Source organism: Luteimonas abyssi, assembly GCF_001482195.1.
Lineage (GTDB): Bacteria > Pseudomonadota > Gammaproteobacteria > Xanthomonadales > Xanthomonadaceae > Luteimonas > Luteimonas abyssi.
In genome coordinates, this window is record NZ_KQ759763.1 from 2,680,307 (window position 1) to 2,735,059 (window position 54,753).

At 70.0% G+C, this 54,753-nt stretch carries 58 protein-coding genes and 4 tRNA genes (2 of these 62 only partly in view); 30 read left to right on the forward strand and 32 right to left on the reverse strand.

Features of this window, described 5'->3' with window-relative positions; all coding sequences use genetic code 11:
* The 13 genes from tuf to RG19_RS11620 form a co-directional block, all read right to left on the reverse strand.
* Positions 1-939: the 5' portion of an elongation factor Tu gene (gene tuf / locus RG19_RS11560; RefSeq protein ID WP_058835385.1), read on the reverse strand. 252 nt of this gene lie to the left of the window's left edge; 939 of the gene's 1,191 nt are visible here — the first part of the coding sequence; it begins with the start codon at positions 937-939; the stop codon falls past the left edge of the window.
* A gap of 43 nt (positions 940-982) precedes the next feature.
* Positions 983-1,058, reverse strand: a tRNA-Thr gene (locus RG19_RS11565).
* Positions 1,059-1,170: 112 nt separating this feature from the next.
* A tRNA-Gly gene (locus RG19_RS11570) sits at positions 1,171-1,244 on the reverse strand.
* Between the two features lie 50 nt (positions 1,245-1,294).
* Positions 1,295-1,380 (reverse strand) — tRNA-Tyr (locus tag RG19_RS11575).
* A 58-nt stretch (positions 1,381-1,438) separates the two neighbouring features.
* On the reverse strand, positions 1,439-2,380 hold the full coding sequence (locus RG19_RS11580) for an ion transporter (RefSeq protein WP_058835397.1): 942 nt from the start codon (positions 2,378-2,380) through the stop codon (positions 1,439-1,441).
* Between the two features lie 81 nt (positions 2,381-2,461).
* Positions 2,462-3,553 (reverse strand): redox-regulated ATPase YchF, encoded by a 1,092-nt coding sequence (gene ychF / locus RG19_RS11585; protein ID WP_058835398.1) that lies wholly within the window; start codon positions 3,551-3,553, stop codon positions 2,462-2,464.
* 100 nt (positions 3,554-3,653) lie between these two features.
* Positions 3,654-4,235, reverse strand: a complete 582-nt coding sequence (pth, locus tag RG19_RS11590) for an aminoacyl-tRNA hydrolase (protein ID WP_058835399.1) — start codon at positions 4,233-4,235, stop codon at positions 3,654-3,656.
* A 44-nt stretch (positions 4,236-4,279) separates the two neighbouring features.
* On the reverse strand, positions 4,280-4,921 hold the full coding sequence (locus RG19_RS11595) for a 50S ribosomal protein L25/general stress protein Ctc (RefSeq protein WP_058835400.1): 642 nt from the start codon (positions 4,919-4,921) through the stop codon (positions 4,280-4,282).
* A gap of 114 nt (positions 4,922-5,035) precedes the next feature.
* The gene (locus tag RG19_RS11600; protein ID WP_058835401.1) at positions 5,036-5,995 is read right to left on the reverse strand and encodes a ribose-phosphate diphosphokinase; all 960 of its coding nucleotides are present in this window, start codon (positions 5,993-5,995) and stop codon (positions 5,036-5,038) included.
* Positions 5,996-6,059: 64 nt separating this feature from the next.
* Positions 6,060-6,136, reverse strand: a tRNA-Gln gene (locus RG19_RS11605).
* The gene (ispE, locus tag RG19_RS11610; RefSeq protein WP_058836576.1) at positions 6,114-7,037 is read right to left on the reverse strand and encodes a 4-(cytidine 5'-diphospho)-2-C-methyl-D-erythritol kinase; all 924 of its coding nucleotides are present in this window, start codon (positions 7,035-7,037) and stop codon (positions 6,114-6,116) included. The genes RG19_RS11605 and ispE overlap by 23 nt, the downstream gene beginning before the upstream one ends.
* Complete coding sequence (gene lolB / locus RG19_RS11615) at positions 7,034-7,702, reverse strand: lipoprotein insertase outer membrane protein LolB (RefSeq protein WP_058836577.1); 669 nt, start codon at positions 7,700-7,702, stop codon at positions 7,034-7,036. Before lolB ends, ispE begins: the two co-directional genes overlap by 4 nt.
* Positions 7,703-7,791: 89 nt before the next feature.
* Entirely contained in the window at positions 7,792-9,468 is a 1,677-nt protein-coding gene (locus RG19_RS11620) for a tetratricopeptide repeat protein (protein WP_058835402.1), read from the reverse strand.
* A 78-nt stretch (positions 9,469-9,546) separates the two neighbouring features.
* Here RG19_RS11620 and hemA point away from each other — a divergent pair, with 78 nt between their 5' ends.
* The 7 genes from hemA (at position 9,547) to RG19_RS11655 (ending at position 16,017) form a co-directional block, all read left to right on the forward strand.
* Entirely contained in the window at positions 9,547-10,830 is a 1,284-nt protein-coding gene (gene hemA, locus RG19_RS11625) for a glutamyl-tRNA reductase (protein ID WP_058835403.1), read from the forward strand.
* The gene (gene prfA, locus RG19_RS11630) at positions 10,802-11,890 is read left to right on the forward strand and encodes a peptide chain release factor 1 (protein ID WP_058835404.1); all 1,089 of its coding nucleotides are present in this window, start codon (positions 10,802-10,804) and stop codon (positions 11,888-11,890) included. The genes hemA and prfA overlap by 29 nt, the downstream gene beginning before the upstream one ends.
* Positions 11,891-11,967: 77 nt before the next feature.
* Positions 11,968-12,252, forward strand: coding sequence for a GNAT family N-acetyltransferase (locus tag RG19_RS11635; RefSeq protein ID WP_058835405.1), 285 nt, complete (start codon positions 11,968-11,970; stop codon positions 12,250-12,252).
* Positions 12,253-12,320: 68 nt separating this feature from the next.
* The gene (locus RG19_RS11640) at positions 12,321-14,012 is read left to right on the forward strand and encodes an O-linked N-acetylglucosamine transferase, SPINDLY family protein (RefSeq protein WP_082672823.1); all 1,692 of its coding nucleotides are present in this window, start codon (positions 12,321-12,323) and stop codon (positions 14,010-14,012) included.
* Between the two features lie 144 nt (positions 14,013-14,156).
* Positions 14,157-14,675: a molybdenum cofactor biosynthesis protein B gene (moaB, locus tag RG19_RS11645; protein WP_058835406.1), complete on the forward strand. Its 519-nt coding sequence runs from the start codon at positions 14,157-14,159 to the stop codon at positions 14,673-14,675.
* A 3-nt stretch (positions 14,676-14,678) separates the two neighbouring features.
* Positions 14,679-15,470: a polyphosphate kinase 2 gene (gene ppk2 / locus RG19_RS11650; protein WP_058835407.1), complete on the forward strand. Its 792-nt coding sequence runs from the start codon at positions 14,679-14,681 to the stop codon at positions 15,468-15,470.
* A 40-nt stretch (positions 15,471-15,510) separates the two neighbouring features.
* Complete coding sequence (locus RG19_RS11655) at positions 15,511-16,017, forward strand: hypothetical protein (protein ID WP_162267070.1); 507 nt, start codon at positions 15,511-15,513, stop codon at positions 16,015-16,017.
* Here the strand turns inward: RG19_RS11655 and RG19_RS11660 are convergent.
* The 3 genes from RG19_RS11660 to RG19_RS11670 are packed head-to-tail and all read right to left on the reverse strand — an operon-like array spanning position 15,985 to position 18,133.
* Complete coding sequence (locus tag RG19_RS11660) at positions 15,985-16,263, reverse strand: acylphosphatase (protein WP_058835409.1); 279 nt, start codon at positions 16,261-16,263, stop codon at positions 15,985-15,987. The two genes, RG19_RS11655 and RG19_RS11660, sit on opposite strands and share 33 nt — an antisense overlap.
* Complete coding sequence (locus RG19_RS11665) at positions 16,260-16,856, reverse strand: TlpA family protein disulfide reductase (protein ID WP_058835410.1); 597 nt, start codon at positions 16,854-16,856, stop codon at positions 16,260-16,262. Before RG19_RS11665 ends, RG19_RS11660 begins: the two co-directional genes overlap by 4 nt.
* The gene (locus RG19_RS11670; RefSeq protein WP_058835411.1) at positions 16,856-18,133 is read right to left on the reverse strand and encodes a YihY family inner membrane protein; all 1,278 of its coding nucleotides are present in this window, start codon (positions 18,131-18,133) and stop codon (positions 16,856-16,858) included. Before RG19_RS11670 ends, RG19_RS11665 begins: the two co-directional genes overlap by 1 nt.
* A 119-nt stretch (positions 18,134-18,252) precedes the next feature.
* Here RG19_RS11670 and wrbA point away from each other — a divergent pair, with 119 nt between their 5' ends.
* The 4 genes from wrbA to RG19_RS11690 are packed head-to-tail and all read left to right on the forward strand — an operon-like array spanning position 18,253 to position 20,434.
* Entirely contained in the window at positions 18,253-18,843 is a 591-nt protein-coding gene (gene wrbA, locus RG19_RS11675) for an NAD(P)H:quinone oxidoreductase (protein WP_058835412.1), read from the forward strand.
* Positions 18,840-19,184 carry a DUF2069 domain-containing protein gene (locus RG19_RS11680; protein WP_058835413.1) on the forward strand — a complete coding sequence of 115 codons (345 nt, stop codon included), beginning with the start codon at positions 18,840-18,842 and terminating at the stop codon, positions 19,182-19,184. The genes wrbA and RG19_RS11680 overlap by 4 nt, the downstream gene beginning before the upstream one ends.
* Complete coding sequence (locus RG19_RS11685; protein WP_058835414.1) at positions 19,181-19,900, forward strand: hypothetical protein; 720 nt, start codon at positions 19,181-19,183, stop codon at positions 19,898-19,900. Before RG19_RS11680 ends, RG19_RS11685 begins: the two co-directional genes overlap by 4 nt.
* A 45-nt stretch (positions 19,901-19,945) precedes the next feature.
* Positions 19,946-20,434, forward strand: a complete 489-nt coding sequence (locus RG19_RS11690; protein WP_058835415.1) for an asparaginase domain-containing protein — start codon at positions 19,946-19,948, stop codon at positions 20,432-20,434.
* 4 nt (positions 20,435-20,438) lie between these two features.
* On the opposite strand, the gene RG19_RS11695 is transcribed toward RG19_RS11690, so the two are convergent.
* The 4 genes from RG19_RS11695 to sufT form a co-directional block, all read right to left on the reverse strand.
* Positions 20,439-20,792: a hypothetical protein gene (locus RG19_RS11695; protein ID WP_157515249.1), complete on the reverse strand. Its 354-nt coding sequence runs from the start codon at positions 20,790-20,792 to the stop codon at positions 20,439-20,441.
* A 574-nt stretch (positions 20,793-21,366) separates the two neighbouring features.
* Positions 21,367-23,358, reverse strand: a complete 1,992-nt coding sequence (locus RG19_RS11700; RefSeq protein WP_162267071.1) for a PKD domain-containing protein — start codon at positions 23,356-23,358, stop codon at positions 21,367-21,369.
* A 146-nt stretch (positions 23,359-23,504) separates the two neighbouring features.
* Positions 23,505-25,244, reverse strand: a complete 1,740-nt coding sequence (locus tag RG19_RS11705) for a S8 family serine peptidase (protein ID WP_058836579.1) — start codon at positions 25,242-25,244, stop codon at positions 23,505-23,507.
* A gap of 474 nt (positions 25,245-25,718) precedes the next feature.
* Entirely contained in the window at positions 25,719-26,270 is a 552-nt protein-coding gene (sufT, locus tag RG19_RS11710) for a putative Fe-S cluster assembly protein SufT (protein ID WP_058835418.1), read from the reverse strand.
* Positions 26,271-26,365: 95 nt separating this feature from the next.
* Between sufT and RG19_RS11715 the strand changes: the two genes are divergently transcribed.
* Positions 26,366-26,791 (forward strand): hypothetical protein, encoded by a 426-nt coding sequence (locus tag RG19_RS11715; RefSeq protein WP_058835419.1) that lies wholly within the window; start codon positions 26,366-26,368, stop codon positions 26,789-26,791.
* Between the two features lie 46 nt (positions 26,792-26,837).
* Here RG19_RS11715 and RG19_RS11720 read toward each other — a convergent pair whose 3' ends face one another.
* Entirely contained in the window at positions 26,838-28,238 is a 1,401-nt protein-coding gene (locus RG19_RS11720; protein WP_058835420.1) for an NAD(P)(+) transhydrogenase (Re/Si-specific) subunit beta, read from the reverse strand.
* A 64-nt stretch (positions 28,239-28,302) separates the two neighbouring features.
* Positions 28,303-28,602, reverse strand: coding sequence for an NAD(P) transhydrogenase subunit alpha part 2 (locus RG19_RS11725; RefSeq protein ID WP_058835421.1), 300 nt, complete (start codon positions 28,600-28,602; stop codon positions 28,303-28,305).
* A gap of 198 nt (positions 28,603-28,800) precedes the next feature.
* Here RG19_RS11725 and RG19_RS18260 point away from each other — a divergent pair, with 198 nt between their 5' ends.
* Genes RG19_RS18260 through RG19_RS11740 form a run of 3 tightly spaced genes read left to right on the forward strand, consistent with a single transcriptional unit; the run spans position 28,801 to position 30,184 of the window.
* Positions 28,801-29,349 (forward strand): RNA polymerase sigma factor, encoded by a 549-nt coding sequence (locus tag RG19_RS18260; protein ID WP_058836580.1) that lies wholly within the window; start codon positions 28,801-28,803, stop codon positions 29,347-29,349.
* Complete coding sequence (locus RG19_RS11735; RefSeq protein ID WP_058835422.1) at positions 29,346-29,720, forward strand: hypothetical protein; 375 nt, start codon at positions 29,346-29,348, stop codon at positions 29,718-29,720. The genes RG19_RS18260 and RG19_RS11735 overlap by 4 nt, the downstream gene beginning before the upstream one ends.
* Before the next feature lie 5 nt (positions 29,721-29,725).
* Positions 29,726-30,184, forward strand: a complete 459-nt coding sequence (locus tag RG19_RS11740) for a DUF3106 domain-containing protein (protein WP_058835423.1) — start codon at positions 29,726-29,728, stop codon at positions 30,182-30,184.
* A 104-nt stretch (positions 30,185-30,288) separates the two neighbouring features.
* On the opposite strand, the gene RG19_RS11745 is transcribed toward RG19_RS11740, so the two are convergent.
* Both RG19_RS11745 and RG19_RS11750 read right to left on the reverse strand, forming a co-directional pair.
* Positions 30,289-31,422 (reverse strand): NAD(P) transhydrogenase subunit alpha, encoded by a 1,134-nt coding sequence (locus tag RG19_RS11745; protein ID WP_058835424.1) that lies wholly within the window; start codon positions 31,420-31,422, stop codon positions 30,289-30,291.
* An 83-nt stretch (positions 31,423-31,505) separates the two neighbouring features.
* Positions 31,506-33,875, reverse strand: a complete 2,370-nt coding sequence (locus tag RG19_RS11750; RefSeq protein ID WP_058835425.1) for a DUF1631 family protein — start codon at positions 33,873-33,875, stop codon at positions 31,506-31,508.
* Between the two features lie 75 nt (positions 33,876-33,950).
* On the opposite strand from RG19_RS11750, the gene RG19_RS18265 reads away from it, so the two are divergent.
* From RG19_RS18265 to RG19_RS11765, 3 genes are read left to right on the forward strand one after another with little or no spacing between them, the layout of a single operon-like run.
* Positions 33,951-34,547: a nitroreductase family protein gene (locus RG19_RS18265; RefSeq protein ID WP_162267072.1), complete on the forward strand. Its 597-nt coding sequence runs from the start codon at positions 33,951-33,953 to the stop codon at positions 34,545-34,547.
* Positions 34,544-35,467, forward strand: coding sequence for a 5'-3' exonuclease (locus RG19_RS11760; protein WP_058835427.1), 924 nt, complete (start codon positions 34,544-34,546; stop codon positions 35,465-35,467). The genes RG19_RS18265 and RG19_RS11760 overlap by 4 nt, the downstream gene beginning before the upstream one ends.
* A 43-nt stretch (positions 35,468-35,510) precedes the next feature.
* Positions 35,511-36,071 (forward strand): NUDIX hydrolase, encoded by a 561-nt coding sequence (locus RG19_RS11765; protein WP_058835428.1) that lies wholly within the window; start codon positions 35,511-35,513, stop codon positions 36,069-36,071.
* 358 nt (positions 36,072-36,429) lie between these two features.
* Here RG19_RS11765 and pip read toward each other — a convergent pair whose 3' ends face one another.
* From pip to RG19_RS11780, 3 genes are all read right to left on the reverse strand, one after another.
* Positions 36,430-37,377 carry a prolyl aminopeptidase gene (gene pip, locus RG19_RS11770; protein ID WP_058835429.1) on the reverse strand — a complete coding sequence of 316 codons (948 nt, stop codon included), beginning with the start codon at positions 37,375-37,377 and terminating at the stop codon, positions 36,430-36,432.
* A 70-nt stretch (positions 37,378-37,447) separates the two neighbouring features.
* A complete protein-coding gene (prmC, locus tag RG19_RS11775; RefSeq protein ID WP_058836581.1) occupies positions 37,448-38,287 on the reverse strand; it encodes a peptide chain release factor N(5)-glutamine methyltransferase in 840 nt (279 codons plus the stop codon).
* Between the two features lie 99 nt (positions 38,288-38,386).
* Complete coding sequence (locus RG19_RS11780; protein WP_058835430.1) at positions 38,387-38,806, reverse strand: nuclear transport factor 2 family protein; 420 nt, start codon at positions 38,804-38,806, stop codon at positions 38,387-38,389.
* A gap of 133 nt (positions 38,807-38,939) precedes the next feature.
* On the opposite strand from RG19_RS11780, the gene RG19_RS11785 reads away from it, so the two are divergent.
* From RG19_RS11785 to rnk, 5 genes are all read left to right on the forward strand, one after another.
* Positions 38,940-39,566 (forward strand): TetR/AcrR family transcriptional regulator, encoded by a 627-nt coding sequence (locus RG19_RS11785; protein WP_058835431.1) that lies wholly within the window; start codon positions 38,940-38,942, stop codon positions 39,564-39,566.
* Between the two features lie 356 nt (positions 39,567-39,922).
* Positions 39,923-40,486: an alkyl hydroperoxide reductase subunit C gene (gene ahpC / locus RG19_RS11790; protein ID WP_058835432.1), complete on the forward strand. Its 564-nt coding sequence runs from the start codon at positions 39,923-39,925 to the stop codon at positions 40,484-40,486.
* Positions 40,487-40,731: 245 nt separating this feature from the next.
* Entirely contained in the window at positions 40,732-42,324 is a 1,593-nt protein-coding gene (gene ahpF / locus RG19_RS11795) for an alkyl hydroperoxide reductase subunit F (protein WP_058835433.1), read from the forward strand.
* 64 nt (positions 42,325-42,388) lie between these two features.
* A complete protein-coding gene (oxyR, locus tag RG19_RS11800; RefSeq protein WP_058835434.1) occupies positions 42,389-43,339 on the forward strand; it encodes a DNA-binding transcriptional regulator OxyR in 951 nt (316 codons plus the stop codon).
* A gap of 98 nt (positions 43,340-43,437) precedes the next feature.
* Complete coding sequence (rnk, locus tag RG19_RS11805; RefSeq protein ID WP_058835435.1) at positions 43,438-43,863, forward strand: nucleoside diphosphate kinase regulator; 426 nt, start codon at positions 43,438-43,440, stop codon at positions 43,861-43,863.
* 90 nt (positions 43,864-43,953) lie between these two features.
* Here the strand turns inward: rnk and msrA are convergent, their stop codons facing one another.
* The gene (gene msrA / locus RG19_RS11810; RefSeq protein ID WP_058835436.1) at positions 43,954-44,598 is read right to left on the reverse strand and encodes a peptide-methionine (S)-S-oxide reductase MsrA; all 645 of its coding nucleotides are present in this window, start codon (positions 44,596-44,598) and stop codon (positions 43,954-43,956) included.
* 101 nt (positions 44,599-44,699) lie between these two features.
* Positions 44,700-45,857 carry a GGDEF domain-containing protein gene (locus RG19_RS11815; protein WP_058835437.1) on the reverse strand — a complete coding sequence of 386 codons (1,158 nt, stop codon included), beginning with the start codon at positions 45,855-45,857 and terminating at the stop codon, positions 44,700-44,702.
* Between the two features lie 257 nt (positions 45,858-46,114).
* Between RG19_RS11815 and RG19_RS11820 the strand changes: the two genes are divergently transcribed.
* The 4 genes from RG19_RS11820 to rlmM are packed head-to-tail and all read left to right on the forward strand — an operon-like array spanning position 46,115 to position 49,939.
* The gene (locus RG19_RS11820) at positions 46,115-47,884 is read left to right on the forward strand and encodes a glutamine--tRNA ligase/YqeY domain fusion protein (RefSeq protein ID WP_058835438.1); all 1,770 of its coding nucleotides are present in this window, start codon (positions 46,115-46,117) and stop codon (positions 47,882-47,884) included.
* Positions 47,881-48,312 carry a hypothetical protein gene (locus tag RG19_RS11825; RefSeq protein WP_082672636.1) on the forward strand — a complete coding sequence of 144 codons (432 nt, stop codon included), beginning with the start codon at positions 47,881-47,883 and terminating at the stop codon, positions 48,310-48,312. The genes RG19_RS11820 and RG19_RS11825 overlap by 4 nt, the downstream gene beginning before the upstream one ends.
* Positions 48,312-48,872, forward strand: coding sequence for a nucleoside deaminase (locus RG19_RS11830; protein WP_058835439.1), 561 nt, complete (start codon positions 48,312-48,314; stop codon positions 48,870-48,872). Before RG19_RS11825 ends, RG19_RS11830 begins: the two co-directional genes overlap by 1 nt.
* Positions 48,872-49,939, forward strand: coding sequence for a 23S rRNA (cytidine(2498)-2'-O)-methyltransferase RlmM (gene rlmM, locus RG19_RS11835; RefSeq protein ID WP_058835440.1), 1,068 nt, complete (start codon positions 48,872-48,874; stop codon positions 49,937-49,939). Before RG19_RS11830 ends, rlmM begins: the two co-directional genes overlap by 1 nt.
* A gap of 121 nt (positions 49,940-50,060) precedes the next feature.
* Here the strand turns inward: rlmM and RG19_RS11840 are convergent, their stop codons facing one another.
* Complete coding sequence (locus RG19_RS11840) at positions 50,061-50,795, reverse strand: SDR family NAD(P)-dependent oxidoreductase (protein WP_238376630.1); 735 nt, start codon at positions 50,793-50,795, stop codon at positions 50,061-50,063.
* Between the two features lie 148 nt (positions 50,796-50,943).
* Entirely contained in the window at positions 50,944-51,891 is a 948-nt protein-coding gene (locus RG19_RS11845; protein WP_082672637.1) for a LysR family transcriptional regulator, read from the reverse strand.
* Between the two features lie 71 nt (positions 51,892-51,962).
* Here RG19_RS11845 and RG19_RS11850 point away from each other — a divergent pair, with 71 nt between their 5' ends.
* The 3 genes from RG19_RS11850 (at position 51,963) to RG19_RS11860 (ending at position 54,598) form a co-directional block, all read left to right on the forward strand.
* A complete protein-coding gene (locus RG19_RS11850; RefSeq protein WP_058835442.1) occupies positions 51,963-52,901 on the forward strand; it encodes an SMP-30/gluconolactonase/LRE family protein in 939 nt (312 codons plus the stop codon).
* An 88-nt stretch (positions 52,902-52,989) separates the two neighbouring features.
* On the forward strand, positions 52,990-53,712 hold the full coding sequence (locus RG19_RS11855) for a hypothetical protein (RefSeq protein ID WP_058835443.1): 723 nt from the start codon (positions 52,990-52,992) through the stop codon (positions 53,710-53,712).
* 265 nt (positions 53,713-53,977) lie between these two features.
* Positions 53,978-54,598 (forward strand): trimeric intracellular cation channel family protein, encoded by a 621-nt coding sequence (locus tag RG19_RS11860; RefSeq protein WP_058835444.1) that lies wholly within the window; start codon positions 53,978-53,980, stop codon positions 54,596-54,598.
* A gap of 135 nt (positions 54,599-54,733) precedes the next feature.
* On the opposite strand, the gene RG19_RS11865 is transcribed toward RG19_RS11860, so the two are convergent.
* Positions 54,734-54,753, reverse strand: partial view of an FAD-dependent oxidoreductase gene (locus tag RG19_RS11865; protein ID WP_058836584.1) — the end only. 1,159 nt of this gene lie beyond the right edge of the window; only the last 20 of its 1,179 coding nucleotides appear in the window; the start codon falls outside the window, past its right edge; the stop codon is at positions 54,734-54,736.

Sequence of the window (54,753 nt, forward strand, 5' to 3'; positions counted from 1 at the left end):
CACGTACACCTCGGCCTCGAAGTCCGTGTGCGGCTGGATCGAACCCGGCTTGCACAGCACCTGGCCGCGCTCCACGTCGTCACGCTTGGTGCCGCGCAGCAGCAGACCCGCGTTGTCGCCCGCCTGACCCTGATCCAGCAGCTTGCGGAACATCTCGACGCCGGTCACCGTCGTCTTCTGGGTCGGACGGATACCGACGATCTCGATTTCCTCGCCCACCTTGATCACGCCGCGCTCGATACGACCGGTCACCACCGTGCCGCGGCCCGAGATCGAGAACACGTCCTCCACCGGCATCAGGAACGTCTTGTCGACGTCACGCTCCGGCTCCGGAATCCAGGTGTCCAGCGCCTCGACCAGCTTCAGGATCGCCGGCACGCCGATGTCCGACTGGTCGCCTTCCAGCGCCAGACGCGCCGAACCGTGGATGATCGGGGTGTCGTCGCCCGGGAACTCGTACTTCGACAGCAGCTCGCGCACTTCCATCTCGACCAGCTCGAGCAGCTCGGCGTCGTCCACCATGTCCGCCTTGTTCAGGAAGACCACGATGTACGGCACGCCGACCTGACGCGACAGCAGGATGTGCTCGCGGGTCTGCGGCATCGGGCCGTCGGCCGCCGAACACACCAGGATCGCGCCGTCCATCTGCGCCGCACCGGTGATCATGTTCTTCACGTAGTCCGCGTGACCCGGGCAGTCCACGTGCGCGTAGTGGCGCGTCGGGGACTCGTATTCCACGTGCGCGGTCGAGATCGTGATGCCGCGCGCCTTCTCTTCCGGCGCCGCGTCGATCGCGCTGTAGTCCTTGAACTCACCGCCGAAACGTTCCGCGCCCACCTTCGTCAGCGCCGCCGTCAGCGTCGTCTTGCCGTGGTCCACGTGACCGATCGTGCCCACGTTCACGTGGGGCTTGGTGCGCTCGAACTTACCCTTGGCCATGGTTGCGTATCTCGATTGGCAGTTGAAATTGCTTGCAGAAAAGTGGTGCTCACGAATGGAATCGAACCATCGACCTCCTCCTTACCAAGGAGGTGCTCTACCGACTGAGCTACGTGAGCACGTGTTCTTCAAATCCGTTTCGCGGTGACGGCCCGCCTGGTGGTGCGCGCCCGGCGCTTCCTGCGCCCTAAACCCGTTGTGATTCCGCGACGGCCGCCGCGAGGGCGTCAATGGAGCGGGAGACGGGAATCGAACCCGCACCATCAGCTTGGAAGGCTGAGGTTCTACCATTGAACTACTCCCGCAACTGCGGAACCTGCACCGACCGCGATGGACTGCGAACGGCTTTGAAACTTGGTGGAGGGAGGTGGATTCGAACCACCGAAGGCGTAAGCCAGCAGATTTACAGTCTGCCCCCGTTGGCCGCTTGGGTATCCCTCCGGAACCGACCCAAGGGCCGGAACAGAGCCCGCAATTCTGGACTGCCGTGGAGGGGCTGTCAACGCTTCTCGTGCGTTTGATCTGCAAGTCGTGCGTTCAACACGGCGACCTCAGAACGCAGGGCGCGCAACTCTTCCAACAGCACCGCCGGCGGCGCCAGATCCATTCCTGCGCCCCCTCCCCCATCCACCGCCGCATCCACGCAGCGATCCGCCACCGCAGGCGCGTCGCCGGGCACCCCCGACGCGCCACCCGCTGCGGGCGTCTCGATCGTCGGCAGGCCGCCGCGCAGGGTGTCCATCGCGTTGACGATCACGGCGACGAAGAGATTCAACATGGTGAAGCTGGCGATCAACACGAACGGCACGAAGAACAGCCAGGCCAGCGGCTGCTCTTCCATGATCGTGCGGGTGATGCCCGAGGACCAGCTGTCGAGCGTCATCACCTGGAACAACGTGTACAGCGCCCGGTCCAGGCTGCCGAACCATTCGGGATGCGCCGGCCCGAACAATCCCACCACGATCACCGCACTGACGTAGAGCAGGATCAACAACAGGCCACCGATGGCCGCGATGCCGGGCACCGCCTTCAGCAAGGCCTCGACGACGAAACGGAGCTGCGGAACCGCCGACACCAGCCTCAGCACGCGCAGCACACGCAGGGCGCGCAGCACGGCGAGCGGCCCCGACGCCGGCATCAGGGCGATCCCCACCACGATGAAGTCGAAGACGTTCCAGCCACTGCGGAAGAAGCGCGGACCGAACGCGAACAGCTTGATCGCCAGCTCCGCCACGAACACCGTCAGCGCGGCGGCATCGAGCGCGCGCAGCCACGGCCCGAAGGCCTCGCGCGCGGCCGGCGAGGTCTCGGCGCCCAGCGTGGCAGCGTTGACCAGGATCACCGCGATCACGCACCACTGCACGCGCGGCGATTCGATCCATGCGCCGAGACGGGTCCGCAGCCCGTGTGCGGCGGCGTCGCTGAGGGGGTCGTCGTGCATGGCGCGCCCTGGCGTGGCCTGCGGGCGGCGGCGGCCACCCGCAGGCAGATCAGACGTTGAACGTGTCAGACGTTGAGCAAGTCAGACGTTGAAGCGGAAGTGCATCACGTCGCCATCCTTGACGATGTACTCCTTGCCCTCCAGGCGCCATTTGCCGGCTTCCTTGGCGCCGCCTTCGCCGTTGTAGCGAATGAAGTCGTCGTACCCGACCACTTCGGCGCGAATGAAGCCCTTCTCGAAATCGGTGTGGATCACCGCGGCCGCCTGTGGCGCGGTCGCGCCGATCTTCACCGTCCAGGCGCGCACTTCCTTGACCCCCGCGGTGAAGTAGGTCTGCAGGGCGAGCAGGCCGTACGCGGCCCGGATCACGCGGTTCAGGCCCGGCTCTTCGAGACCGAGATCGGCCAGGAACGCGTCGCGGTCGGTGTCGTCGAGCTGCGACAACTCCTCCTCGATCGCCGCCGACACCGGCACGACGTCGGCACCCTCGGCCACCGCGCGGGCGCGCACCGCATCGAGATGCGGATTGTCGTCGAAACCGTCCTCGAGCACGTTGGCGATGTACAGCACCGGCTTGATGGTGAGCAGGAACAGATCACGGATGATCGCGCGGTCGTCGTCGGTGAGTGCCAGCGCGCGCACCGGCCGGCCCTCGGCCAGCCCGGCCTGCACCCGCTGCAGCACCTCGGCGCGCGCCTTGGCATCCTTGTCGCCGGTCTTGGCCGAGCGCTCGGCCCGCTGCAGCGCTTTCTCCACCGAGTCCAGGTCGGCCAGCGCCAATTCGGTATCGATCGTCTCGATGTCGGCGATCGGATCCACCCGGTTGGCGACGTGGATCACGTCCGGATGTTCGAAGCAGCGCACCACGTGGGTGATCGCATCGACTTCGCGGATGTGGGCCAGGAACTTGTTGCCCAGCCCCTCGCCGCTCGCCGCACCGGCGACGAGGCCTGCGATGTCGACGAACTCGACCGCGGTCGGCAGCACCTTCTGCGGCTTGACGATCTCCGCCAGCGCGTTGAGGCGCGGATCCGGCACCGGCACGACGCCGACATTGGGCTCGATGGTGCAGAACGGGAAGTTGGCCGCGGCGATGCCGGCCTTCGTGAGCGCGTTGAACAGGGTCGACTTGCCCACGTTGGGCAGACCCACGATGCCGCATTTGATGCCCATGGCAGTTCCGTGATCCGTAATCCGTGATTCGCGATTGCCGACGCGCGGGCCCACCGGCTCCGCACATCGACAATCGCCAATCCCGGCGTCGTACGACGCGCTACGGCTTGGCCGTATGCAGGCGCGTCATCGCATCCATGAAGTTGCCCTCCACCGCCAGCGGCAGCGCATCGAGCGCATCGTCGATCGCGCGCGCGACCACGACGGCCTCGTCCGCCGATGCCCGGCCCAGCACCCAGGGCGTGACCTTGTCCTTGCTGCCGGGATGACCGATGCCCACACGCAACCGGTGGAAGCGACCGTTGCCCTGCAACCGAATGATGTCGCGCAGGCCGTTCTGCCCGCCGTGGCCGCCGTCGAACTTGAGCCGGGCGGTCCCGGGCGGCAGGTCCAGCTCGTCGTGGGCGACCAGGGTCTGCTCGGGCTCGATCTTCCAGAACCGCTGCGCGGCCTGGACCGATTTCCCGGAGAGATTCATGAACGTGGCCGGCTTGAGCAACCACACCGGACGGCCGGCGATGTCGACGCGGGCAGCCTCGCCGAACAGCTTGGCTTCGACGCTGAAACGCCCGCCGAAGCGGTCGGCGACCGCCTCCACGAAGGCGAACCCGGCGTTGTGCCGGGTTCGCGCGTAGTCGGGACCGGGGTTGCCCAGACCGACGATGAGTCGCAATCCGTCCATCGCATGGACCGGCGGGCGCGCCCGAAGGCACGCCCGCGCGGGGATCACTCGTCCTTGGCCTCGGCGTCGCCGCCTTCGGCTTCGGCATCCGGATCGGCCTCGGCCTCGACGCGACCGTGACGCGCGATCACGACGGCATGGTCGTGCTCTTTGCCCAGCTTCAGTTCCGGGATCTCGACGCCCTTCGGCAGCTTGAGCTCGGACAGGTGGATCGACTGGCCCAGCTCCAGCGCCGCGAGATCGACCTCGATGAACTCCGGCAGATCCTGCGGCAGGCAGCTCACCTGCACTTCGTTGAGCTCGTGGGTGACCACCACGTCGGCGGCCTTGCCGGCCGGCGAGGTCTCTTCGTTGAGGAAGTGCAGCGGCACCGCCGCGCGCAGGGCCTCGTTCTCGCTCACGCGCTGGAAGTCCAGGTGCATGATCAGCTGCTTGTACGGATGGCGCTGCATGTCACGCAGCAACACCTTCTGCACGTCGCCGTTGAGGCTCAGGTCCAGGATCGAGGAATAGAACCACTCGTTCTGGCTGGCCAGCCAGACCTTCTCGTGGTCGAGCTGGATGCTGACGGGGGCGAGGTCGCCACCGTAGACAACGGCCGGAATCTTGCCGGCGTGGCGGAGGCGGCGGCTCGCACCCTTCCCCCCGTCCTCGCGGCGCTCGACCGAAATTTCATGGTTTGCCATGTTGTGTCACTACCTTGGTTGGAAAGACCGCCTGTCGGCGGTCGGTGATGGATGCCTCCGCGACCAGAGGCACCCGCAGAGACCGGGCGCGGCGACGCCGCACCCGGCCGTAACTCAATCCACGTACAGCGAACTGACCGATTCGCCGAAAGCGACGCGGCGGATGGTCTCGGCCAGCAGCTCGGCCACGCTCAGCGCGCGGATCCGACCGCAGGCGCGGGCGGCGTCCGACAGCGGGATGGTGTCGGTGACCACCAGCTCGTCGAGCTGGGACTTGGTGATGTTCTCGATCGCCGCGCCCGACAGCACCGGGTGGGTGCAGTAGGCCACGACCTTGGTCGCGCCGTTTTCCTTCAACGCGGCGGCGGCGGCGCACAGGGTGCCGGCAGTGTCGACGATGTCGTCGACCAGCACGCAGGTCTTGCCCTCGACGTCGCCGATGATGTTCATCACCGTGGCCACGTTGGCGCGCGGGCGGCGCTTGTCGATGATCGCGAGATCGGCGTCGTCGAGGCGCTTGGCGATCGCGCGGGCGCGGACCACGCCGCCGACGTCGGGCGAGACCACCACCATGTTGTCGGTGCCGTGCGCGCGCCAGATGTCGGCCAGCAGCAGCGGCGAGGCGTAGACGTTGTCGACGGGGATGTCGAAGAAGCCCTGGATCTGGTCGGCGTGCAGGTCGACGGTGAGCACGCGATCCGTACCGACCGCGCCGATCATCTTGGCCGCCACCTTGGCGGTGATCGGAACCCGCGACGAGCGCAGGCGGCGGTCCTGGCGGGCGTAGCCGAAGTACGGGATCACCGCGGTGACGCTGGCGGCACTGGCGCGCTTGAGCGCGTCGACCAGCACGGCCAGCTCGACCAGATGCTCGGCGCTCGGCGCGCAGGTCGGCTGCAGCACGAACACTTCCTGGCGGCGGACGTTCTCCTCGATCTCGACCTGGACTTCGCCGTCGGAGAACGTCGAGACCAGCGCCTTGCCGGGGCGCATGCCCAGCTCGCGGCACACGGCCTTGGCGAGGGGACGATTGGCACTGCCTGAGAAGATCAGGAGGTTGCGATCTTCTTTCATGGGGACGACTCCGCTCCGCTCTGACCGTGGCGGTGATGGGGATGGGACCGCACGAGGCGGCGGATGGCAGGGGCGGCAGGATTCGAACCTGCGAATGCCGGGATCAAAACCCGGTGCCTTAGGCCTCTTGGCGACGCCCCTGTGTAACGTCCTGCAGCGCATCCAGCAGCGGCGAGCGCGCGGCGCCGGCGACCACCCAGGCACGAAGCCCGGCCGGCAGTGCGGCGTGCGCGGCCTCGGCGGCCTCGCGTGTGGCGAATTCGACGAAGCAGCCGCTCCCGGTTCCGGTCAGCCGTGCGCGGCCGACCCGCGACAGCGCGGCGAACGCAGCCTCGACGGCAGGTTCGCGGCGACGCAGGACCGGCTCGAACGCATTGCCGAGCGGAGCACCCGAAACGAAGTCGGATATTGTCGCGGGCGCAGCATTTCGCGTCAATTCCGGGTCCGCGAACAGCGCTGCGGTCGGTGTCGGCACGCCCGGATCCACCAGCACATACCAGGCCGGCGGCAATCCGACCGGGGTCAACCGCTCCCCCACGCCTTCGGCCCAGGCATTCTCACCAACCACGAAGACCGGCACATCTGCGCCGAGCCGCAGACCCAGGGCCGCCAACTGCGCTGACGACCGGCCGAGACCCCACAGATGATTCAACGCGACCAGCACACTGGCCGCGTCGGACGACCCTCCGCCGAACCCGCCACCGGCCGGGATGCGCTTTTCGACGCGGATATCGGCACCATGCGAGACGCTGGCTTCTTTTTGAAGCAGTTTCGCCGCCCGCACTGCCAGATCCGCATCGGCATCCAGACCCGGCAAGGTGACATCGGCGCGCACGATCCGCCCGTCAGCGCGCACCCGGACATGCACGGTGTCGCCCCAATCGAGCATGCGGAACATGCTTTGCAGGCTGTGGTAACCGTCGTCGCGGCGGCCGGTGATCCTCAGGAACAGGTTCAGCTTGGCCGGTGCCGGCCAGGCCGACCACGCTACCGGGTCCGCAACCGTCTTCCCGGCCGCAGCGGGCGTCGCCTCACCGCTCACGGGACGCCAGCGTCGACAGCCCCGTCGTCCAGCGTCCACGCATCGACGATCAGCCGAACCCGTGCGTCGTCGCGCTGCGCATTGACACGCAGCGGCAGCACCGGCGGCGGTCCCTCCGGCGACTGCCAACCGAGGTAATCGACGGTCCAGCCGTCCTGGCGCAGGCGGACCAATTGCCCCTCCGCGTCGAACTCCACCACGGCCGGCCCGAACCGCGTGGCATCGGCGCGCGCGCCTGCCGCCCAGGCGGCCAGCGCGGCCACCGGGATCTCGAGCCCGGTGGCCTCCCGCAGCAGCAGGCCGACGTCGGCACCTTCGCGCGGCCCACCGTCGAGCCCCTCGATGCGCGCACCGTCGGGGCCGCCTTGCAGGCTCCAGCTCTGCCGGGTCACCGGCGCACTCAACGTGACCCGATACGCGCCCCCCTCCTGCCGCCAATCGAGCCGGCCATTGCCGCCGTCTCGCCCCTTCGACAGCGCGACCCGGCCGGAGAACGCCAGCACCGGCAGGGCGGCCACCGTGGCCTCGCGCGCCTCCAGCCGCTGTTGCGCCGCCTGCTGCGCAGGCGCGTCGAGCACACTGGACACCGGTGCCGGCCCACTCGGTACGCTGACGCAGCCCGCGAGCACGACCGCGATGCCCAACGCGGCAGCGTGCAGGCGCAGACGCCCTGCACGCGGGCCCTGCCGGGACGGCCACGCCTTTCGAACCGTTACCGTCGGCCGCCCGCTCCCGCGCATCGCGCCGCACCCGCTCACAGTTCCACTCCGGTGTTCTCGAGTGCGCGCAGCAACGAGCGGTTGTCCGGATCCAGCGCCTGCGCCTTGCCGAACCAGTCGCGCGCCTCGTCGCGGCGTCCCATCGCCCACAGCACCTCGGCCACATGCGCCGCGACTTCTGGATCCTGCATCAACGTCCAGGCCCGCCGCAGCTCGGACAGCGCCGCCTCGTAACGGCCGAGGCGGTAGAGCACCCAGCCGTAGCTGTCGATGATCGCGGCATTGTCCGGCTCGGCGACGCGCGCGCGGTCGATCAGCTCCAGCGCCTCGCGGTACCGGTCGGTACGGTCGGCCAGGGTGTAGCCGAGCGCGTTGAGCGCGGCAACGTTCTCCGGCTCGGCGACCAGGATGCGGCGCAGGTCCGCCTCCGCGCGCGGAATGTCGTCGCGGCGCTCCCACATCAGCGCGCGGGCATAGAGCAGCGCACCGTCGTCGGGGTGGGCACCGAGACCGCGCGCATAGGTGTCGGCTTCGGCCGTGGAGTTGCCGTCCTGCTGGTGCAGCTCGGCCTCGAACAGATAGGCGTCGCGGCGGAGCTCGTCGTCCACTGCCGCATCGGCCTGCAGGCCGCGCAGACCGGCGAAGGCCTCGTCCTGGCGCTCCATGTCGTGCAGGACCTTGGCGGTGCGCAGCTGCGCGACCTGGCGGGGTTCGCCGCCGGGCACGCTGGCGTACCACTCCAGCGCTTCGTCGTGCAGGTCCAGGTACTCGGCCATCTGCCCGAGCAGCAGCCGCCACCCCGGCTCGGGCGACTGCGCCTGCTCGCGCAGTTCGGCGTACAGCGCCTCCAGCGCCGGTAGGTCCTCCGCCTTCACCAGCAACGAGGCCCTGAGACCGTAGCTGCGCTGGTCCTGGGGGCCCATCGCCATGATCCGCGCGGACGCCGACGGATCGCCCAGCGCATCGTATTCGGCCGCGATGGCCAGCCGGAGGTCCGGGGACAGCAGCGCCTGGTCCTCGACCCGCACCAGCGCTTCGCGCGCCTGTTCGAGCTGGCCGGCCTCGCGCAGCTGGACGCTGCGCAGCAGCGCCACCCGCGGCTCGTCGGGGAAGCGGCGCAGCACCTCCTGCAGTATCCGCTCGGACACATCGCCACCCAGGCGCTGGGCCAGCCCGCCAAACGCCAGCCAGGCCTGCAGGTCGTCGGGGATCGCGCCGGCATCGACGAGCCGACGCACCAGCCGCGCCGCATCCTCGGGACTCCGGCTGCCGGCACTGATCGCCGACAGCGCATGGCGCCAGCCATCGGCGCCCGGCGCCTGCATGAGCGCGATCAGTTCGCGCCGGGCGGCGCGCTCGCGACCGGTCCGCAACAGCCAGGTCGCCTCGATGCCCGACAACTGCAGCGACGGCGGCGCTGCGGCCTTCCACATCTGCAGCGCCTCGCCGGCCCGGCGGTCGTCGTTGGCGAGCAGCGCGATCCGGGTGGCGCGCTCGGACAGGGCCGGATCCTCCGGCGCGGCCTGGGCCGCGCGCAGGTACCAGTCCGCCGCCTCGTCGAGACGGCCGGCCTGCAGCGCGAATTCGCCCGAAAGGGTCGCATCGAGCAGCGCACCGGAGGCGGCTTCGCGCGCCGCCAGCGGCGCGATCGCGGCCATCAGAGCCGCGGCGAGAACGAGCGGGCGAAACGCTGAACGGAACAAAGCGGGCATCGTCGGCGGTCGGGCCGTAAAATACGGCGTTCGGCCGCAAGCTTATCGCAAGCCCCTGAACGCCTGGTTCTCGTTCCCATGAGTCTTTTCGCCCTCGGCATCAACCACCAGAGCGCGCCGGTCGACCTGCGCGAACGGGTGGCGTTTGCCGAGCACGCACTGCCGGACGCGCTCGCCGAGATCCGCGCGCTGCCGTCGGTGCGCGAGGCGTTGCTGCTGTCGACCTGCAACCGGACCGAGCTCTACGCGGTGGCCGACGACGGCGACGAGGTGTTGGCCGCATGGCTGGTGAACCGGCCGGACGCCGATCTCGGCGCCTATCTCTATCGCCATGCCGACGCCAACGCCGCCCGCCATCTGTTCCGGGTCGCGACCGGGCTCGACTCGCTGGTCCTGGGCGAACCCCAGATCCTCGGCCAGGTGAAGCAGGCCTGGGCGGCGGCGCGTGCGGCCGGCGCCCTGGGCAACCAGCTCGACCGCCTGTTCCAGCATGCGTTCGTGACCGCCAAACGCGCACGCAGCGAGACCCGGATCGGCACCAGCCCGGTGTCGGTGGCATCACTGGCGGTGCGGCTGGCGCAGGATTCGTTCGCGCGGCTGTCGGATTCGACCGTGTTGCTGATCGGCGCCGGCGAAACCATCGAACTCGCCGCCCGCCACCTGGTGCAGGCGCAGGCGCGCCGTCTGCTGGTCGCCAACCGGACCCTGGCGCATGCACAGGCACTGGCCTCGCGGCACGGCGGCGTCGCGTTGCCGCTGGAGGATCTGGACCGGCATCTGTCGCAGGCCGACATGGTGTTCTCGGCCACCGCCAGCCGCGAGCCGGTGTTGCACCGCCCGCAGGTGGAGGCGGCCCTGCGCGCGCGCAAGCACAAGCCGATGCTGCTGATGGACCTCGCGGTCCCGCGCGACATCGCGCCCGACGTCGCCGATCTCAAGGACGCCTACCTGTACACGGTCGACGACCTCGAGCGCGCGGTCGAGGACAACCGCCGCAACCGCCGCGAGGCCGCCGAAGCGGCCGAGGCCATCATCGACCTGCAGGTCTCGCGCTACCGCGAACTGCAGGCCGCGAGCGCCTTCGACGCGCCGCTGCGCCTGCTGCGCGCGCATGGCGAGCGCGCACGCGCCGACGTGCTCGCCCGGGCGCGCCAGCAACTGGCCCAGGGACGCGACCCCGACGACGTGCTCGCCTTCCTCGCCCACACCCTGACCAACCGCCTGCTGCACGCCCCCACCGCCGCGGTGCGCGAGACCGCCGCCGGCGGCAATGCCCAACTCGCCGCCGCGCTCGAGCGCGCACTGCAGCCCACGCCCCCGGAATCCGACGACGATGCTGCCGACCCTGCGCCACAAGCTTGAGGCGCTGGCCGAGCGTCGCGAAGAACTCGAACGCCTGCTCGCCGAACCCGACGTCGCCGCCGATGCGCAGCGCTTCCGGGCATTGTCCCGGGAGTTCGCCCAGCTCGAGCCGCTGGCCGCCACGCTCGCGGCCGAGCAGCAGGCCCGGCAGGACCTGGCCGGCGCACGGGCCCTGCGTGACGATCCGGAACTGGGTGCGCTCGCCGACGAGGAAATCGAGGCCGCGCAGGCGCGCCTGGAGACGCTCGATGCCGAACTGATGGCGTTGCTGGTACCTCGCGATGCGCGCGACGACGGCGGCCTGTACCTGGAGATCCGCGCCGGCACCGGGGGCGACGAGGCGGCGATCTTCGCCGGCGACCTGTTCCGCATGTACGGGCGCTACGCCGAACGCCAGGGGTGGCGGGTCGAGGTGGAGTCCGCGAATGCCGGCGAGCACGGCGGCTTTCGCGAGGTGATCGCCCGGGTCGAAGGTGCCGGCGCCTACGCGCGGCTGAAGTTCGAATCCGGCACCCACCGCGTGCAGCGCGTGCCGGAAACCGAGTCGCAGGGGCGCATCCACACCTCGGCGGCGACGGTGGCGATCATCCCGGTCGAGGACGACGGCGAGCCGATCGAACTCAACCCCGCCGACCTCAAGATCGACACGTTCCGCTCTTCCGGCGCCGGCGGCCAGCACGTCAACAAGACCGATTCGGCCATCCGCATCACCCACTTGCCGAGTGGCGTGGTGGTGGAATCGCAGACCGAGCGTTCCCAGCACGCCAACCGCGACAAGGCGATGAAGCGCCTGCGCGCCATGCTGGCCGAGGCCGAGGCCGACCGGCGCGCCGCCGCGACCGCCGCTGCGCGCAAGCTGCAGGTCGGCAGCGGCGACCGCAGCCAGCGCATCCGCACCTACAACTATCCGCAGGGCCGCATCACCGACCACCGTGTCGACGGCCTGACCCTGTACGACCTGCCCAACATCGTCGAAGGCGGGCTCGATGCGCTGATCGACCGGCTGACCCAGGAGCAGCAGGCCGACCTGCTGGCGCAGTTGGCCGACGCCGGCCGATGACGGCAGTTGCCGAACGGCCGGGGTGACAGACGGCGACGGGCACGCGAGCATGGAGCACCGCACCACGCATCTGTCCCATGCCCACCGCCATCCATCGCGCCGGTCCCGACGACATCGATCAGCTCGCGGCGCTGTTCCATCGCTCTCGCGTCTTCTACGTCGTCGAGCCCGCGCATCGCCGCCGGGGTGTCGCACGCGCGCCGCTGCAGGCTGCTGCCGCCTTCGGTCGCGATGCCGGCGCGCTCCGGCGCGCGCTGAAGACCACACCGGACAACTTCCCCGCGCAGGCCGTGTACCGGTCGGCGGGCTGGGAACCGTTCGACGGGACGCCCTGGTCCCGGTTGCCGCTGTCCCCGCCGTGAGCCCCGGCGCGCGCATCGATCCGCGACGTCAGGCGCGCCTGGCGGTCCAGCGCGCGCCGCAGGACGCGATGGCGTGGATCCTGCTCTCGGATGTGGAGCTCGATGCCGGCGATGCGCGCAACGGCGCGGGCGCCGCGCAGCAGGCATTGCGTCTGGCGCCTGGCCACCCGGAAGCACTCGCCCGTCTCGGACGCGGCCTGTGGATGCTCGGGCGGCACCCCGAGGCCACGCAAGCGCTGCGCGCCGCTGCCCGCAATGCACCCGGCCATCCCGGCATCCAGGTCTGGCTGGGGCACGCGCTCGAGGACGCCGGCGAGGCCGAGGCCGCCAATGCCGCCTACGCAGAAGCTCATCGTCTGCTGCCTGCGCAGGCGCAGATCGCCGCCTATCTGCTGGCCTGGCGGCGCCGGCTGTGCGACTGGCGCGACCTCGACGCGCTGTCGCGACAGGTCCGCACGGCGGTGACCGCCGGCGAGATGGCGATCGAACCGTTCGCGTTCCTGAGCGAGGACGCGTCGCCGGCCGAACAGCTCGCCTGCGCACGCCTGAAGGCGGCAACGGTGACCGCCCGCATCCACCCGCTTCCGCCCGCAGACGCCGCACCGGTTCGCGACGATGATGCGCCGCTCCGCCTGGGTTTCCTGTCCAACGGCTTCGGCGCACACCCCACCGGCCTGCTGACCGTCGCGTTCTTCGAAACGTTGCGGGCGCGCGGCGGTACCGACATCAAGCTGTTCGCGCTCACCCCTGACGACGGCAGCCCCATCCGCAGCCGTCTGGCCGCCGCGGCGCACGCCCTGCACGCGGTCGGCGACCTGTCCCACCACGCACTCGCCGCACATCTGCGCGATGCCCGACTCGATGTCCTGTTCGATCTGCGCGGCTGGGGCGGCGGCGGGCGTCCGGAAGCGCTGGCGATGCGTCCCGCGCCGTTACAGGTGAACTGGCTCGCCTATCCCGGCACCAGCGGTGCGCCCTGGATCGACTACGTGCTGGCCGACACTGTCGCCCTGCCCGACACCCTGGCACCGCATTACAGCGAAGCGGTCGCGTGGCTGCCGCGGTGCTTCCAGCCCACCGACACCCGGCGCGACATCCCGCCGACACCGGAGCGCACCGCTTGCGGACTGCCTGCGACGGGTGTCGTGTTCTGCTGCTTCAACAACAGCTACAAACTCAACCCGGCCACGTTCTCGCGCCTGTCGCGCGTGCTCGCCGGCGTGCCCGGCAGCGTGCTGTGGCTGCTCTCAGGCCCGGGCGAGGCGGACGCCCGGCTGCGCCTGGCCGCGCAGGCACGGGGAATCGCGCCCGAGCGCCTCGTGTTCATGCCCAAGCAGCCACACGCGACCTATCTCGCCCGGCTGCGTCTGGCCGACCTGTTCCTCGACTGCAATCCCTACAACGCCCACACCACCGCGTCCGATGCGCTCTGGGCAGGCTGTCCCGTCCTGACCCGTCCTGGTGCCACCTTCGCCTCGCGCGTCGCCGCCAGCCTGGTCCACCATCTGGGCCTCCCCGAGCTGGCGGTGGACGACGACGAGGTCTTCGTCGCCACCGCCGTGGCACTGGGCAACGATCCCGTGCGGCTGCGCGCCCTGCGCGAGCGGGTCACGACCGCTCGCGACCGCGGCCCCCTTTTCGACACCGCCGCCTTCGCGGACGATTTCCTGCATCTGGTCGGCCGCATGGTCGCCCGTCACCGGCGGGGCGATGCGCCGGCTGCGCTGGCGACCGAACACGCATCCGCACCCACCCGCTGAGCTCGAGGCGCCGCAGGTCACGACCGCGACCGGCATCGCGCCGGGCGGCGAACCGCACGTGCCCGATTCGCCCGCCCGCAAACCGCACGCGGCGACGCACATCCGGGTCTATCGCCCGCGGGCCGCCCCCGCTAACCTGCTGCCATGACTGCACAACGCGATTTCATCCCGCTCTCGATCGCCGTCCTGACCGTGTCCGACAGCCGCACCCTCGCCGAGGACAGTTCCGGCGACTACCTGGTCGAATCCCTGACCGCCGCCGGACACCACCTGGCGGACCGGGCCCTGCTCCCCGACGATCGCTACCGCCTGCGCGCGGCGGTCTCGCAGTGGATCGCCGACGACGCCGTCGACGGCATCCTGGTCACCGGCGGCACCGGTTTCACCGGCCGCGACTCCACGCCCGAAGCGCTGCGCCCGCTGCTGGACAAGGAGATGTCCGGTTTCGGCGAACTGTTCCGCGCGATCAGCTTCGACGAGATCGGCACCTCGTCGCTGCAGTCGCGCGCCTTCGCCGGCCTGGCCAACGCCACCTTCCTGTTCTGTCTGCCGGGCTCCACCTCCGCCTGCCGCACCGGCTGGGAGAAGATCGTGCGCGACCAGCTCGATGCCCGCACGCGGCCGTGCAACCTCGCCACCCTGCGCCCACGCCTGCGTGAGTAAGTCATGTCGAAACGCGCCCCACGGATGAAGCGCAAGGACTACGAGGCCGCCCTGGCCCCGATGCAGACGCGGCTCGCCGACGCCGCACGCTGGCTGCAGGCCAGCGGCCGCAGGTTGGTGGTGGTGTTCGAAGGCCGCGACACCGCCGGCAAGGGCGGTGCGATCGGCGCGATCTCGCGGCACATCAATCCACGCCAGTGCCACATCGTCGCGCTGCCCAAGCCGAGCGACCGCGAAACAGGCCAGTGGTACTTCCAGCGCTACATATCGCACCTGCCGGCAGCGGGCGAGATCGCCCTGTTCGACCGCAGCTGGTACAACCGCGCCGGCGTCGAGCGCGTGATGGGCTTCGCCAGCGCATCCGAAGTGCAGCAGTTCCTCGCCCAGGCCCCCACGTTCGAGCAACTGCTGGTCGACGACGGCATCCTGCTGTTCAAGTACTGGCTGTGCTGCGATCAGGCCCAGCAGGAAAAGCGCCTCGCCGAACGCCTGGACGATCCGCTCAAACGCTGGAAACTGTCGCCGATGGACCTCGCCTCGCGCGAACGCTACGACGCCTACACGCAGGCCCGCGAGGCCATGCTCGCCGCGACCCACACCGCCCACGCGCCGTGGACCCTGGTGGACTTCAACGATCAGCGTCGCGGCCGGCTGACGTTGATCCGCGATCTGCTCGACCGCCTGCCCGATACCCACATCGATGCGCCCGCGCTGGCGTACCCGTCGCTGGATGGCCCGCCGAGAAAGGAACGGTACGGCGTCCTGAAGCCCTTATCGCCCTTCAGGGTCGATTGACGTCGTGCGCCGTCAAGGACAGCGCCGCCTGATCGCATGGATGCTGTCCGGGCTCCTCGCCCCGGCGGCCTGGGCCCAGACTGCGGATGAGTTGGCGCCATCGCACACCGCATCCGCAGGCACGCCATCGCCGGATCAGGACCGGGACCGGGACCAGGGCGCGATCGCCGAACTCGACACGATCCAGGTCGTTGGCCAGCGCCCGCCGGACCCGTTCGCGTTCCGTAATCCGGTCGATGTCGGGGACACTGTCTTCAGCCGCAGCTGGCGCGAACCGCCCAGCCTCCATGCGATCGGCATGCAGGGCGGCCTGGTCCAGTTGGCCGTCGGCTACGCGTTGCTGCAAGGCGCCAAAGCGGTCCAACGCCTGCCGGGCTGGACACCCCAGGTCGAGGCGGCCAGCGCACGTCCGCCACCGCTGGATCCGGATCAACTTGCGCGATCGGCCCGCTTGCTGGACGAGGCCTCCGGCACCCCACCGACCGCACACGACGCAACCGGCAGCGCTGGAAGCTCAACGAATCGAGAAGCCCTGCTCGTCGATTGACGCCGGCGGCACGTCCTCGCGGATCACGGCGTCCACCCGTGCCTTCGGCGGCCCATGCCGCAACCAGGCCGCGAGCGCCGCGACAGCTTCGGGATCGCCGACGGCACGGACCTCGACCCGGCCGTCGTCGAGATTGATGGCGGTTCCCTGCAGCGCCAGCCGCTGCGCCTGCTCGCGCGTCGACGCACGGAAGAACACGCCCTGCACCCGGCCGCTCACCAGGAAACGCGCCGCCACGCGGCTCATGCAGCGGGCGATGTCGGTACCGCCGGCCCACCCGCCGCGGCGATGTCGCGCTCGATGTCCTCCGCGGTGATCGGGCCGAGATAGCGCTGGACCACGGCACCTTCCGGATCGATCAGATAGGTCATCGGCAGCCCCCGCGGCGTCTCGAAATCCTCCGGCGGCGAGAACACGTCGACGATCGCGATCGGATACAGCACCGGATGCTTGTCCAGGAACGCGCGCATCGCATCCGGCTCGATGTCCTCGTACGCCAGTCCGATCACTTCGATGTGCTCGCGCATCGCCCCCAGCGCCGACAGCTCGGGCATCTCCTTGAGGCACGGCGCACACCAGGTGGCCCAGAAGTTCACCACCACCCATTGGCCGCGCCGGTCGGCGAGATCGTAGGTGTCGCCGTCGAGCGTCGTGACCTGCAACCGCGGGTGACGCACGCGCGCCGCATCGTCGCCGTCGGCATCGGGCACCGCCGCATCCGGCGCCTGTTCGATCGGCGTCGGCAGCGGCGCCTCGGCCTCCGGTGCGGGCGCGCGCTGACAGGCGGCCAGCAGCGCGAGCATGGCGAGGGGAGCGAGACGGGGCAGCAGTCGGTTCATCACGTCGAATCCGGTCCGGGGGAATAGAGATCGCCGACACGGCGCTTGAGCAGTTCGCGCAGCGGCATGCGCAGATCGTCCACCGCCGCCAGCGCCGCCCGCCCCAGCGGGTCGTCCTGGCACGGCAGGTGCGCTTCGCGGATCGGGATCCGCAGACGACAGGTCTCGTAGAGCTCGCCGAGGGTGATCGCATCGAGATCCCGCCCGAGCAGCCAGGCCCCGTTCTCGGCCCGCACCAGAACACCGGTCGGTTCGAGCTGGGCGAAGAACCGCTGCACGAGGGCATCGGTCAGGCACGGCTCGAGCGCCATCAGTTCATCGGTGTGCAGGCCGCGGCCGTCGCGACGCGCCTGGGCGAACCGACCCAGCAGCCGCAGCAGCGCGAACGCCTCGAAGCCGGCCGGCAGGCGCATCGCGGCCGGTTGGTAGCGGAACGCGGACAGCGACGAGGCGAACGATGCCCCCAGCAGGATCGCCATCCACGCGAAGTAGATCCACAGCAACAGGATCGGGATGAAGGCGACCTGGCCGTAGATGCGCTGGTAACTGTCGAAGCTGCCCAGGTAGAACGCGATCAGGCGCTTGGCCACCTCCAGCAGCACCGCCGCCAGCACCGCGCCGCCGAAGGCGTAGCGCCAGGGCACGGTGCGATGCGGGATCACCCGGTAGATGGTGGCGATCGCCAGCAGTTCGATCAGCAACGGCGTGCCCTGCAGCAGCGCCCCCTGGAACCACTGGCCGGTCCCGGTCCGCTGGAACATGTCCAGCGACAGGAAACGGCTGAACAGCGACAGGCTGGCCGCGGCCACCAGGGCTCCCAACGTCAGCACGGTCCAGTAGACCAGGAAGCGGCTGACCTTGGGCCGCGCGGTGGGCACGCGCCAGATGCGGTTGAAGGTCGCTTCCACGCCCTGCAGGGTGATCAGCACCGAGACCACCAGCGCGATCACGCCCAGGGTGGTGAGCTGGCCGATGTTCTGCGAGAACGCCAGCAGGTAATCCTCGACCCGACGCGCGGAATCGGGCACGAAGTTCGAGAACACGTAATCGGTGAGCTGCTCGCTCCACGACTCGAACACCGGGAACGCCGACAGCACGCCGAACACCACCATGCTCAACGGCACCAGCGCGAACACCGTGGTGAAGGCCAGCGCACCCGCGGCCTCGAACAGGCGGTCGTCCTCGGATCGTTGCCAGAGAAACCGCAGGAACGACCGGGCACGGGCCCGGTCGGTCATGCGTTCGCTCCAGCGGTAGAAGGTATCGAGCGGCTCCATGCGCCGGAAGCGTACCCGAAGCGGGGACGTTCGATGGTCGAGACGGGCCGGCACGGGCGGCGGCGATCGCCGGCGCGTGCACTATCCTTGCCCCCGGACCCGCGCGAGACGACGAGACGATGCCCGATATCCTGGTGCTCTATTACAGCCGTGGCGGCTCGGTGGCGCGGCTGGCGCGGCAGATCGCGCGCGGGGTCGAGGAGATTCCCGGCATGCAGGCGCGCCTGCGCACCGTGCCGCCGGTGGCCGCGGTGACCCAGACCGCGGCCCCCCCGGTGCCGGAGGACGGCGCCCCGTATGTCGAACGCACCGACCTGGCCGAGTGCGCGGGCCTGCTGCTGGGCAGTCCAACCCGATTCGGCAACATGGCCGCACCGCTGAAACACTTCGTCGACAGCCTGGGCGCGGAATGGGCCAGCGGCACCCTGGCCGGCAAGCCGGCGGCGGTGTTCACCTCCACCGCCGCCCAGCACGGCGGGCAGGAGTCCACGCTGCTGTCGATGATGCTGCCGCTGCTGCACCACGGCTGCGTGATCGCCGGCATTCCGTTCACCGAGCCCGCGCTGAGCGCCACCCGGACCGGCGGCACGCCCTACGGCGCCAGCCATGTCGCCGGCGCCGACGACGATCCGCAGCCGAGCGAAGACGAGAGCGTGCTCGCCCGTGCGCTGGGCCGCCGCGTCGCCACGCTCGCGACGAAGCTGGCATGAGCGGGCGCGGCGCCGCGCACTGGTTGCTGGCGGGCGCACTGGCCGCGCTGGCGATGCTGTTCGTGCCCTGGCTGGCGCATGGCGAGCACCTGGTCGCCGCACTGATCGTGTTCGTCGCACCGCCGCTGCTGCTGCTCGCCGGCGTGTTGCGCGGCAGCGCACGGGCACGCTTCTGGGCCGGCGTGTTCGGCCTGCTGTGGTTCTGCCACGGGGTCATGGAGGCCTGGAGCGAGCCGGCCGTACGTGCCTACGCCTGGACCGAAATCCTGCTGTCACTGGTCGTGATCGGCAGCAGCAGCTGGCCCGGTCTGCAAGCGCGGTTCGGACAACGGCGCAGATGACGGGGCCCGCGTTCGGGTGGGTCGCGGCATGGCTCGTCTGGGCGGCCTTCTCGTCGCATGGCCATGCCGCGGCTGCCGACATCAACCCGGCCATGGGCTGCGGACAGATGGAAGAGATCGCCAACCGCGACGGCTCCCGGCTACGTCTGCATGTGACCTGCGGCCCGTCTGGGGAGATCCGCACACGGGTGACCCGTGCCGCCCCCGGCGACGACGCGTTCCACCTCGTGCTCGACGATCCACAGGCCGAGTCGGACAGCGCCGGGACGCTGGTTCGCCGGGTCGCCTTCACCGACGTCGACGAGGACGGGTTTCACGACGTGGAGGTCATCGGCACCTGCGGGGCCGGCCCCAATTGTCTGGCCACGATCTACCGGCTGGAGCCGTCCTCGGGGCGCTTCTATACATTCTTTTCCGGCGGCTACGCCGACCTCTGGATCATGGACGGCCACGTTGTGGAAGCGGGCCGCGCCAGCTGCTGCGCCTGGGAGTACCACGCCTGGCCCATCCAGCCGGGCCCGCCGCTGCGCGTATCCGACAGGATGGCGTTTCGCGCGGTCGTGAGCGTGGACGGGGAGCACGACGGTGTCGATTGCCGCTTCCTGCAGCGCATGCCCGACGGCGAGGAGGCCCTGATGTTGCCGCCCGACGACGCGTGGCTGAAAATCTGCGAACACTACGGCGACGCCTATCGTCTCGCCGATCCGGGCGCCTGACACCTCGCCCCTCTTTTCTCTCGACTGCGACGGGACACGCCCCTGATGGAAGAACTGCTGATCGTCACCACCGGTGGCACCATCGACAAGGTCTACTTCGACGACAAGTCGGACTTCCAGGTCGGAGAACCGCAGATCGGTCGCATCCTCGAAGAACTCGGCGTCGCGTTCCGGTTCCGGGTGATCCCCATCCTGCGCAAGGATTCGCTGCACATCACCGACGAGGACCGCGACCTGATGCGCGCGACCATCGCCGCCCAGTCCACCCGCCACGTGCTGATCACCCACGGCACCGACTCGATGGTGGCCACCGCGCATGCGCTGACCGCCCTCTCCGGCAAGACCATCGTGCTCACCGGCGCCCTGAACCCGGCGCGTTTCCGCGGGTCGGACGCGGAGTTCAATATCGGCACCGCCGTCGGTGCTGTGCAGTCGCAGCCGCCGGGCGTGTACATCGCCATGAACGGACGGATCTGGGATCCGGCCAAGGTCCGCAAGAACGTCGAGGCGAACCGCTTCGAGTCCGCCGGCTGAGGATTCAGTCGCCCCGCACCGGCCCGGACACACCGGGCGCGGCGGGCATGTGCTGCATCATCGCGTCGGGCTCGGCGTACTCCACGTCGGGGTCGGACACGAACGCGGCGAGCAACCGCTGCGCACGCTCGCGATCGAGCGGACGGTCGGCCACCACCAGATCGGCACCGACGCCGAGCCGGCGCTCCCAGCGCACGGTGACGTCGCCGTCCAGGCCCGCACGGTCCAGGGTCGAGGCCAGGCGTCCGGCCAGGACGTCGCGGGTCTCGCGCGGCTCGCTGCCGGCGCGATACTTGACGATGAAACGCTGCCAGGGACCGGCTCCGTACAGCACGGCGGTCGGGGACGGATCGGACATGTGGACCTCTCCAGCGGAGGCCAGGCCCACACCGCCCGGCAGAAACACCAGCAGGCAGGCGGTGGTGGCGCATCGAATGCGGATCCAGCGCACGATGCGCTCCCATGTGGCCCGGGAGTCCCTTGATACGCCGGTCGCACCGGCGAGGCAAGCCGCGCCTTTCGGCGCCCACTGGTCGGCAACGGCGCGCATCACCTTTCCCGCGACATGGAGTCGGCTGCAGAGGCGCGGTGGATCGGAACGCATGCCGCCGCTTCGCCCGCGCCGGGTCTCCGAAGACGATCGCCGCGGCCGACGACGCCGGGACGGGCCGGGATGACCGGCGATGTCGTGCAGGACCTCCGTCGACCTGACGAAGCGTTCGCCTCGATCCGGGGCGCAATCGCGCGCGATATCCGCGCGGCCTACTGCCGGCTGCACTGCCCGGCCGGACCGTCGGACATGCTCCAGCACAGGCACGGGGCCGTGTCGGGCTCGGCCGACGGCACCTCGCCGCGGGCCGGCCGCGCGCATACGATCCGGATCCGATGCTCCATGCGGCCTCCGGCACCGAAGTGCCGGAGGCCAGTGCGGATCAGTTGTGTCGCGCCTGCAAGGTCACGTTGGCGAACGCCGTCTCGCCCACCAGCTTGATGTAGTAGGCGCCCGGCTGCGGCGTACCGATGCGGACGCTCTCGTTGTTGCCCGGCCGCGCCGAACGCGCATCGTGGTCGGCCTCGTCGGGCTCGGCCTCGTGGCGCACATACAGGCTGAGGTTACCGCTGCCGCCCGAGCTGGTGATGCTGAGCGGACCGGTGGCGCCCGCCGGCACGTCGATGCGGTACAGCACCGCCTCGCCGGCGGCCGCCGACACCCCGCGCACCGGCGTCCGGTTGAGCAGTTCGATCGCATCCGGACCGGTATCGCCCACCTCGACGCTCTGCCGGCGGGTGCCGGTGTTGCCCTCGTCGTCGGTGACGGTCAACGACACCTCGTACGTGCCGGCCGCAGCGTAGGTCTTGACCGGAGCCGCCTCCTCGGACGTGGTGCCGTCGCCGAAGTCCCACGCGTGACCGACGATGTCGCCGTCGTCGGTGGAGGTGTCGGCGAAAGTCACCGTCAGCGTGTCGTGGTCCACCGAGAAGGTGAATCCCGCGACCGGGTCGCCCGGCTCCCCGCCGCCCTCGCTGCCGATGCCGTCGATGAATTCGACACCGCTGCCGGTCGGGTCGAGCCAGCTGGCGAGGCTGGTGGCGGCGGTGCCGCCACCGGTCCAGGACGTGTACACGCGCCCGTACCAGTCCACGTGCTGGTCGCCGGTGGTGCTGCAGGACGCGTAACCGCCGTGCAGCTGGCCGATCACGCGCTTGTCCGGGCTGAACATCGGCGAGCCCGACGAACCGCCCTCGGTGGTGCCCTCCGGGTTCCACTGCACCTTGAGATGGCTGGTGCCGCTGTTGCCCAGATACCCCTGGATCAGCAACGGATTGTTGGAGTGGGTGATGCGTTTCTCGGCGACGCGCGGATGGTGGATGCCGGTGGCGCCGTCGTAGGCGATGTCGCGGCGGTCCCAGCCGTTCCAGCTGAGATTGAAGGCCGGGTCGGCCGGATCGTCGAGCTCGAGCAGAGTGAAGTCCGACGTGGCCCAGGTCGCCCTGACCGTGGCGCCGGTCTGGTTCTGCGCCATGCTGCCATCGCCGTTGGCGCCGCTGTCGGCGCTGCCGGGCACGCGGCAGACCGAGTTCTCGTAGTTCCAGTACACCACGATGGACGCGGCCGCATCGGCGGTGCCCATGTTGCAGTGATGCGCGGTCAGGAAATACATCGTCTGGTCGTTGGCGGTGTTGTTGACCAACGAGCCGGTGCAGTACAGCGTGCCGAAGCGGGTGTAGGCACCGACGGCGGGAATCTGGTCGCGCCAGTCGTCGCCTGCCGGGCATGCCACGTCGACGTTGCAGGAACCGGACACGCCGGCCGCCTGCTCGAGCGAGCCGGTCCGGGCGAGCTCGCCGAAGCCGACGTAATCGTGATTGACGCTGCCGATCCGCAAGCGCAACCGGTCGGCCTGCGCCTTGGGCACGACGACTTCGATCACGGCGTGGTCGCCGGGCACGATCGGCGACCACAGCTTGCCGTGCGGCTTGTTGTCGTCGGCGGTGAACGTACGGATCGCATCGGCCTGGGCCTTGCCCTGCAGGCCGGCCGGATAGATCAACATCCGACCGCCTTCGGGCATGTGGTACTCGTCGAAGCCGAAGTTCAGCGACAGCGCATCGCGCGACTCGATGCGCAGGCGCCAGATCAGGGTCTCGGCGTCGAGCTCGTCCCAGTCGCCGGCATCGAGCGGACTGATCGACACCGCATGCGGCGTCGCGAACCGGACCGGCGCATCGCGGCGCGGCGCACGGTGCTGCAGGTCCTCCGCGAGCAGGCGCGCGTTGTCGACGCGGGGCATGTTGCGCACCTCGACGGTGTGCTCGGCGGGCAACCGATGGTCGAGCGCGGCCGGGCGTACGTCGGACGCCGCGGCCGCGGTGCCGCCGGCCGACATCGCGCCGGCCATGAAGATCGAAATCCATCCTTTCATGAGTTCATACATCCTTCTGTTGCTGGAGTCGGGATCGGAGCGGGGATCCGAACGGGGACCGCGCGGGCGCACCGGGGAGAGAGATCCGGTACGCCCGCGCAGACCGTCATGAACGGGCGGCGCTCCGCCCGCCATCGAGCGCGGCGTCAGCCGCCGCCGTAGCTGGCGGTGAGGGTGACGCCGGAGAACGCCGAGTAGCCGCGGACCATGACGTGATAGGTTCCGGCCTGCGGCGCGGCGCTGGTGCACGCTTCGGTGTTGCCTGCACGGTAGGGGCGGCAATCCCAGGTCGACGTGGTCGGCTGCGCGCCGAAGCGGACGTACAGATCCGCATCGCCGCTGCCGCCCGCGATCGAGATGTTGAGGTTGCTCGCGCCGGCCGGCACCACCACCGTCCAGTGACGCGTGCTGCCGGCCGCACCGGACAGCCCGGTGACCGGCACGCCGTTCTGCAGTTCGTTTGGTCCCGGACCGGGACCGGGGCCGGGCCCCGGACCGGGATCGACGCCCTGCACCGCGGCGACGGCGGCGTTGGCATCGATGATGCCGGCACCGATCGGCTGGCTCGGCGTGGCGGGGAACGCCCGCGCGGTCTGCTTGATCGTGGTCTCGATCTGCGCCGGCGTGCGCGGCGTCTGTGCCGCCGCCTGCATCAGTGCGACCACGCCGGCCACGTGCGGCGCCGCCATCGAGGTGCCGCTGCTGCTCGCGTAGCTCGGTGAACTCCCGCTGCGGTAGGTCGAATAGATGGCGGTACCGGGCGCGGAGATGTCGATCAGGTTGCCGTAGTTCGACGCCTGTCCGCCGCTCCAGATCGAACGCGCGCCGTTCTGGTCGTTGGCCGCCACCGAGATCACGTTGTTGCAGTTGCCCGGCGAGAAGTTGGCGACGTTCGCGTTGCTGTTGCCCGCCGCCACCACCACCGTGGCGCCGTTCGCGACCGCGCCGTTGATCGCGTTCTGGTACGCCGAGCCGCACGCACCGCTGCCGCCGAGACTGAGGTTGATCACTTCGGCCGGGTTGCTGTTGGCCGGCACGCCCGGCACGCTGCCGCCGGCCGCCCAGGTGATGGCGTCGATGATGTCGGACGAATTGCCGTAACCGTTGCGACCGAGCACCCGCAGATGCAGCAGGCTGGCGTCGGGCGCGGTGCCGGCCACGCCGACGCCGTTGTTGGTCACGGCCGCGACCGTGCCGGCCACATGAGTGCCGTGCAGGACGCCACAGGCGTCGGTGGGGTCGGAGTCGCGGCCGTTGCCGTCGCACGAGCCTGCGTTGCCGCTGCTGGTGGAACTGACGAAGTCGTAGCCGCCGACGGAGTTCGCGTCCAGATCAGGATGGGCGATGATGCCGCTGTCGATCACCGCGACCACCACACCCGCACCGGTCGAGCGATCCCAGGCCTGCTCGGCACGAATGCCGCCGGCCTGGCTGAAGAACCCCCACTGCTGGCTGTAGCCCGGGTCGTTGGGCGTCATGTTCGCCCGCATCAGGCGATCGACCTCGACGTATTCCACGTTCGGGTCGGTCGCCAGCTGGCGCATGAAGTTCGCCGCGTCGACGGCATCGAGGGCCTGGTCGAGGACGATCACATCGGCGCCGATGCCCATCCTGCGCGCGTGCTGGGCACGGACGGCGACGCCGGCCTTGGCGGTGGCCGGCCTGGCGACCGAAGCCGCGGCCGTGTCGAGCGAGCGCTTCAGTTGCACGGGGTCCGCGAACTGCGGGCTGCCGTCGTGATACTTCACGATGAAACGCGTATGCGCGTCGGCGGACTCCAGACCGCTGAGATTCACCCGCTCGACGGCGAACGCCGGCAGGGACAGGGCCGCAAGGGTGGCTGCGGCGAGCATCCGGCGGCGGATGCGGGGATAGGACGTGTGCATTGAAATCCTCCAGGTGGTGATGGGGCTCAGCCCCGCTTCCTGCGATTCCCGGTCGTCGATGTCCTCGACCGATCCGGCCACCCGTCCCCTGACGTTGATGGCCGCAAACTGACGCTAAGCGACCATTCAACATGAATGCAACACAACGAGAATGATTATCGAGAGATATCTGTGTCGGCCATCACCTATTCCCGGACGACATCTCCAGTTGGCGACATGGGTCACAGAAGCCGGCGAACACGATCGAGCGATCCGGACGCCTGCCCGCGGGCCGTACGCCCCGGCAACGATCGGAAAGGAGATCTCGGGATGCGTGCATGCGTCAGGGCCGACGCCCATGGACGCGCCGCCTCGGCAGGCCCCGCGGCGTCCTGCGGACGGGCGTGCCCAGGGCGTGGCATGCGATGACGCTGCGCCCACCGTCGAGGCGAGCGGCCGATGTCCGCGGACGGACGGGGCCCGCGAAAGCCGCGGTCAGAGCATCCCGGTCTCGAGGCGAGCGGCCTCGGACATCATGGTCTGGTTCCATGGCGGATCGAACACCAGTTCCACATCGGCCTCGCGCACCGTGGGGATCATCTCCAGCTTGCTGCGCACGTCGTCGACGAGGATGTCGCCCATGCCGCACCCGGGCGCGGTCAGGGTCATCTTCACCTCCACCGTGCGCGCGCCGGCGTCGGCCGGATGCACCACGGCTTCGTACACCAGGCCCAGATCGACCACGTTGATCGGAATCTCAGGATCGAAACAGGTCCGCAACTGCTTCCAGACCAATTGTTCGACGGCCGTGTCGTCCGCACCCTCGGGCAGTTCCAGCGGCGCCGGCGGCTCCTTGCCGATGGCGTCGGCGTCGCGCCCGGCGATGCGGAAGAGATTGCCCTCCACGAAAACGGTGTAACTGCCGCCCAGCGCCTGGGTGATGTAGCCGGCGCTGCCGGCAGGCAGGGTGACCTCCTCGCCCTGGGGGACGAGGACGGCGGCGCAATCGCGCTCGAAACGGACGGGTTCGCTGCTGCGGGAATACATGCGGAGAAGATGGGGACGAGGCGCGCGGGCGCAAGCGCGCATTCTAGCGCCCGCGCGATCCCGGTATGCTGGAACGCCCTGTTGCCCGGAACGCGATGACGCCGTCCTCCACCGCCCGCCGCCTGGCCACCCTGTGGGCCTTCCGGATCTTCGTCCTGGCGGTCGGCATCCTGGGCTTTGCCGCGATCTGGGTCCTGCTGGCCGCGGCGATGGGCCGTCCGCTGAGCGCACTGGCGCTGGTCGCCGCGCTCGATGCCGCCCTGCTGGTGCGGATCGCCCGGATCGCACCGGGTTGGCCACGGGCCCTGACCGCCGCAGCGGCCACGGCGGCGATCGTGGTCTTCGCCCAGTTCGGCATCATCGCCGCTCAGGTCGGGATGATGTTCGGCCTGCTGCCGTGGGAGTCGGCATTGCGCCTCGGGCCGTCGCTGGCCTGGACGATCGCCGGTGTATCGCGCGATGCGGTCGACATCGCCTGGTACGGCGCGGCGCTCGCCATCGGCGCGACCCTCTCGCGCTGACTGCGCACACCATCGCCGACCGCCACGGCGACAGGCTCCGGCTCGCTCAGTGCGCGCCGCCGTCCAGCGCCTTGAGCTCGGCCACCAGCGCGTTCGCCATCTCGGCACCGTCACCGTAGAGCATGCGGGTGTTGTCGGTGTAGAACAGCGCGTTCTCGATGCCCGCGAACCCCGTCCCGCGGCCGCGCTTGATCACCACCACCTGTTTCGAGGTGTTCACGTCCAGGATCGGCATGCCGTAGATCGGGCTGTCCGGGTCGGTCCGGGCCACCGGATTGACCACGTCGTTGGCGCCGATGACCAGACTGACGTCGGTATTGGGAAACTCGGGATTGATGTCGTCCATGTCCGCGATCAGGTCGTAGGGCACCCCCGCCTCGGCCAGCAGGACGTTCATGTGCCCGGGCATGCGCCCGGCCACCGGGTGGATCGCGAAGCGCACCTTGACCCCGCGTTCGCCCAGCCGCTGCGCCAGTTCCCAGATCTTGTGCTGGGCCTGCGCCACGGCCATGCCGTAACCGGGCACGATCACCACCCGCTCGGCGAAGGCCATCATCGCGGCGACGTCGCCGGCCTCGATCGGTTTCTGCGTCCCCTCGATGGCCTGGCCGCCACCGGACGCGCCGAAGCTGGAGAACAGCACGCTGGCCAGCGAGCGGTTCATCGCCTTGGCCATCAGCCGGGTCAGCAGCATGCCCGCGGCGCCGACCATGGTGCCGGCGATGATCAGCGCCTCATTGCCGAGCACGTAGCCTTCGAAGGCCACTGCCAGGCCGGTCAGGGCGTTGTAGAGCGAGATCACCACCGGCATGTCGGCGCCGCCGATGGGCAGGGTCATCAGCACGCCCAGCGCCAGCGCGCAGACGAAGAACGCGACCACCATCGGCACGCCGAGGGCGTGGATCACCAGGCCGCCCAGCACCACGGCCGCCAGAAACACGGCCGCGTTGAAGGCTTGCTGTCCGGGGAAGGTGTAACGCCTGTCCATGCGTCCGTCGAGCTTGGCCCACGCGATCACCGAGCCCGACAGCGCCACCGCGCCGATCAGCGCGCCGGCCACCGCGAGCACCAGCACCACCGTCGACGGCGCCGCGCCTGCGTCCGACCAGCGCAGCAGTTCCACCGCACCGATCGCCGCGGCCGAGCCGCCGCCCAGCCCGTTGTACAGCGCGACCATCTGCGGCATGTCGGTGATCGCCACCTTCTTGCCCGAACCCCAGGCCAGCACGGTGCCCAGCACGATCGCCGTCGCCATCAGCCCGAAGTTCTGCAGGCCCGGCACGAAGAACGTCGCCACCGTGGCCAGGACCATGCCGGCGCCGGCCCACTGGATGCCCGAACGCGCGGTCCGGGGCGAAGCCATGCGTTGCAGACCGAGCAGGAACAGCGTCGCCGCGACCAGATAGCTGACCGCGACCAGCCCCTCGCGCAGGTCGAGGCCGTTCATCGCGCGGCCTCGATCGCCGCATCGGCGCCCGGTGCAGCGACCTTTCCGCCCCCCGCCGCCCCGCTCACCGATCGGCCCCCGGCGTCTTGCTGGATCGGAACATCTCGAGCATGCGCTCGGTGACCACGTAGCCGCCGGCGGCGTTGCCGGCTCCCATCAGGACCGCGATGAAGCCGATCGCCTTTTCCAGCGTGGTATCGGCGTGCCCCAGAACGATCATCGCCCCGATCAGGACGATGCCGTGGATGAAGTTGCTGCCGGACATCAGCGGGGTGTGCAGGATCACCGGCACCCGGGCGATGATGACGTGGCCGGCGATCGCCGCCAGCATGAAGATGTACAGCGCCACGAACCCGTCGCCCATGCCTGCCTTCCCCGATCGCCAACCCCGCTACCGATCATACCCGCCCGGCGCACGCGCGCACCGGCACGCGTCCGCCCGCCACCTGACCACCGTTCCGGTCGCTGTCAACCGGCGGCGCGCCGGCGCGTTGATCGGAGCGAACCCCGAACGAGGCCCGGTCCCGCCGTGGATGGCAGCCTGCCCAACCCCGCCCGGAGCGTGCGCGTGAGCGGAACGTCCGACGCGCCGCCGCCCGCACCGCCCCACACGCTGGAGCGGTTCTTCGCGGATGTGCGCGGCCGCGCGTTCCGCTTCGCGGAAATCGGGCTGCGCCACCGCGAGGATGCGCTGGATGCGGTCCAGGACGCGATGACCCGGATGCTCGGCTACCGCGAGCGTCCGCCGGAAGAGTGGACCGCGCTGTTCTGGACGATCCTGCGCAGCCGGATCGTCGACATCCAGCGCCGCCGGATCTTCCGTCTGAGCTGGATCGGCGAGGCCGGCGACCGCGAAGGCGAGACCCTGGAATGGGCCGACGACGCGCCCGATCCGTCGCGGGCGCAGGATTCGCGCGAGGCCTACACCGCGCTGGTCGCGGCGCTGCGCACCCTGCCGCGCCGCCAGCGCGAAGCCTTCACGTTGAGGATCCTGGAGGAACTCGACGTGCCGACCACCGCACGCGTCATGGGATGCGGCGAGGGCTCGGTGAAAACCCATCTGTCGCGCGCCCGCGACGCGCTGCAGAAGCAACTGGAGGATTTCCGATGACCGCCCCGACCGGCTCCCGCGACGACCGCATGGACGAAGCCGCCCGTCGTGCCCACACGGCGGCGCTGCAGGCCATGCCGTCGCGCACGCTCGCGCAATTGCGGCCGCGCGCGACGCCCGCCCCGGCGCCCTCGGCACGATGGCGCCCCGCCTGGGCGCTGGCGACCGTGGGCGCGGCGGTGTTCGCCGCCGCCCTGGGCCTGCGCACGCTGACCGATGGCCCCACGGCCCCCGTGCCGGCTGCGGTCGAAGTCGCGACGACGCCCTCGGCCCTGCCGCGCATCGACGACCCCCTGCTCGCACTCGACGAAGACCCCGACCTGTTCCTCTGGCTGGCCTCGACCGACGCCCAGCCATTGGCGATGGAGTGACCGCCATGCCCCATATCCTGCTGATCGCGCTGTGCGCACTCGCCCTGAGCGGCTCCGCCCTGGCCGGCCCCGCCCAGGCACAGACACCCGCCCCGCCCGCTGCCGCGCCCAGCGCGCCGGCACTTCCGGACTGGGAACAGCTCGATCCCGCCCGGCGCGACGCCCTGATCGCCCCGGTCCGCGAGCGCTGGAACAGCGACCCCCAGGCGCGCGAGCGCATGCTGCGCCACGCCGAGCGCTGGCAGCAGATGACGCCCGAACAGCGTCAGCGCGCGCGTCAGGGCGTGAAGCGCTGGGAGGACATGCCGCCGGAGCGGCGTCGCGAAGCACGCGAACTGTTCCAGCAGATGCGCGACATGCCCGAGGCCGAACGCGAGGCCCTGCGCGAGCGCTGGAAATCGATGTCTGCGGACGAGCGCGAACGCTGGCTGGAAGCACGCCGATCCGGGCCTCCGCAGCACTGACGGGCACGGCGCGGATCCGGCCGCGCGCCGAAGCGACCGGACCGTCCGGGGTTCCCGGGCCGCGCGCGACCTCCCTCTTCCGACTGCCTGGGCGGTCGAACCGCTCAGACCGCCTGGGCCGGCGCCACGGCATTCGTGGTCACGCCCGCGGGCACCGCCGGCCAGACCGTCTTCGCGAGCAGCTCGTCGTCCCAGTCGAACACCAGATCGCCGTCGGACAGCAGCAGTTGCATGAAATTCAGCACGTTGCGCGCGTACATCTCGCTGGCATGCTGCGCGCCCTCGCTGGCCAGGTTGAGTGGGCCCGCCACGGTGACGCCGCCGCTCTCCACGGTTTCGCCGCGCCGGGTGATCTCGCAGTTGCCGCCGGTTTCGGCGGCCAGGTCGACGATGACGCTGCCGGGGCGCATTCCGGCGACCATCGCCGCGGTCACGATCCGCGGTGCCGGCCGGCCCGGCACTGCGGCCGTGCACACCAGCACGTCGACGCCTCTCAGATATTCGGCCAGCCGCCGTTGCTGCTCGGCCCGCTCCTCGTCGCTCAACGCGCGTGCATAACCGCCTTCGCCCGCGGCGCTGACCCCCAGGTCCAGGAAGCGCGCGCCCAGCGACTGGATCTGCTCGCGGGTCTCGGGACGCACGTCGAACCCTTCCACCTGCGCGCCCAGGCGCCGCGCCGTGGCGATGGCCTGGAGGCCGGCGACGCCGGCGCCGATCACCAGCACCTTCGACGGACGGATCGTGCCGGCCGCGGTGGTCAGCATGGGGAAGAAGCGCGGTGCCAGTTGCGCGGCGAGCAGCATGGCCTTGTACCCGGCCATGCCCGCCTGCGAGCTGAGCACGTCCATCGCCTGCGCCCGGGTGGTGCGCGGCAGTCGCTCGAGCGGAAACGCACGCAGCCGCCGCGCGCGGATGCCGTCGCCACGGGCCGGATCGACCTCGGGCTGCAGCAACCCGACCAGCACCGCGCCGTCCTGCAACCGCTGGAGCCGGGACGGATCGGGCGCCTGGACGCACAACACCGCGTCGGCGGCATCGAGCGCGGCGTCCGCATCGGCCACCACGGCCGCACCGGCCGCCTCGTAGGCGGCATCCGCGAAGAAGGCGGCTTCACCCGCACCGCGTTCGATACGCACGTCGGCACCCGCCTCGACCAGCTTGCGGCAGGTCTCCGGCGTGATCGCCACGCGACGCTCCCCTTCCGCGCGTTCGCGCGCGACCCCGATCGTGACTGCCATGCCGTCCTCCCGTCCGCCTGCGCCGATGCTAGGAGGCGGCGCGGCGGAAGTCACTCCCCGCGGCGCCTGGGGGCACCCGAGTCTCAATCGCCGTTGACGACGGCCTTGAGCGGCGGCGACGCCGCGTTGAGGCGCTGCCAGAGCTGCTTCATCGCCTCGTCGAACGGCGCGTCCACCGAGCGCACCACCGCGCGCCCGTTGGCGACCAGCACTGCGAGTTCCTCCGGCGACACCACCATCTTGCGCACGCCGCGACGGTTCACCAGCAGGAAACGCGAAGTCAGCGGACTGATCCAGGCGATCCGCGCGGCGGACTCGTGGCCCGAGCGATCGATCAGGCGCAGGCCCTGCCCGACCTTCAGGCGACGCATGCGGGCGGCGGTCGCCGGATCGTGCTTCAGGGTATCGGTGCCGCCGACCAGCCGCAGCGGCAACATCGCCTCGTCCGGCTCGAAGCTGTCGATCTCGTCGGCGCGGGGCGTGTGGATGCGACGGGCGGTATCGGGCATCGCCAGCGCGGAGATGATCCGCGCCATCGCGTCGCGCGCGGCGGCGGCATCCAGCCCGCAGTTGGAATAGCACTCGCCCAGCGGCGCCTGCAATGCGAGCAACTGGTCCGCCACGGCGGCACCGCGCACCTGCGCCGCATCGGCATCGACCTGGACCATCGCGTCGCCCAGGCCGACGGCGACATGGTGGCGCTCGGACTCCGGACCGTCGCGCAGCCAGGTCTGGGTGAGATGGTGCCGCCAGTGCTCGTCCAGGAAGTGCGCCACCGGCGCGGTCAGCGGCCGGTCGGCCATCCGCGAGGCGACCAGCATCTCCGCGTTCGCGCGCGCCAGTTGCAGACGCTCACGGCCGAAGATCGATTCGGCGACACGACGCTCGGCGATTTCCGCGCGCTTGCGCTGTTGATCGAGCTGGTCGCGCAGTTCGCTCGCGGCCAGCTCGAAGATGGCCGCATCGTCCTGGTATTCCTCGACCACGCGGTCCACCGCGCGCTCGGCGCGATCCAGGGTCTCCTGGTCCTGGGCGGTCTCGCCGGGATTGCCGTCGCAGGCCTCGGTCAGCGCGTCGAGCAGCTTGCGCGCGGGGTGACTGCGGCGGTTGAAGAGAGAGTCGTCGGTCAGCGCGACCTTGAAGTAGGGCACCACCAGCTTGCCGTACATCGCGCGGGCGCGCTGCAGGAGATCGTTGGCCTCGAACAGCGACTGGAACAGGATGCCGACGAGGTCGATCGCATCGTCCTCGTCCGCACTGAAACGGATCCGCTCCGGGTCCAGCCCGAGCTGGCGGACGCTGCCCAGGATCTGGCTGCGCAGCACGTCGCCCAGCGGGCGCTTGTCCTCGCCGGCGAGCGCGCGCGCATAGGGACCGGGATCGTCGCCCTGCAGCAGCGAGGCGATATTGAGCATGTCCTCGGTACCCAGCACCTCGCCTTCCGGTTCGCCAGCGCCGGCACCCTCGATCAGCCCGGCATCGGCCAACGCCGAGCCACCGCGGGCGCGCCAGACGCGCAACTGGTCGTGGACGATGTCGCGGTAGCGCAACGGCTGGCCGTCGGCCTGGCCGGCTGGCGGCCCCGCGAACCGTGCCGGCGCAGCGGGCGCGTCCAGCCGGTCGTGAACACCCTGCAGCGGGGTGGACGGACCCGCCTCACCATGATGTGGGGGATCGCGCCTCGCCTCGACCACCCCGCCATCGGGGGTCCAGCCGGCATCCGGGCGCATCGCGGTGTCGACACGGCGCTCCTCGCGACGCGCGGGCGCACCCGACACCCGCGTCCCGGCCCCGACGCCGTAGGCGCCTGCGGCCAGGGCGGCGTTCGCCTTGCCGTACACCTCGCCGAGCAGCTTGGGCAAACGCTTGTCGAACTGCTGGAACAGCATGCGACGCAGCCCGGGCGTCAGATCCTCGGCTTCGAACAGATCGACGAATGCCGACACCGCGACCTCCGGCCGCAACGGGTTGTCGCGCACGCCTTCCAGTCCCATCGCGACCGCCAGCGCTTCGAGGCGCTCTTCGAGCTGGGCAAGGGGATGCAGGAACTGGTGTTCGAGCAGCTCGATGATCTGTTGCCCGGCGAGATGGATCTCCAGCTCGCCCTCGGACATCAGCTCCAGCGCGCCGTCCACGCGCTCGCCCGCCTGCACGGCCGGATCGCGCCAGCGCTCGAAGGCCTGGTCGATGGCCGCCCGGTAGCGGGTGGCGAGCTCGAGCGCGCGGGGCGCCAAGGCGAGCACCGCCACGCGGTCCTCCTGCGCGGCGCTGAAGTCGTGACCGGCCAGTGCCGCCAGCCGCACCTGTTCCTCGATCGAGCTCCAGAACCCTGACAACACGCCGACCAGGTCGGTTACGGCATCCCGCTGGAGGCTCTCCAGCACGTGCTCGGCGCCACGCGCACCCGGTGGGCGCGCCGCACGTTTGGTCGCGAGGTCGTCGAGGGGCTTCATTCGGGAGACAATACGCACCGGCGACGGAATGCCGCCGGAATTCGCATACGATCCTGAATGGTACGTCTAACGTCTGTGATCACAATCCCAAATACCGCCAACGATGCGGCACTTGCCGCCCTCGACCGTCGCCGCTCGGTCCCGGCGCGTCAGCTCGCCGCGCCCGCGCCGGACGACTCCACACTGCTGCGGCTGCTGCGTTCGGCCGTTCGCGTCCCCGACCACGGCAAGCGGGTGCCGTTCCGCTTCCTGCGCCTCCGCGGCGACGCCCGCGACGCCTTGGGCTCGCGCGTGGCCGAGATCGGCAAGCGCCGACAGCCCGACGCCGGCCAGGCCGCGTTCGACAAGGACCTGCAGCGCTTCTCGCACGCGCCGCTGGTGCTGGTGGTGGTGGCCGTGCTCGACCCCTCCGACAGCGCGATCCCGGAGCAGGAACGGCTGATGACCGCCGGTTGTGTATGCCTGACGGTCCTGCAGGCGGCCCAGGCCCTGGGCTTCGCCGGAACCTGGCTGACCGGCTGGCCGGCGTTCGACCGCGAGGTGGCTGGCGTGTTGGGGCTCGGCCCTCACGAATCGGTCGCCGGCTTCGTCCATCTGGGTACCGCGGCGCTCGAGGCCCCCGAGCGCGACCGCCCCGATCCCGCCGCGCTGCTGCGCGACTGGACGCCGTGACCGCGCTCGCGCCACCGCGCGCGCCCCTGCACCTGGTCGATGCCAGCCTGTACGTATTCCGAGCCTGGCACTCGATGCCCGATGAGTTCCGCGACGCCGACGGGCAGCCCGCGAACGCGGTCCACGGGTTCGCCCGCTTCCTGCTCGAACTGCTCGAACGCGAGCGACCGGGCCACATCGTGGCCGCCTTCGACGAAGCGCTCGACAGCTGTTTCCGCAATGCGCTCTACGCGCCCTACAAGGCCAACCGGCCACCGGCACCCGAGGCGTTGCGCCGCCAGTTCGCACACTGCAAGACGCTGGCCGCCGCGCTCGGGGTGACCGTGCTGGCGCACACCGACTACGAAGCCGATGACCTGATCGGCAGCGCGCTCGTGCAGGCCCGCGCGCACGGCCTGCGCGGGGTGGTGGTGTCGGCCGACAAGGACCTGTCCCAGTTGCTGGTCGACGACGACGAGCAGTGGGACTTCGCCCGCGGCGTGCGCTGGGGCGCGGCCGGCGTACCGGCCCGGCACGGGGTGCGCGCCACGCAGATGCCGTGCTACCTGGCGCTGTGCGGCGACGCGGTGGACAACATTCCCGGCGTCCCGGGCGTCGGGGCGAAGACCGCAGCCGCGCTGCTGACGCATTTCGAGGATCTCGACACCCTGCTCGCCCGGGTCGACGAAGTGCCGTTCCTGCGCCTGCGCGGCGCGCGTCAGGTCGCGGTGCGCTTGCGCGCGCACGCCGAGCAGGCGCGGCTGTGCCGGCAGCTGACCCTCATCGCGCTCGACGCGCCGCTGGCACCGGCGGTGGCACCGTACGCCCGCGGGCCCGCCGACGCCGATGCGCTGGCCGCCCTGTGCGAACAGCTGCGGTTCGGGCCGCTCACCCGGCGTCGGCTGCGGGCCGCGGCCGGCCTGGACGACGCGCCGTTCTAGCCCCCGTGCAACAGGCCTGTACCGGTCGCGCTAGGATCGGGACATGAAGACACCTGCACGCCCCGAACCCGAACTCCTCTACCAGGGCGACTGGCTGCGCCTGGTCCGCCGCGGCAAGTGGGAGGCCTGCGAGCGTAGCCACAGTGCCGAGGGCCTCGCCGTCCTCGTCATCGCGGTGACCCCCGACGACGAGGTCCTGTTCGTCGAGCAGTACCGCATGGCGCTGGGCGCACGCACCATCGAGATGCCCGCCGGCCTGGTCGGCGACGACCACGCCACCGACACCCTCGAATCGGCCGCGCGCCGCGAACTGATCGAAGAGACCGGCTGGGATCCCGCGCGCGTCGAGATCCTGCTCACCGGCCCGACCAGCGCCGGCATGAGCAATGAGCGCATCGCCTTCGCACGGGCGACCGGCCTGCGCCGGGTCGGTCCCGGTGGCGGGGTGGCCGGCGAGGACATCGTCGTCCACAGCGTGCCGCGTGCGCAGGCACCCGCCTGGCTGATGGCGAAGGCCCGCGAGGGTTACGAGCTGGACCTCAAACTCTGGGCCGGGCTGTGGATGATCGAGCGCGACCCGGACGGCCGCCCGGCCTCGGCGTGACCGTGCACGGTCGCAGTTGGGCAGGCACGTGACGCGAGTGAGCTGTCTGAGCGTGCGGCACCGGTGCCGGCGTCGGCACCCGAGAGCCTCTGCTTCGGTCGGGTCGCCAGCGGCCGCCTCGAGCACAGCGTCCAGCTTCCGGCCCGCGGATCGAACCTGGCGCCTTGCGCGGCGCCGGGCATCGCGCTCGGCTCTTACCTACGTGCACGGACGGGTGGCCGACATCGTCGCTGCGACATGCACGTCGCCGTGCCAGCCCTCCGCCACCGTCCGCCGCAATCCTGGGCATGCCCCGAGCCGCTGCCGTGCAGCGTCGCTCACTGATCACCGGATCGCCGCATCCAGGCAGCGCTCCGCGTCAGCTGACCGCGAAGCGATCGGTCGCCTGCACCAGCGCGTCGACGTTCTCCGGCTCGAAGGCGGAATGACCGGAGGCCGGCGTGATCACCAGGTCGGATTTCGGCCACGCCTTGTGCAGGTCCCAGGCGTTCTGCGCCGGGCAGACTACGTCGTAGCGGCCGTGGACGATGACGCCGGGGATGTCGACGATGCGGTACACATCGCGCAACAACTGGTCGTCGACCTCGAAGAAGCCGCCGTTGACGAAGTAGTGGTTCTCGATCCGCGCGAACGCGAGCGCGAACTGCGGATCCTCGTGCCCCTCGACGAAGTTCGGATCCACATGCAGGAACGAGGTCGCGCCTTCCCAAACGCTCCAGGCCTTGGCCGCGGCCAGGCGCACGCTCTCGTCGTCGCTGGTCAGGCGCTTGCGGTAGGCCGCCATCATGTCGCCGCGCTCGGCCTCGGGAATCGCCGCCACGTAGTGCTCCCACGCATCGGGGAACAGACGCGACGCACCCTCCTGGTAGAACCACTCCAGCTCCCAGCGACGCAGCATGAAGATGCCACGCAGGACCAGTTCGGTCACCCGCTTGGCGTGGGTCTGCGCATACGCCAGGCCCAGCGTCGATCCCCAGGAGCCGCCGAAGACCTGCCAGCGGTCGATCTCGAGGTGCTCGCGCAGCCGCTCGATGTCGGCCACGAGATCCCAGGTGGTGTTGTCGGTCAGGTCGGCATGCGGCGTGGAACGACCGGCACCGCGCTGGTCGAACAGCACGATGCGGTACTTCGCCGGATCGTGGAAACAGCGCATCTTCGGGCTGCAACCGCCACCCGGCCCACCGTGCACTACCACCACCGGCTTGCCCTTCGGATTGCCGCTCTGCTCGTAATACAGCGTGTGGCGGTCGTCGACCTGCAGCAGGCCGCTGTCGAAGGGCTCGATCTCGGGGTAGAGCGTGCGCATCGGGCTGAGTTCCTGAACGAAAACAGGCCATTCTACCAGCCGGCCTGCCAGCCCCCGCCCGGCGGCAGGTTCAGGCGGATGCCCGGCAGCCCAGCGACACCCGGTCGCGACCCTCGAGATCGCAAGCGGTCTCGACCGCTTCGAATCCGGAGGACGCGAGCAGTCCGCGCACGACCGCACCCTGGGTGTGCCCGTGCTCGAGCAGCAGCCACCCGCCCGGTGCGAGGTGCTCCGGTGCGGCGGCGACCAGGCGACGGATGTCGTCGAGGCCATCGGCGCCCGACGCGAGTGCCGACGCGGGCTCGAACCTGAGATCGCCACGTTCGAGGTGGGGATCGTCGGCCGCCAGATACGGTGGGTTGCTGACCACGACATCGAAGCGACGTCCGACCAGCGGACCGAACCAGTCCCCCGCAAGCCACGTCACCCGGTCCAGGCCGAGAGCCCGGGCGTTGCCGCGGGCCACCGCCAGCGCGGCGTCGCTCCGGTCTACGCCGACCACACGGGCCAGGGGCCGCTCCCTGGCCAGCGCAAGCGCGATCGCGCCGCTTCCGGTCCCGAGGTCGGCCACTTCGGACGGAGCGCCCGGCGGCAGGCGCGCCAGCGCCAGTTCGACCAGGCGCTCGGTGTCCTCGCGAGGGATCAGGGTGTCCGGGGTCACTGCGAGGTCCAGGCTCCAGAAGCCGCGGCGCCCGGTGAGATAGGCCACCGGCTCGCCCGCTTCGCGGCGCGCGACCAGCACCTCGAACGCCGCGACGCGATCCGGCGGCGCGACGTCGTCGCCATGGGCATACAACCAGCTGCGCGGTCGTGCGAGGGCATGCAGCAACAGCCACTCCGCGTCCACCGGATCGATCCGCCCGCGGGCGTCGGCGAGGAGTGCGCGGTAGCAGGGGGCCGAAGTCGACATGGCGCGCATCCTACCCGCCGCCTCCGGATTCGACCACGCGACCACGCGGGCTGCCGGCGCCGGCCGACGCAGATGGCGCGGCCGGCGGCGGGCGGCGGGCTACAGGCGGATGCGCCCGACGATGTCGTAATAGGCGTCGAGATCGAGCCATTCGATACCGGAGACCACCTTTCCGTCCCGCATGGTCATGATGTACATGTACTCGTTGGCATAGGGCGCGCCGTCGATCGCACGACTGGTGCTCTGGATGCGGGCGAACACTTCGTCGCCGTCGGCCCAGGTCCCGATCGCCTTGATCGCCAGCGGTTCGGCGAAGCGCGCGAACAGGTCGGCCTCGGCGTTCTCGAACAGGTCCTGCATCCCCTCGTACGTGCGTGCGACCGGGCCGTGCCCGGCAATGGTCCACGTGCAGTCGGGCGCGAAAATGCGCTCGAAGAAGATGGTGAAGTCCCGGGCGGCCTCGGCCAAGGCGTCGCGGACGGTCTGGAGATTGCGTTGCTCATTTTCGGTGTACGACATGACAGGTCCTTTCTGGGCGGGGTGCGACGATCGATTTAAAGACCGATCGTTCCGAAATAATTTACCAGACTGATCGTTCCAAAAAAAGCGACCGGGTGTAGAGTCGCGTTCCGTCCTGTTCATGCCCTTCCCGATGACACGTCCCGACACCACCACGCCCCCGCCTGCCGCCACGCGTGGCCGCCCCCGCCAGTTCGACAGCGATCGGGCCCTGGCCGCCGCGATGGGAGTCTTCTGGCGGCATGGCTACGCCGGAGCGAGCATCGGCACGTTGCTCGAGGCGATGGGCATCAGCCGGGCGACGCTCTATGCGACCTTCGGCGACAAGGAAGCGCTGTTCCATCGGGTGATGGACCTCTACGAGCGCGAGAAGACCGCCTACATGGTCGAGGCCCTGGACCGCCCCACGGCCCGTGGTGTGGCCGAGCGGATCCTGCACGGGACGCTCGCGTTGCAGACCGATACCGCCGCCCCCCGGGGCAGCATGGGCATCGTCCACTCGATCAGCCACGCCCCGGGCGATGAACGCATCCGCGAGTTCGTGACCCAGCGTGGCCTGTTCTGGCGCGAGAAGCTGGTCGCGCGTATCGAGCAGGCGGCTGCGGCGGGCGATTTCCCCGAGCGTTTCGGCGCGCGTGGCCTCGCCTTGTCGCTTAAGGCCGCGACCGACGGACTGCTGGTGGCGGCCGGCAGCGGCGCCACCCAGGCCGAGTTGCACGAGATCGTGGAGGCCTTTCTGGCGATGTGGCCAGGCCGCTGACGGCGGTCTCCAGGCATGCCGAAGCCGACCGAGCGGCCAAAAAAGAAGGCGACCAGAGGTCGCCTTCGAAGATTCCGTGACACGCGTGGGAGGGAGTACGGGACACGGAAGGGGTGGACGGCCGGGCCGTCGCATTCGGGTTCACGCCGTGCGGGCCGCGAGGTCGGAATCGAGTCTGCTGCAACGCAACACGCGGCGTCAAGAACGGTTTCCCCTGAAACTTTGACGGACTTATTGATAGGCAAGAACTATCAAATTAATGCCGACTATCGATTTCCATTATCGATAGCCTCCCCCTATCCTGTGCGTCTCCGGTCCAACCGGATCCGTCCCCCCAACCCTCCAGAAGGACATCCATGTCTCTCATCAACACCCAAGTTCAGCCGTTCAAGGCCACCGCGTTCAAGAACGGCGAGTTCGTCGAAGTCAGCGACGCCGACCTGAAGGGCAAGTGGTCGGTCCTGATCTTCATGCCGGCCGCCTTCACCTTCAATTGCCCCACCGAGGTCGAAGACGCCGCCGAGCATTACGCCGAGTTCCAGAAGGCGAATGCCGAGGTCTACATCGTCACCACCGACACGCATTTCTCGCACAAGGTGTGGCACGAGACCTCCGCGGCCGTCGGCAAGGCGCAGTTCCCGCTGGTCGGCGACCCGACCCACAAGCTGACCCGCGCTTTCGGCGTGCACATCGAGGAAGACGGCCTCGCCCTGCGTGGCACTTTCGTGATCAACCCGGAAGGCGTGATCAAGACGGTCGAGATCCACGACAACGCCATCGCCCGCGACATCACCGAGACCCTGCGCAAGCTCAAGGCCGCCCAGTACGTCGCCGCCAATCCGAACGAGGTCTGCCCGGCCAAGTGGAAGGAAGGCGAGAAGACCCTGAAGCCCTCGCTGGACCTGGTCGGCAAGATCTGAGTCCGCCGTGCGCGACTGGCCCCGGCCACGACGCACGACCGCACCCCATCCCCGCCACGGCGCGGGGGTGGGCGTGCACCGGAGCCGGTTGGCCGCTGCCAGCCGTCGCCAGCTCCCGGCCCAGCCGGTTCCGGTGCACGCCCCCTTTTTTCCGATGACCTCCCATGACCGGCACGGCGACCCGCTTCGCCGCCTGTCGCGGATGTGTCTTGACCGAACGTATTGATTGAAACAGGAGCCTGACCGTGCTGGAAGAAGACCTGAAGACCCAGCTTGCCGCCTATCTGGAGCGCGTGGTGCGCCCGATCCACATCGTCGCCTCGGTCGACGATGGGGCGAAGTCGGAGGAAATGCTCGACCTGCTGAATGAGATCGAGCGTCTGAGCCCGCAGCTCAGCGTCGAAGTGCGTCGCGACGACGACGAACGCAAGCCGTCGTTCGCGCTGACCTCGCCGGGCCAGGCCATTTCGCTGCGCTTCGCCGGCCTGCCCATGGGCCACGAGTTCACCTCGTTGGTGCTGGCGCTGCTGCAGGTGGGCGGACATCCGTCCAAAGCCGCCCAGGAGACCATCGAACAGGTGACGGCGCTCGAGGGCGAGTTCCGCTTCGAGACCTACTATTCGCTGTCGTGCCAGAACTGCCCGGACGTCGTGCAGGCGCTGAACCTGGCGGCGGTCCTCAATCCCAACATCCAGCATGTGGCGATCGACGGCGCACTGTTCCAGGACGAAGTCGACGCCCGTCAGATCATGTCGGTGCCGACGATCTTCCTCAACGGCGAACCCTTCGACCAGGGCCGCATGACCCTGGAGCAGGTGGTCGCCCGGCTCGATGCGGGCTCCTCCGACCGCCAGGCGAAGAAGATTTCGGCCAAGGCACCGTTCGACGTACTCGTGGTCGGCGGCGGTCCGGCCGGCGCGGCCGCGGCGATCTATGCGGCGCGCAAGGGCATCCGCACCGGCGTGGCCTCCGAGCGCTTCGGCGGCCAGGTACTCGACACCATGGCGATCGAGAACTTCATCTCGGTGCCCGAAACCGAGGGCCCGCGCATGGCCGCGCAGCTCGAACAGCACGTGCGCCAGTACGACGTCGACGTGATGGACCTGCAGCGCGCGCAGCAACTGGTGCCCGCGGGTGCGGACGGCCTGGTCGAGATCAAGCTGGAGAACGGCGCATCGCTGAAGTCCAGGACGGTGGTGCTGTCCACCGGTGCGCGTTGGCGGCAGATGGGCGTGCCTGGCGAGGACGAGTACCGAAACAAGGGTGTGGCCTATTGCCCGCACTGCGACGGTCCGTTGTTCAAGGGCAAGCACGTCGCGGTGGTCGGCGGCGGCAATTCCGGCGTCGAGGCCGCGATCGACCTGGCCGGCATCGTGCGCCACGTCACCCTGATCGAGTTCGACGACAAGCTGCGCGCCGACGATATCCTGCAGCGCAAGTTGCGCAGCCTCGGCAACGTCACCGTGCTCACCAGTGCGCAGACCACCGAAGTCCTGGGCGACAGCGCCAAGGTCACCGGACTGGTCTACAAGGACCGCATGGGTGGCGACAGCCACCGCCTGACCCTGGACGGGGTATTCGTGCAGATCGGCCTGCTGCCCAACACCGAATGGCTCCAGGGCACCGTCGCGCTGTCGCCGCGCGGCGAGATCGTCGTCGACGACCGCGGCCAGACCAGCGTGCCCGGCGTGTTCGCGGCCGGCGACTGCACCACCGTGCCCTACAAGCAGATCGTCATCGCGATGGGCGAAGGCTCGAAGGCGGCGCTGGCCGCATTCGACCACCTGATCCGCGCCAGCGCCCCCGCGGCCGCCGGCGCGGTGGCCGAAGCGGCCTGATCCGCCGCACGCGCGCGCCGCGACCGGCGCGCGTTCCGTCCAGCCCCCTGCCCGGAGCCTGCCCATGAACCTGCGCGATCTCCGCTATCTCGTCGCCCTCGCCGATCATCGACACTTCGGGCGGGCCGCTGCGGCATGCTTCGTCAGCCAACCGACGCTGTCCACGCAGATCCGCAAGCTCGAGGACGAACTGGGTGTGGCGCTGGTCGAGCGCGCGCCGCGCAAGGTGATGCTGACCCCGGCCGGCCGCGAGGCGGCCGACCGCGCGCGCCGCATCGTGTCGGAGGTCGAGCAGATGAAGGAGGCCGCGCGCCGTGGCCAGGATCCGCAAGCCGGCACGGTCCGGGTCGGCATCTTTCCCACGCTCGGCCCTTACCTGCTGCCGCACGTGATTCCGCGCGTGCGGACCCGGTTCCCCCACCTGGAGCTGTTGCTGGTTGAGGAGAAGAGCGAGGTGCTGCTGTCGCGCCTGCGCGACGGCCGCCTCGATGCGGCCCTGCTCGCCCTGCCGGTCGACGACGACCAGCTGCACACCGAGCTGCTGTTTTCCGAGCCTTTCGTACTGGCGGTGCCCGAGCGCCATCCGTTCGCCGGCCGCACCAGTCTGAAGCTCGACGATCTCGCCGACCAGCGCCTGTTGCTGCTCGAGGACGGCCATTGCCTGCGCGAGCAGGCGCTCGACGTCTGCCAACTCTCGGGCGCCCACGAGAAGAGCGAGTTCCGCGCCACCAGCCTCGAAACGTTGCGGCAGATGGTCGCGGCCAATGTCGGCATCACCCTGCTGCCGCTGCTCGCGGTGCAGCCCCCGGTGGCCCGTTCCGAGGACATCCGCCTGCTCCGGTTCGAAGGGCACACGCCGACCCGCGAAATCGCGATGGTCTGGCGGCGCAGCTCGGCGATGGACGCCTTCCTGCGCCAGCTCGCGACGGAGTTCGGCGCCCTGCCGCCGGCGCTGCTCGGCGCGCCGGTGAACGACGGCATAGCGCCGGTCGATCCCGCGCCGCGGGCGGCTTGAGTCGCCGGGCCCGAACGGATAGGTTGAAGACGGCAACGGGCGGCGCGCATGCGTCGCCCGTTGCGTTATGTCCTTCACCCGTCCCGAGGAATCCGACGATGTCCAACCCGCACAGCGGCCTGCCGCCATCCCTGCTCATCACCGAACGCGACGCCGCGCGCCTGGACGCGCTGCTGGAGAACGACACCTGGCGCGACCAGCCCGCGGCCAAGGCCCTGCAGCAGGAGTTGCTGCGCGCACGCGTCGTTCCCGCCGCCGACATGCCCGACGACGTGGTCCGCATGCATTCGCAGGTCGACAGCGTGGATGCCGACGGCGTCCGCCGCACCCTCACCCTGGTCTATCCCCATGAAGCCGATGCCGACACCCATCGGGTCTCGGTACTCGCGCCGGTCGGCAGTGCCTTGCTCGGGCTGTCGGTGGGCCAGTCCATCGACTGGCCGCGTCCGGGCGGCGGCACCCTGCACCTGGAGGTCGTCGCGGTCACTGCCGCGGTGGACACGGCCGCGGCAGTGCGCGGCTGATCGCTCCCCGCGCACAGGTCCCGCGCACACGCGCCGGCACGCAGCACGCGTCGCCGGCGCACGACCGCCCCGTCCCTGCCACGATTTCCCTCAGGGCACGACGCCGCAGCTCACCCCGGTCCCGCCCAGTCCGCAGTAGCCGCCCGGATGCTTGGCCAGATACTGTTGGTGCTCGTCCTCGGCGTAATAGAACGCAGGCGCCGGCGCTACGATTTCGGTGGTGATCGGCCCCAGCCCGGCACTGCGCAGGCGCGCCTGGTAGTCCTCCAGGCTACGACGCGCGACCGCCGCCTGACCCTCGTCCTCGCAATGGATCACCGAGCGGTACTGCGATCCGACATCGTTGCCCTGGCGCATGCCCTGGGTCGGATCGTGCATTTCCCAGAACGCCGTCAACAGTTGCTCGAACGGGATCCGGTCCGGGTCGTAGACCACCAACACCACTTCCGCATGCCCGGTCATGCCGCTGCAGACCTCTCGATAGGTCGGATTCGGCGTACTGCCGCCCGCGTAGCCCACAGCGGTGGTGTCCACCCCGGGCAGCGACCAGAACGCACGCTCCGCGCCCCAGAAACAGCCCATGCCGAACTGCACCCGCGCCCGGCCCTCGAAGGCGTCGCGCAGCGGGCGACCATGCACGAAGTGGCGGTTGTCCAGCGGCAGCGCCTCGTCACGCCCGGGCAAGGCCTCCTCCGGACGAGGCAGACGTTGTTTGAAAGCACCGATACCGAGCATGACGAAACTCCTGACGGGGGTCGCTCCGACATGCGGCCATCCGCCACGTGATCAAGCCTGGCCGCTTGCGGCGGCATGCACCGCAGTGGGAGCCGACGTGGTCAATCGAACGCCACGGGGGCGACCCGGACGCAGTTGCGCCCGGCACGGCGAGCGGCCACGAGCGCCGCGCCGGCACGTGCCACGGTGGCCTGTGACGACGGTTCGTCGGCGCGCCGGGTCGACAATCCCACACTGACGGTGATGTCGAGCGATCCACCGTTCCAGGTCAAGCCCAGGAATGGCACCCCGATCCGCGCCCGCTCGCCGATTTCGCGGGCCGCAGCGCCGTCGGCGCCTGGCAGCACCAACGCGAAACCGTCGCCGTCGTATCGCCCGATCGTCCCCGCGTCGGCCACTGCGTGGCACAGGCTTCCGGCGACCTCGCGGAGGCAGTGCGCCGCCGCTCCCGGTCCGTGACGCCGCCTCACCGCATCCAGGCCATCGATATCCACCAGCGCCACGCTGAACGGAGCGCCGCTCCGGCATGCGGCATCGAAGCCCCTGGCGAGCGCGTGCTCCGTCGCCTCCCGGCTCGGAGCACCGGTGGCGGCATCCACGGCATCGGTCTCGCGCTCGGCAGCGGCCGACAGCGCGCGATCGACGTGGTCCTGCGCCAGCAGCGACAGGCGACCGGCCAGGGCGATCTCGTTTGCGGTGAAACCGTCGCGCCCGATGCGACGCAGCAGGACCATGCCCCAACAGGACGCGGCGTGACGCAGCGGTAGCTGCACCTCGGCGAGGGTCCCGCGGGCAACCAACTGCTGGAGCACGACACCCGTGGCCGCGACGTGCCGCAACGCCGGGATCCTGCGACCGATGTCGGCGACGACATCGTCGCGCGCCTGCGCCGGATGCGCGATCAATACGTCCCCGTTCTCCGCGCCCTGCGTCACCACCGCGACCGACTGCGCCGGTACCTGCGCCAGCAGGTGGACGAGCATCCTGCTGTACACGATCCAGGCCAGATCCGCCGTCGGCCAGTCGCGCCCCGCGGTCTCGCACTCCCGGCGAAACGCGTCGGCGACGCGCGACGCGTCCAGCGACCCGTCCGCCTCACCGCAAGCGCCGGAGACGACGCCGCTGGACGCGACGGCCAGATCGTCGCTCCGCCTCGGCCGCCATCCGCCGCGCTTCATACGCCGGCACGCGACCAGCGCGGCCAATCCCAACGCCGCGAGGAACGCGACACCGCCGAGCAGCGCCCAGGGCGCCGTCATCGGGGCTGGCCCTCCATCACGCCGTGATCCGCACTGCCTGCCATCGCGCCTCCCGGCATCCGAGCCGAATGGCCATAACCGTATACCCGTCACAAGAAAAACGTGTTACGCGACAAACTTTCGGCGCCGACGGATCGGTCGCCGTCGTGTCGTGCCGGGACTGGAAGGAAATCCTCACCAGGCGACGGCTCGTTACACTGTGCGGTCACCGGCGGCGGCGATCCGTCCCGGCTCCCCTTTCCGGCCCCGAATTCCAGATGACCCGCGCCAGCACCGACCCCGCCTCCGCTCCCGCCGTTCCGGACACCGACGCCCCGGCGCCGCGCCGCGACTTCATCCGCCAGATCGTCCGCGAGGACCTCGCCAGCGGTAAACACGCGGCTATCCGGACCCGGTTCCCGCCCGAGCCCAACGGCTACCTGCACATCGGCCACGCCAAGGCGATCTGTCTCGACTTCGGCATCGCCGCCGAATTCGACGGACTGTGCAACCTGCGCTTCGACGACACCAACCCGGCGCGGGAGGACCCCGAGTTCGTCACCGCGATCCAGGACGACGTGCGCTGGCTGGGTTACGAGTGGGCCAGCCTGCGGCATGCCTCCGATTACTTCGAGGTCTACTACCTGGCCGCGGAGAAGCTGGTACGCGAGGGCCACGCGTTCGTCTGCGACCTCAGCGCCGACGAGGTCCGCGCCTACCGCGGCACGCTGACCGAACCCGGCCGCGACTCGCCGTACCGCGACCGCACGCCGGACGAGAATCTCGACCTGCTGCGCCGCATGCGCGCCGGCGAGTTCCCCGACGGCGCCCGCACCCTGCGCGCCAAGATCGACATGGCCAGCGGCAACATGAACCTGCGCGACCCGGCGCTGTACCGGATCAAGCACGTCGCCCACCAGAACACCGGCGACCGCTGGCCGATCTACCCGATGTACGACTTCGCCCACGCGCTGGGCGACGCCATCGAGGGCATCACCCATTCGCTGTGCACGCTGGAGTTCGAGGATCACCGTCCGCTGTACGACTGGTGCGTGGACAAGGTCGACCTCGCCGGGCACCCCGAGCTGCTGGCGCCCCTGCTCGAGCGCGGCCTGCCCAGGGAAGCCGGCAAGCCGCGCCAGATCGAGTTCTCGCGGCTCAACATCAACTACACGGTGATGAGCAAGCGCAAGCTCACCACCCTGGTGACCGAAGGCCTGGTCGACGGTTGGGACGACCCGCGGATGTACACGCTGCAGGGCCTGCGCCGTCGCGGCTACACCCCGGCCGCGCTGCGCCTGCTGGTCGAGCGCGTGGGCATCAGCAAGCAGAATTCGGTGATCGACTTCTCGGTGCTGGAAGGCTGCCTGCGCGAGGACCTCGATGCGGCCGCCGACCGGCGCATGGCCGTGGTCGCACCGCTGAAGCTGGTGCTGACCAACCTGCCCGAAGGGCACCAGGAGGCGCTGGCGTTCCCCAACCACCCCAAGGACGAGACCCGGGGTGTGCGTCAGGTGCCGTTCGCGCGCGAGGTCTGGATCGAGCGCGACGACTTCGCCGAGGTGCCGCCCAAGGGCTGGAAGCGCCTGGTGCCCGGCGGCGAGGCGCGCCTGCGCGGCGCCGGCATCGTGCGCGTGGACGAGGTGGTCAAGGACGCCTCGGGCGAGGTGATCGAACTGCGCGGGTGGCTCGACCCCGAGTCGCGCCCCGGCATGGAGGGCGCCAACCGCAAGGTCAAGGGCACCCTGCACTGGGTCAGCGCGCAGCACGCCGTGCCCGCCGAAGTGCGGCTCTACGACCGCCTGTTCTCGGTCGAGAACCCGGACGACGAATCCCACGGCGGGACCTATCGCGACCACATCAATCCCGACTCCGTCCGCGTCGTGCGCGGTTACGTGGAACCGGCCGCCGCCGATGCGGCGCCGGAGCAGTCATTCCAGTTCGAACGCACCGGCTACTTCGTCGCCGACCGCTACGATCACCGCCCGGACGCACCGGTGTTCAACCGCAGCGTGACCCTGCGCGACACCTGGGCGGCGCGCGCATGAAACGATCGCCGACAGGCGCCTTCGCACGGCTCGTCCTGAGCCTGCTGCTGGCGATCGGCCTGGCGGCCTGCGCCGCGTCGCCCGGCCAGACCGACGCACAGCCGACCGCCGACGCCCCCGCGCCCACCGAGCCGGCAGTGCCGGTCGACCTCGGGCCGGCGCCGGTGTCCGCTGGCGCCGGCCAGTTGCCCGACCTCGACACCAGTTGCAGGATCGACAGCGACTGCGTGGTCAAGGATGTCGGCAATTGCTGCGGCACCTTCCCCGCCTGCGTGAACCGTGACAGCCCGGCCGATCCGCAGGCGGTGATGGCCGAATGCGAGCGCAGCGGCATGGCCTCGGTGTGCGGTTTCCGCGAGATCCAGGCCTGCACCTGCGTGCAGCAGCGTTGCGAGGCCGCCGACGCGTCCCGGCCGGTGACCCACTGATGCTGCTCGCCCAGGTCCACCTCACCCTGCCCGTCTGGGTCCACGATCATGTGGACACGTCGCGCGCCTATCCCGACGACACTGACAAGATGGCGCTCGCCATCGCGTTGTCGCGTCACAACGTCGAGCACGCCAGCGGCGGCCCCTTCGGCGCCGTGGTGTTCGGTCCCGACCACCGCGTCGTCGCCGCCGGCGTCAACCGCGTCGTGCCCGGCACCTGCTCGGTCGCGCATGCCGAGACCATGGCCTACATGCTCGCCCAGCAGCGCCTGCAGACGCCGCGCCTCAATGCGCTGGGCGCGCCCTACACCCTGGCGACCTCGGCGCAACCGTGCTGCCAGTGCTTCGGCGCCACCGTCTGGGCCGGGATCGATCGCCTGCTGATCGGCGCCCGCGCCGAGGACGTCGAGGCGCTGACCGAATTCGACGAAGGCCCCCTGCCGGACGACTGGCCGGGCGAACTGGAGCGCCGTGGGATCCGTGTGAGCCGCGACGTCCTGCGCGACGAGGCCTGCGTCGTGCTGCGTGCCTATGGCGAGGGCGGAGGCCCGCATTACTGATGAACGCACCCGCTACGCCCTCCCTGCTGTGCTACTGCCGCACCGGCTTCGAGCCCGAACTGGCGGCCGAGCTCACCGACCATGCCGCCGAAGCCGGCTTGTCCGGCTATGCCCGCGCCAACCGCGACGACGGCTTCGTGCTGTTCCATGCCACCGAGCCCGACGCACCGCTGTCGCAGGCGATGCCGTGGCGCTCGCTGGTGTTCGCGCGGCAGAAGATGCGCTTGATCGCCGATCTGGCCGAGCTCGACCCGAGCGACCGGGTGAGTCCGGTCATGGAGGCCCTGGGCGGCCAGGGCCGCTTCGGCGACCTGTGGATGGAGCATCCGGACTCCGACGCGGGCAAGCCGCTGTCGGGCCTCGCCCGCGCGTTCGGCAACGCACTGCGCCCCGCGCTGCGCAAACGTGGGTTCCTGACCGATGCGGTGGACGCCAACCGGCCGCGCCTGCACGTCTGCCTGCTCGCCGGCAACCATCTGTTGCTGGGCCGCAGCGACCCGAACGACAGTGCCGGCTGGCCGCAGGGCATCCCGCGCCTGCGTCTGCATGCCGACGCCCCGTCGCGCTCGGCGCTGAAGCTCGAGGAAGCGTTGCTGGCCCTGCTCACGCCGCGCGAGCGCGAGACCCTGCTCAAGCCCGGCATGCGCGCCGCCGACCTGGGCGCTGCCCCGGGCGGCTGGACCTGGGTGCTGACCCGACAGCACATGTACGTGAGCGCGATCGACAACGGTCCGCTGCAGCCGGCGCTGCACGACACCGGGCTGGTCGATCACCAGCGCGCCGACGGCTTCCGCTGGCAGCCGGATCGCACCTTGGACTGGATGGTCTGCGACATGGTCGAGCAGCCCCGTCGCGTGGCCGAGCGCATGGCGACCTGGTTCCGTGAGGGCTGGTGCCGGCACGCGATCTTCAACCTCAAACTGCCGATGAAGAAGCGCTGGCAGGAAGCCCGCTCGAGCCTGGACCTGTTCGCCGAGCAGGCCGACGGGCTGGCGACGCTGCGCGCGCGCCAGCTCTATCACGACCGCGAGGAGATCACCGTCTTCGCCTCCGCGCCGCCCCGCTAGACGTGATCTACCGGTAGGTCGTCATCCGGAGCGATCCGGGATTCCGCAGGTACGCACTTCACGGCATCCCGGCGCCCCGGGCTGTTTCAGCGCGATCAAACGCGAGCATGTCCGCGACGGCTCACCAGGGCAGGGCACCGTCCGGACCGGTGAAGCTGCCCGTTGGACTTTCGGTGTCGAGAGCGGCGGCGACCAGGGCGCGAGCGCCCACTTCGACGGTGTCCGTTCCCTGGAAGTTGTTCATCGCCGTCGCCGTGTAGCCGGGGCTGGCCGCGCGCACCTTGATCCCGGAATCCTCGAGTTCTATGGCCAGCGCCAGGGTGATGGCGTTGAGCGCGGTCTTCGACGCTGGATAGGTCGGACTGAAGTAGGAGCGGAAGGGGAAGCCGGCGTCGGAGTTGAGGGTCAGGGAACCGATTGCGCTGGACACGTTGACGATGCGTCCCGTGGCAGAGAGCCGGATGAGAGGCAGCATCACCTGGGTCACTGCCAGCACACCCAGGACATTCGTCTCGAAGACTTTCCGGATCTCGTCGAGCGAGGCTACGCTCGCCGCGCCCGCCGCCAGAATTTCTTCCGTCGATGAATAACGGCCCGACTGGGCGATTGCGGCATTGTTGACCAGAAGATCGAGGCGCCCGAACTCTTCCGTAATGCGTTTCGCCGCGGCCGCGATGCTCTGCTCGTCCGTCGTGTCGATTTGAATGGCATGCGCGCCTTCCCCGATCTCATCCGCGGCCTGCTGGCCGTTCGAGACATCCCTGGAGCCGACGAAGACGATGTAGCCGCGATCGACCAGCTCTTTCGCCACCTGTTTTCCGAGCCCTTTGTTGGCACCGGTCACCAGGGCGATCATTTCGTTCCGCATACGTGTTTTCCTCTGTTTCGTGACCGCCCACCAGCCGGATGCCGGCGGGCGCATCGAGTGCTTTTCAGCGTATGCAGGCTTGGAACGATCCAGAAGACGGGAGGCGGGACTAGCACCTATTCCCGGGATGCATGACCTACTCGTTGCGCAGGCTGTCGATGCCGTCGATCGTCTTGATGATGAAATCGCTCACGACCCGCACCCTGTGCGGTGTCCGTACGTGGGCATAGATCAAGCTCAGTGGCAGTGCTGTCGGCGCGAAGTCCTTCAGTATCTCGACGAGCTGCCCCGAACGTAGCTGCGGATCGAAGAGACCGCGAGCGCTCTGCGCGATGCCGAGACCGGCCAGAGCGGCTGAATGTATGTCGGCCGGGTCGTTGGAGCTGAAGAACCCCGACACCGGAAATTCGACCTGATCATCGCCATCACGGAAATGCCACCTGCCGGAAACGCCACGATATCGACTCGCAATCAAACGATGTTTCCCGAGGTCGGATGGACGCTCGGGGATGCCATGCACGGCCAGATAGCCGGGGCTGGCCACAGTGACGATCTTCACCGTGCCGATCCTGCGCGCCACGAGGCTGGAGTCGTCGAGATGCCCGACGCGGAGCGCCATGTCCAGCCCGTCCTGGACCAGATCGGCATACCGTTCGGAGACGGCGAATTCGACCGTGAGCCCGGGGAATTCGGCGTAGAGCTCCGGCAACTTGGGAACGAGCATCATGCTCGTCAGTGTCGACGGCGCCGCGATACGGACGGGTCCCGTCGGACGCCCATGGCCGTGCGTGATGCGGCTCTCCAGATCGTCCAGGTCGCTCAGCAGCCTCACAGCCGATTCGTAGAGATCAGTGCCGGAAGGCGTCGGACGCAGGCCCCGTGAGGTCCTGTTGAGGAGGCGCACTCCGAGCCTCTGCTCCAGAGCGGCGATCTGTTTGCTGACAGCGGGCTGTCCAACGCCAAGTTCGCGGGCGGCCTGGGAAAAGCTCCCGCTGTCCACGACACGCACGAACGACTGCAGGGCCGTTATCTTGTCCATCCCGGCGAAGGGTAATCCGGAGTGGAAGTCGAGCGGAAGAAGCATATGCCGCAGAATCAGGCCCGCGCACCGTCTGGCACACTCGCCACACCCACGGCCACGCGCTCACCGTCCCGATGCATCGTCTGTTTCCCTTGCTGGCCGTCTGTCTGGCGAGCGCCTGCTCGGCGCCGGCCAACCTGCACCAAGAGGCCTTGTTCGAGGCGCAGGACCATGTCGCCGACGGCATGTTCACCGCCGGCATCGAGGGGCCCGCGGTCGGCCCGGACGGGGCCTTGTACGCGGTCAACTTCGAGCGCGAGGGTACGGTCGGGCGTGTCCTCGAAGACCCATCCGGCGACGTGCAGGTCGAGCTGTTCGTCACCCTTCCCGAGGGCAGTACCGGCAACGGCCTGCGCTTCGATGCCGAGGGTCGCCTGCTGGTCGCCGATTACACCGGTCACGCGATCCTGCGCATCGATCCCGCCGACCGCGGCGTCGCGATCTTCGCCCCGATGCCCGCCGGCACCCATCAACCCAACGACATCGCCACGGCGCCGGACGGGACGCTCTACGCCAGCGACCCGGACTGGGCCCACGACAGCGGCCAGCTGTGGCGCATCGACCGCGACGGCAGCGTGCATCTGCTGGACGCCGACATGGGCACCACCAACGGCATCGAAGTGAGCCCGGACGGCCGCCGGCTCTACGTCAACGAGAGCGTGCAGCGCCGGATCTGGACCTACGATCGCCTGCCCGACGGCGGCATCGCCGGCAAGCGGCTGCTGATCGCATTCGACGACCACGGCCTCGACGGCATGCGTGCCGATCTCGGAGGCAACCTGCATGTGGCCCGCTACGGCGCCGGTACCGTGGCCGTGGTCTCGCCCGATGGCCGCGTGCTGCGCGAGGTCCGCCTGCGCGGCGCGAAGCCGACCAACGTGGCCTTCGGCGGTCCCGACGGCCGCACCGTCTACGTCACACTGCAGGACCGGGGCGCGATCGAGCGCTATCGCAGCGATGTGCCCGGGCGCGAGGCCCGCGGCGCCCAGCCGGCTGCCGGCACGCCGGATTGAGACCGCGCGCACAGCGCGGCCCGGGCGGGTCTCAGCCGGTGCACCGGCGGCCTGCCATGATCCGCTGCCGAGGAGGAGGAAGGACCCCATGCAACCGCTCGCCCTGAACGACCCCGCCGCATTCGGCACCGAGTTCCTGCGCCAGACCCAGCTGCAGGGCTTCGGTTCGCTGACCAAGCGCGACCTGGAGCTGCTGATCTTCGTGTTGCTCGAACGCGACGGCACCCTCGATCGCGCCATGTCCAACCATGGCGCAGCCGCGCTGTTGCGGGTGACACCGGCCAAGATCAAGGCGCTGCGTCGCGACGGCTACGCGCGCTGGCGGCAGTTGGTCGACGAGCCGGCCGATGTCGCCCTGCCGCGCATCCTGGCGACCGTGCTCACCCCGGACAACCTGCGCGCAGGCGCACGTCACGTCACCGAACGCAGCCGTCGCGAAGGGTTCCTGGCGATTCGCGTGGAACACCCGGACGATCTGGCGCGGTTCGAGCAGGCGATTCTCGAGGTCGGCGGCCTGCCGGTGTACGAGCGCAACCGCGAGGTGGTCGCCGTGCGCTTCGATACCCTGTTGCGCCTGGCCGAACAGGGCGGGCACCTGCAGCCCGACGCGCAGGCGGTGGCCCGCGAACTGAAGACGCTCGCCCCCGCCGCGCAGGAAGTCGTCGAGCTGCTGCAGCGCGATCTCGACAGCCTGCGCTGGAAAGACGTGCGCGCCACGCTCAACACCCTCGGCGCGCGGGCCGTCGCCGGCACCCTCGACCAGGGCGTGCTTGGTCTGTTGCGGTTGGCGTTCCCGTTCCTTCCACGCTGATCGGCCACGCGCCGCTTCGACCGGACCCCGTTCTGGCTGGCGATTCGCCCGGCGGGGCGATCGTGCAGAACGGGTGCTGCAGGGCGGATGCTGACGCGCCGACCGCACACCGCGCCTCACGTCCATCCCGGGCAGAACGGCCCCATCTGCAGCGGCGACGACACACTGCGCCCGCCGGCGTCCCGTTGCGCCGGCGCGGCCTGCGCGGAAGCAACGCCACCGAAGCCTGCCGGTATGATCCCGCCACGCCCGCGCGCCCCCCGCCATGGACACCTTCCTGCTCGCCCTCGACTTCATCGGCACGTTCGCCTTCGCCATCAGCGGCGCGACGATCGGCGTGCGTCACCGTCTCGATCTGTTCGGCGTGCTGGTGCTTGCGTTCGCGACCGCGACCTTCGGCGGCATCCTGCGCGACCTGCTGATCGGCGCGGTCCCGCCGGCCGCGCTCACCACATGGACCTACCTCGCGCTGGCGTGCGTGGCCGGCCTGGCGACGTTCTACCGGCACGCCTTGGTCGAAAGGCTGCGCAACCCGGTGCAGTTGTTCGATGCCGCGGGCCTGGCGCTGTTCGCGGTGTCGGGGGCGAGCAAGGCACTGGCGTTCGGGCTGTCGCCGTTCGCGGCGGTTCTGCTGGGCATGCTCAGCGGTATCGGCGGCGGCATCGCACGCGACATCCTCGTCGCCCGTACGCCGGTCGTGCTGCAGGCCGATCTGTACGCGGTGGCGGCACTGGCCGCGGCCGCCGTGGTGGTGGCCGGCCACCAATGGGGCGTACCGGAGCCGTGGAGCCTGGTGACCGGCGCCGGCCTGTGTTTCGGCCTGCGCTACATGGCGATCCGGCACGGCTGGCGCCTGCCGGTGGCCCGGCCGCACGACGCGCCTTGAGCCGCTAGGCCGCGCGGGCGCCTCGGCCGCGCCCCGACACGCCGGCGTTCCGGTTCACGATGCCAGCGCGCCTTCCAGCCCGGCAGGTCGACAGGCGGCGGGGTCGGGCGTTCGCGGCGTCCGACCGGAACGGCATCAGAGCCCGCTGGCGCGAC

Coding starts and splice junctions, on each gene's coding strand:
- RG19_RS11580 (WP_058835397.1), bottom strand. CDS start 2,380: ATGCACGACGACCCCCTCAGCGACGCCGCCGCACACGGGCTGCGGACC.
- ychF (WP_058835398.1), bottom strand. CDS start 3,553: ATGGGCATCAAATGCGGCATCGTGGGTCTGCCCAACGTGGGCAAGTCG.
- pth (WP_058835399.1), bottom strand. CDS start 4,235: ATGGACGGATTGCGACTCATCGTCGGTCTGGGCAACCCCGGTCCCGAC.
- RG19_RS11595 (WP_058835400.1), bottom strand. CDS start 4,921: ATGGCAAACCATGAAATTTCGGTCGAGCGCCGCGAGGACGGGGGGAAG.
- RG19_RS11600 (WP_058835401.1), bottom strand. CDS start 5,995: ATGAAAGAAGATCGCAACCTCCTGATCTTCTCAGGCAGTGCCAATCGT.
- RG19_RS11620 (WP_058835402.1), bottom strand. CDS start 9,468: ATGCCCGCTTTGTTCCGTTCAGCGTTTCGCCCGCTCGTTCTCGCCGCG.
- hemA (WP_058835403.1), top strand. CDS start 9,547: ATGAGTCTTTTCGCCCTCGGCATCAACCACCAGAGCGCGCCGGTCGAC.
- prfA (WP_058835404.1), top strand. CDS start 10,802: ATGCTGCCGACCCTGCGCCACAAGCTTGAGGCGCTGGCCGAGCGTCGC.
- RG19_RS11635 (WP_058835405.1), top strand. CDS start 11,968: ATGCCCACCGCCATCCATCGCGCCGGTCCCGACGACATCGATCAGCTC.
- RG19_RS11640 (WP_082672823.1), top strand. CDS start 12,321: ATGGCGTGGATCCTGCTCTCGGATGTGGAGCTCGATGCCGGCGATGCG.
- moaB (WP_058835406.1), top strand. CDS start 14,157: ATGACTGCACAACGCGATTTCATCCCGCTCTCGATCGCCGTCCTGACC.
- ppk2 (WP_058835407.1), top strand. CDS start 14,679: ATGTCGAAACGCGCCCCACGGATGAAGCGCAAGGACTACGAGGCCGCC.
- RG19_RS11655 (WP_162267070.1), top strand. CDS start 15,511: ATGCTGTCCGGGCTCCTCGCCCCGGCGGCCTGGGCCCAGACTGCGGAT.
- RG19_RS11660 (WP_058835409.1), bottom strand. CDS start 16,263: ATGAGCCGCGTGGCGGCGCGTTTCCTGGTGAGCGGCCGGGTGCAGGGC.
- RG19_RS11665 (WP_058835410.1), bottom strand. CDS start 16,856: ATGAACCGACTGCTGCCCCGTCTCGCTCCCCTCGCCATGCTCGCGCTG.
- RG19_RS11670 (WP_058835411.1), bottom strand. CDS start 18,133: ATGGAGCCGCTCGATACCTTCTACCGCTGGAGCGAACGCATGACCGAC.
- wrbA (WP_058835412.1), top strand. CDS start 18,253: ATGCCCGATATCCTGGTGCTCTATTACAGCCGTGGCGGCTCGGTGGCG.
- RG19_RS11680 (WP_058835413.1), top strand. CDS start 18,840: ATGAGCGGGCGCGGCGCCGCGCACTGGTTGCTGGCGGGCGCACTGGCC.
- RG19_RS11685 (WP_058835414.1), top strand. CDS start 19,181: ATGACGGGGCCCGCGTTCGGGTGGGTCGCGGCATGGCTCGTCTGGGCG.
- RG19_RS11690 (WP_058835415.1), top strand. CDS start 19,946: ATGGAAGAACTGCTGATCGTCACCACCGGTGGCACCATCGACAAGGTC.
- RG19_RS11695 (WP_157515249.1), bottom strand. CDS start 20,792: ATGTCCGATCCGTCCCCGACCGCCGTGCTGTACGGAGCCGGTCCCTGG.
- RG19_RS11700 (WP_162267071.1), bottom strand. CDS start 23,358: ATGAAAGGATGGATTTCGATCTTCATGGCCGGCGCGATGTCGGCCGGC.
- RG19_RS11705 (WP_058836579.1), bottom strand. CDS start 25,244: ATGCACACGTCCTATCCCCGCATCCGCCGCCGGATGCTCGCCGCAGCC.
- sufT (WP_058835418.1), bottom strand. CDS start 26,270: ATGTATTCCCGCAGCAGCGAACCCGTCCGTTTCGAGCGCGATTGCGCC.
- RG19_RS11715 (WP_058835419.1), top strand. CDS start 26,366: ATGACGCCGTCCTCCACCGCCCGCCGCCTGGCCACCCTGTGGGCCTTC.
- RG19_RS11720 (WP_058835420.1), bottom strand. CDS start 28,238: ATGAACGGCCTCGACCTGCGCGAGGGGCTGGTCGCGGTCAGCTATCTG.
- RG19_RS11725 (WP_058835421.1), bottom strand. CDS start 28,602: ATGGGCGACGGGTTCGTGGCGCTGTACATCTTCATGCTGGCGGCGATC.
- RG19_RS11735 (WP_058835422.1), top strand. CDS start 29,346: ATGACCGCCCCGACCGGCTCCCGCGACGACCGCATGGACGAAGCCGCC.
- RG19_RS11740 (WP_058835423.1), top strand. CDS start 29,726: ATGCCCCATATCCTGCTGATCGCGCTGTGCGCACTCGCCCTGAGCGGC.
- RG19_RS11745 (WP_058835424.1), bottom strand. CDS start 31,422: ATGGCAGTCACGATCGGGGTCGCGCGCGAACGCGCGGAAGGGGAGCGT.
- RG19_RS11750 (WP_058835425.1), bottom strand. CDS start 33,875: ATGAAGCCCCTCGACGACCTCGCGACCAAACGTGCGGCGCGCCCACCG.
- RG19_RS11765 (WP_058835428.1), top strand. CDS start 35,511: ATGAAGACACCTGCACGCCCCGAACCCGAACTCCTCTACCAGGGCGAC.
- pip (WP_058835429.1), bottom strand. CDS start 37,377: ATGCGCACGCTCTACCCCGAGATCGAGCCCTTCGACAGCGGCCTGCTG.
- prmC (WP_058836581.1), bottom strand. CDS start 38,287: ATGTCGACTTCGGCCCCCTGCTACCGCGCACTCCTCGCCGACGCCCGC.
- RG19_RS11780 (WP_058835430.1), bottom strand. CDS start 38,806: ATGTCGTACACCGAAAATGAGCAACGCAATCTCCAGACCGTCCGCGAC.
- RG19_RS11785 (WP_058835431.1), top strand. CDS start 38,940: ATGACACGTCCCGACACCACCACGCCCCCGCCTGCCGCCACGCGTGGC.
- ahpC (WP_058835432.1), top strand. CDS start 39,923: ATGTCTCTCATCAACACCCAAGTTCAGCCGTTCAAGGCCACCGCGTTC.
- oxyR (WP_058835434.1), top strand. CDS start 42,389: ATGAACCTGCGCGATCTCCGCTATCTCGTCGCCCTCGCCGATCATCGA.
- rnk (WP_058835435.1), top strand. CDS start 43,438: ATGTCCAACCCGCACAGCGGCCTGCCGCCATCCCTGCTCATCACCGAA.
- msrA (WP_058835436.1), bottom strand. CDS start 44,598: ATGCTCGGTATCGGTGCTTTCAAACAACGTCTGCCTCGTCCGGAGGAG.
- RG19_RS11815 (WP_058835437.1), bottom strand. CDS start 45,857: ATGACGGCGCCCTGGGCGCTGCTCGGCGGTGTCGCGTTCCTCGCGGCG.
- RG19_RS11820 (WP_058835438.1), top strand. CDS start 46,115: ATGACCCGCGCCAGCACCGACCCCGCCTCCGCTCCCGCCGTTCCGGAC.
- RG19_RS11825 (WP_082672636.1), top strand. CDS start 47,881: ATGAAACGATCGCCGACAGGCGCCTTCGCACGGCTCGTCCTGAGCCTG.
- RG19_RS11830 (WP_058835439.1), top strand. CDS start 48,312: ATGCTGCTCGCCCAGGTCCACCTCACCCTGCCCGTCTGGGTCCACGAT.
- rlmM (WP_058835440.1), top strand. CDS start 48,872: ATGAACGCACCCGCTACGCCCTCCCTGCTGTGCTACTGCCGCACCGGC.
- RG19_RS11840 (WP_238376630.1), bottom strand. CDS start 50,795: ATGATCGCCCTGGTGACCGGTGCCAACAAAGGGCTCGGAAAACAGGTG.
- RG19_RS11845 (WP_082672637.1), bottom strand. CDS start 51,891: ATGCTTCTTCCGCTCGACTTCCACTCCGGATTACCCTTCGCCGGGATG.
- RG19_RS11850 (WP_058835442.1), top strand. CDS start 51,963: ATGCATCGTCTGTTTCCCTTGCTGGCCGTCTGTCTGGCGAGCGCCTGC.
- RG19_RS11855 (WP_058835443.1), top strand. CDS start 52,990: ATGCAACCGCTCGCCCTGAACGACCCCGCCGCATTCGGCACCGAGTTC.
- RG19_RS11860 (WP_058835444.1), top strand. CDS start 53,978: ATGGACACCTTCCTGCTCGCCCTCGACTTCATCGGCACGTTCGCCTTC.